This window comes from Bradyrhizobium sp. U87765 SZCCT0048 (genome assembly GCF_018131225.1).
Lineage (GTDB): Bacteria > Pseudomonadota > Alphaproteobacteria > Rhizobiales > Xanthobacteraceae > Bradyrhizobium_A.
The window spans coordinates 428,137-485,807 of the sequence record NZ_JAFCMM010000003.1 but is presented as its reverse complement, the minus strand read 5'-3'; the positions used below and the strand labels follow the sequence as shown (position 1 = coordinate 485,807).

Below are 57,671 nucleotides of genomic sequence, written 5' to 3'. Positions count from 1 at the left end.
TCGACGCCCGTCCGGCCAACTGGGCCGAGGACATCAACTCCATCATGGTTATCGTCGGCCTGACCGGCATCGGCACGCTGTCGCTGACCCTTCACCAGGCCCGCATTGCCAGCAGGCACCGGTCGGAAGCGCGGCTGGACGCGCTCACAGGGTTGCTGAATCGTCGTGCGTTGTTCGATGGGCCGGCCGTTCCGCTCCCGATCGGGAACGCGGTCGTGGTGATGGACGTCGATCACTTCAAGCGGATCAATGACCGGTTTGGCCACGACTCCGGCGACCGGACGTTGAAGGCCTTTGCCAGCGTGATCCTGGCCCACGTTCGGCCGGGCGATCTGGCCGCGCGAATTGGCGGCGAGGAGTTCTGCATCGTCCTGTCGGGCGGGGGGGCACGCGCCTCGATGACCATCGCCGAAAGCATCCGGGTGCAGATCGAGGCGTCGGCCGTCGCGACACCATCTGGGCCGTTGCGGATGACCGTCAGCGCGGGCATCGCCCATGCCAATGGTCTCGATACTCTCCAGTCGCTGCTCATCCTGGCCGATGAAGCTCTCTATGAGGCCAAGGCATCGGGGCGAAACCGCGTCCGTGTGGCTGGTCAGGCTGCGGCCAGCGATCCGAACAAGGTGGGCGCGGCCGCGACGATCGCGGCGCCGCCTCCTGGAGAAGAGTTCCCCGACGGCGTGGTGATGGCGGTCCGGGGCCGACCGCCGGACGCCAGCGGCCGCGTCGTTGATCTCACCGGCCATCGGGTGGCGACGGCAGCAGCCCCGCGCAAGCTGTCAACCACGGCGCGAGGCGGTGCCGGAGATTACTAGCCTTCGCTCGATGCCACGGTCGGTCTCGGCGCGACCCATGCGCAGTCGCCGGGGACGCTGCCCGCAGTGAAATGCGACCGTGCGCAGCAGCGGCCAGAACGTGGGTGTCCATGCGTGGGGGCTCGGCACACTGTCGGCTGGCGGCAATGGTGCGCCGGCGATGACCGGTCATCTGGTGACATCCGTGATCCCCCCGGGCGCGACCACCGTGACAGCAGGCAAGGTGACGGGAACGTCGCGCGGGTGGGGAAGTCGCCGGCGTTCGCTGCTCTTCCTCGGTGCAATCGACATAGGCGCGTGATGGCGGGATGCCGTCGCGCTGCGGGAGATCCGACGGCGGCGCGAGCCGGCGCACGCCGGGATGTGTCCCAGATTGCTGTTGCCGTCATCCGTGCCTCGTGGAACGGTCGATCCGACGAATCAGGGGCGGGAGCAGACGGGATCGTGCGGGCAGGCGTGCATAGTCCAGACGGTGCGAACGTTGCGGGCGCTGGTGCAACTGACCATGCAGTACGGTGCGGGGATCGCCATGGCTTCCGCTGACCATCGCGCGATGGACGCGCTCGACCTCGAGGCGCGGTTCCTGGCGTGCAGCCGGCGGATCGCCGAGAATCCCACGGACGCAGCCGCCTATCGCGAGCGTGCCCTGCTGTGGGTGCGCAAGCAGGACGATGACGCCGCGCTTGCCGATCTCGATGCAGCCGTCGGCCTCGATCCGGCGGACGCCCACGCTTTTGCATTGCGTGGCCTGATCTGGGAGAGCCGGGGTGATCAGCAGCGTGCGCTGTCCGATCTCGATGCTGCGATCGGTCTTGCCGCCGATGGCGGCGACCTGTTCCGCGTGCAGCGTGATCGCATCCTGGCAAGCGCCGCGGCGGCGCGGTCGCCAGCCGCCGATCGCCATGCCGCCGAGCCGTCGGCGCCGTCGTCCCAAGGTGTTGCGCCCGGCCATGTATCGCGCGGCGCAGCGACGACAGATGGAAATCTCCAGCCGCTGATCGCGGCTTGCCGCGAGGCTGGAAGCCGTTCCGACAGTTTCGAGGTCGCCCTTCTGTCGCATGGTTTCGGTCCGGCGGCGATCGGTCCGGCACAAACGCTCTACGCCGCATTCGTGGCTGCGGTCAGCACCGCGGCGGGCAGCGCCGATCCCGACGCGCCGTGGCAGATGGTGCGCGGGCTGGCGCTCGATCTCCATCACCGGTCGCTGGCGCGCGCCGCGACGACGGTGTTCGACGGCATGCTCGTGGTCGCGGGACGGATGCCGCCGTCCCAGCGGATGCTGGAAGAACTGACGGCCGACAGGCGTGCGTTGCGCCAGCACGCGGTGTATCCGCTGCTTCAGCAGGCGACCAGGACCGAACGCTGGGCCGACGCGCTGAACCACATCGACGAACTGCTGTATCTCGAAACCAATGCGGACGAGATTGCCCGGCTGCGGGGCTGGCGCGACGAGATCGCACAGAAGCGTCGACAGCGGACGATCATGCGCTGGAGTGCGGCGATCGGTGGCGCGGTCGTGGTGCTGCTGGCTGCTGCCGCAGCAGCCCATTGGTGGAGCTCCCTGCCGCCGCAGGCCACGGTCGCCGTTCAACCGCCATCATCGTTTCCGCCGTGGCCGACTGCGCCATCCTCATCGCGCGCCGACGTTCCGCCGGCGGGGTTGGAGGTGCCGCCGATCGCCGACCTGCCGCTGACCTCGGACAACATCCGCTATTGCCTGTTCCAGGATGTCCGCCTGCAGGCGGCGAAAGCGGTGGTCGCGACTGACGCCCAACGCAGCCGTCTCGAAGCGATCGGCGCGGATCTCAAGCAGCGATGCCGCGGAGTGAGCTTCTACGCGATGCAGTTCAGCACCGAGGTCGCCGCCCAGCGCCCTCGCCTCGAGGCGGAGGGACGCGCGATGGTGGCGAACTGGAAAGCCGCGCGTTAGCCGGCGGATTTGCAATGCCGGCAAACGCCGGCATCCATGGCGCATCGCCATCGCGCCGCATGACGCTCGCGCAGCGCGCCCAGCTCGTGGCTAGAGGTGTCCTGAGGCTGACCGGCGGTATAGCGGTTCGCCTTCGTCCAATTGTCACAGTTGGCCACTAAGTGTCTGTCGTCCCGGCAGCGGGGGCGCGTGCGGACATCGGGGGCAGACTGCGGACGGATGCCGGGTGCACGTGGATCGCAGGAATGGCTGTCGCGGGTCTGTGTGCGGGTGGCGGCGTTTTTTCTGATCATGCAATGCGTTTCAAGTTCGCTGCCGCACGCCGATGCCACCGAATACCGCAGTACCGGAGCTGCTCCCCTCCATTTTCATATCGCAGCCCTGCCTCTCGGTGACGCGCTGGAGATCTTCGCGCGCGTCTCGGGGCGGGAAATCCTCTATGCCGGCGAACTTGCGACGGGCCGCCGCTCTGCCGCTGTCGATGGCGCGTACCGGCCGGAGACCGCGCTGCAGATCCTGCTCGCGGGCACCGGGTTGCTGGCGGATGCCAAGGACGACGGCGTCTTCGTTGTGATGCGGCAGGACGTCGCAGGGGCTAACGGCGTGCGCAATGCGGTCAGCGAAAGCGCCTATTACGGCCGCATCCAGACCGCGCTGCGCCGGACGTTCTGCGGATGGCCGGTGTCGCCGATCGAGCGGCGTGTCGCCGCGCGGCTGTGGATCGGTCCGTCGGGCGAGGTGCTGCAGGTCAAGGGTCTGGCCGAGGCGGACAGCGAGCGCGACCGCATCGAGGTCGCGCTGCGCGGGCTGCGGATCGGGCCTCCGCCATCGGGCTTCGCCCAGCCGGTGACGATCGTGATCCGCTCGGGGCCGCTGGATGAACGGCGGGAATGCACCGCCGCGTTGCCCTCGCCGGGCGCGGCGCCATGACGGACACGAGCCTGCAGGCGCTGCGCCAGCTTCTGGTGCTTGGCTACGATCAGCTGAAGGCACGCCTGACGCAGAGATTGGGCTCGTCGGAGCTGGCCGGAGAAGCAGTGCAGGACACCTGGCTGCGGCTGCATCATGCCAGCAGCGTCGGGCCGGTGCGCAATCCAGCGAACTATCTGTTCCGGATCGCTCTCAACGTCGCACGCGATCGCCTTGCGACGGACCGCCGCTATCTCGCGTTCGAGCGCATCGAGACGATCGACCTGGCCGACGACGCGGCCGGACCCGCGGATGCGATCGAGGCGCGCTCGGAACTGGCGCGCGTCGAGCGGCTGATCGCGGAGCTGCCGCCGCGGCAGCGGCAGATCCTCGTGGCCGCGCGTCTGGACGGCCTGTCGCGCGGTGAGATCGCCCGCCGGCTCGGCGTGTCGCTGAGCACGGTCGAAAAGGAATTGAAATCCGCTCACGAATACTGTCTGTCGCGGATCGTCTCGGAGACAGGCCGATGAGCCGGCAACCGGGGCAGGATCGACACAACGATGGTCGCGCCGCGCGCGGCTGCCGTCATCGGATGAACGGCGATGGCTGACGACAGGCCTCCGACCCTCAACGCCCTCGACCGCGAAGCGATCGATTGGGTGCAGCGCCTCGACGCGCAGGACGCGCGCGTGGCTGCCGAGCGCGCGGCCGATCGCGAGGCGGCCCAACGCTGGTGCGCGCAAAGCGCGGAGCATGAGGCCGCGTTCGCACGCGCCAGCCGGGTGTGGCGGCAGTTCGAGCCCGCAGCCCGCAATCTCCGCCGCCGTGGCGAAATTCCGGACGCGCTGCCGTCGCGATCTCGTCGAATGACACGGCGGACACTTGTCGGCGCGGGCGTCGCCGCCGCCGCTGCGACGCTGGTCGTCGCCGCCGTTCGCCCGCCGCTCGACCTCTGGCCGTCGCTTGCCGAGCTAACGGCCGACTATCGCACGGGAACGGGCGAGCAGACTCTTCTGGCGCTGCGCGCCGGCGTCTCGATGCGTCTCAACGCGCAGACCAGCGTCGCGATGCGTCCGCCGGACGCAGGCGCCGAGCGCGTCGAGCTGATCAGCGGCCAGGCGTCCTTCACGACGTCGGCGCAGTCCGAGCACGGCCTGGTCGTTCTGGCCGGGGACGGCATGGTGACGGCGACCAGCAGCCGTTTTGACATTCAATGCTTCGATGGCGCCGTCCAGGTCACGTGCCTCGCAGGCGAACTGCGCGTTCTGCGGCACTCCGACGCAGTCGTCGTCGGCCCGGGACGTCAGGTCAGGTATGACCGCAATCGTTTCGATCCGGTCGCGCCGGCCGATGTGGAGATGGTGTCGGCCTGGGAGGACGGCGTCCTGATCTTTCGCATGACGCCCCTGTCGGAGGTCGTCGCGCAGATCAACCGCTACCGGTCGGGACGCGTCGTTCTTCTGGATCGCGAGCTGGCGCGAAAGACCGTGAGTGGTCGCTTCCGCATCGATCGCATCGAGGACATCCTGCCGCGCCTCAACCAGGCGCTTGGCCTGAAGAACCGCGTGTTGCCCGGCGGGGTCATCCTGCTGACCTGAGCGCATCGGCGGCTGCAGAGAAATTTTTACGGTTTTGGCGGCCGCGACCAGTCTGGGGGTAGGCGCCATTCATCCCGCATGACGGGCGCCGGTCTTTCAGGAGCCGACCATGCGTTCGATCGATGCCCAGAACCTGTCCCCCGTCACCATGTCGGCGCAGGAGGTCGATGGCCGTACGCGGTCGGACCTGAGGCGCCGCATCCTGCTGGCTGGTGCGAGCAGCCTTGTCGTCGGCCTGATGCTGATCGGCGGCGACAGTCGTGCGGCGACGCTGAACGGCGCGAACACGCCGGTCGGCGCGCCGAACATCGCGTCGGATGCCGCCGCGCTCGCGGCCCGGCAGGCCGCCGGAATGGCCCAGCAGACGCAGAGCTCGCTGGCGCGGGCGGCACGCGCGCTCCAGGACATCCAGGCGCTGCAGGGCGCCGCGCGTGCGGCGGCTCAGGGCGGTCAAGCTGCCGTGACGGTCCCGAACGGTCTTGCGCCCGGCGGCCTGCAGATGGCGCCGGGAGCGGTCGTCGGATCGACGCTGTGGCGTGGTGCCCAACTGCCGACGCAGCGCGTCGATGCCGCCGGCCAGACCCAGGTCGGCATCCGCCAGACCGATGCGCAGGCGATCCTGAACTGGAATTCGTTCAATGTCGGCGCCCGCACCACGCTGACGTTCGACCAGCAGGGCAACAGCGGCTGGGTCGCGCTCAATCGCATCGTCGGGACTACCGCGCCAAGCCAGATCCTCGGCAACATCAGGGCCGATGGTCAGGTCTACGTGATCAACCAGAACGGCATCGTGTTTGGCGGCGCCAGCCAAATCAATGTCGGAGCGCTGATCGCGTCGACGGCGAAGATCACCGACCAGCAGTTTCTCGGAAACGGTATCTATTCGGCACAGAACGCGAGCAGTTATGTGCCGAGCTTCACCGCCGCGGGCGGCAAGGTCGTCGTGCAGGCCGGCGCGTCGATCTCGACCGCGGCGCCATCGTCGGTGACTGCGGGCGGCGGCTTCGTGCTGCTGCTCGGCAGTGAGGTCGTCAATGCCGGCTCGATCGCGACGCCCAAGGGGCAGGCCCTGCTGGCCGCCGGCGACGATTTCATCCTGAGGCGCGGCTACGGCACGCAGGGCAACCAGTTCTCGACCACGCGCGGCAGCGAGATCGCGCCGGTGCTTTACGCGGGCAGCGCCAGTGGCCGGGTCGCCAACAGCGGCATCGTGCTGTCGCAGCAGGGCGATATCACGCTGGCGGGCCGCACGGTGGCGCAGGACGGTGTCCTGATCTCCACCACATCGGTGAACCAGCGCGGCACCATTCATCTGCTCAACGCGGCAACCGATGCCGCCGGCAGCGTCACGCTGTCCGCCGGCAGCATCAGCGCCGTCCTGCCCGAGATCGACTCCGCCGACACCGCACTCAACTCCAAGCGCGATGCGTTGGTCGCGGCATCCGGGCTCAATGTGCTCGCAACTGGTCAGTTCAACAATCTCTCGACGCTGGCCGATCGGCTCGACCAGTCTCGTGTCGAGGTCGTCACCGGCGGGATCGCCACGTTCCAGAACGGCTCCCTGACCATGGCCCAGGGCGGCCAGGTCGCCGTCAGCGCCGGCCGTCGCGTGTTCGCCGAATCCGGCTCGACCATCGACGTGTCCGGTGTGCAGGGCGCGGTCCGCCCGATGTCGGCCAACCAGGTGCTGGTCAACATCCAGGGCAATGAACTGCGCGACTCGCCGCAGAATCGTGACGGTGGCGCGCTGCTCAACAAGGATGTCTGGATCGACATCCGCAATCTCGTGCTGCTGCCGGCGGGGACCGGCGGCTACGCCGGCGATCGCTACTATACCAGGGGTGGCCTGCTCGAGCTCGGCGGCTATCTCGCCAACACCGCGCACACCATTGGCGAATGGACCGCGGTCGGCGGCACGATCACGCTGTCGGCGCCCGAGGTCGTGGCGCAGCGCGGCGCCCGGTTCGATATTTCCGGCGGCTCGGTCGATTATGCGGGCGGCTTCATCCGCTCCAGCAGCCTGATCGGCATCGACGGGCGGATCTACGGTTTCGACGATGCGCCGGCCGACATGAAGTTCGTGGCGGTGGCCGGCGGCTTCGTGCGCACGCACATGGTCCAGGGCAAGATCGTCCCCGGCCTGACCGAGATCTGGACGAACATGCTCGGGCCGGGATCGTCGTCGCGGTACGAAGAAGGCTATACCGTCGGTCGTGACGCCGGCCGGCTGGTCCTGTCGTCGCCGACGGCGGTGATGGAAGCCGATGTCGTCGCCGATGTCATCACCGGCCAGCGCCAGACCAGCGCGCGCGCCGCCGCCCTTGCCGATGGCTACAAGCAGACCCAGACGGCGGTGCCACTCGCCGGCACGCTAGCGCTCGGGCAATACACCGCGCTTGGCCGGGTCGATCTGTTCAATACCGATGTGAGGATCGGGACGATTGCCGACATCTCGCCGGGCATGGGCGCGAACGATGCCGCGCCAGCCGGCCGCGCCAACACCGCCTGGTTCGACGCGCAACGTCTCAGCGGCTACGGGCTCGGCCGCCTCGAGATCGGCACCCGCGGCAAGATCGCGATCGAGAGCAATCTCACGCTCGCCAATGGCGGCGCGCTCGATCTGACCGCGCCGGTCGTCGACATCAGCGCCCGTGTCACGGCGCATGGTGGCAGCGTCAGCTCGACCAACGCGTTTTCGTCGCAGGTGGTCGGCAATGTCACGCTGCTCACGGGCGGGCTGTCGTCGGTAAGGCTGCGCCAGGGGGCGGCGCTGGATCTCAGCGGCCTGTCCACAGATCTCGGCAGTGGTCCCGGCGGCCAGGGGACGGCCTTTGTCGATGGCGGATCGGTGTCCCTGCAGTCGACGCGCGACGTCGTTCTCGAGCAGGGCTCGGAGATCGACATGTCCTCCGGCGTCGTCTTTCTGGTCAACGGCGCGCTGCAGGGCGGCCGGGGTGGTAACGCCACGCTCATCGCCAACCTCGGCGGTCTCGGCACGAATGGCAACCTCGTTCTCGGCAGCACGCTGCGCGGCTATGGACTCAACGGCGGCGGCGCACTGTCCGTGCAGGCGGGACGTGTGGTCGTCGGTGGTCTGCCCGCGCCGCAGGCCGGCACGCTGGTGATCGATCCCCGGCTTTTCGCCACGGGTTTCGGCAGCTACAGCATCACCGGCAATCGCGGTCTGGCGGTCGCCGATGGCACCCGCATTGATGTCACCATGCCGGTCTATCGGGTCTCCGCGGCCAACCAAGGAGCGGCCAATCCGGCCGCGCGGCTCGAGGTGTGGACGCCGCCGCTCTATCTGGAGAACGCCGCCACCGGCGTCCTGACGCAGCGCAAGGGGGCCAGCCTGTCGCTGCAGGCCGGCAGCAATCAGGCGCTGGCGAGCGACCTGCCGCAGATCGGCCTGACGATCGGCACCAATGCCGTGATCAACGTCGATGCCGGGCAGTCGATCGCGATCGCCAGCGTCGGCCAGTTGACCATGGACGGGGCACTGCATGCGTCCGGCGGCAGCATCTCGCTGAAGACCATCGACGTTGCCGAGATGCAGCAGGATATCGTCGCCGGCACTCCCAACACCCGTTCGATCTGGATCGGCGAACATGCCACGCTCGATGTCGCGGCGGTGGCCGCGACCGCGCTGGATACGCGTGGGCGCCGCTATGGCCTGGTGCGCAATGGCGGCAGCATTGTCGTCGGTGGCGAGATCGATGGCGCGCTCGGGCAGGCGACGGCCGCGAGCCATTTCGTCGTGGTGCGGCCGGGAGCGGTGCTCGATGCGTCCGGCACGGCGGCGGTGCTCGACGTGCTCGGCGCCGGGGCGATCAATGTCGCCAGTAATGGCGGCATCATTTCGCTGGCCTCCAACAATGGCCTCTATCTCGATGGCGCCATGAGCGCGCGCGCCGGCGGCGCAGGCGCCGCAGGCGGCAGCCTCAATGTCGCGCTGCGGATGCGTGAGTACACGACGGTCTCGTACGATGCCGTCAACAATCCGTTGGCTGATCCGGTGGTGCGCGCGCAGCGACTGGTCGTGCTCGCCAGCGCGCAGGGCGCTTCGGTTCTCGCCGCCGGGCTGCAGCCCGGCGCGGCGGATCCGGCACTTGCCTACGGCTATGCGCGCCTCGGCGCGGACGTCGTGGCGCGTGGCGGCTTCGACAATCTCTCCGTCATGAGCAACGCCATCGGTTTTGACGGTCACGTGGCGCTGCACCTCGGACAGAGCCTCAACCTCTACAGCGATCTGCTGATGCCGGTCGCGGGCTCGCCACAGGATGCGCGCATCGCGCTCGACGCAGCTTATGTGCGGCTCGCCGAGGCCAACTATGCCACGACCACGCAGGTTCCCGGCAAGTCGCGCGTGCCGGTCTGGACGGCGCCGCCGGCGCGGCTCGACGTTCATCTCGACGTCGCGGCCAAACTCATCGATGTCCGCGACAGTGTTCAGGCGATGTTCGGCCTGACACGGCTGCAGAGCGACGGCGATCTGCGCTTCCTCCAGGGTGTGCGTCCCTACGCCCCGGCCATCAGCACTTCACTGGTCAGCCCCGGGAGCATCATCCTGCGCGCAGCGCAGGTCTACCCGGGAACCGGTGTCGTCGCACAGGTGCTGGCCGGTTACGGCAGCTCGAACGGACAGACCAGATATGATCCAGCACAGGTGCTGCGCGTCGAGGCGATCTCGGCCGAGGCGCCCGCCCTGCCGTATGCGGTGTTCGGCGACCTGACACTGGCCGCGGCGGTGGTCGAGCAGGCGGGCGTCGTGCGCGCGCCTCTCGGCAAGCTGACCATCGGTGCCGGCGGGTACGAGGGGACGAACACGACCCGGGTGACGCTGCTGCCCGGCAGCGTGACGTCGGTGAGCGGACGCGGCCTTGTCATGCCCTACGGTGGCACGATCGACGGATTGAGCTATCTCTACAATGGGACGGACGTTCGTTTCAACGGCGCCGGCGGCGTCGACGTTGCCGGCAACAGCAGCGTGCTGAAGGTCGGCATCGCCTTCGGCGGCAAGAGCGCCATCGTCGAATCCGGCGCGATCGTGGATCTGTCCGGCGGCGGCGACCTGACCGGGGCCGGCTTCATCAGCGGTCGGGGCGGCTCGGTCGACGTGTTGCGCACGGCGTTCCGCAACGCCAATCCGGCTTACCGCTTCAGCGCGGCGGGCAACGCCGTGTACGCTATCGTCCCGAATTTCAGAGGCGGCTACGCGCCGATCGCGGCCGATGCCGGCGCGGGCAATCCGCTCGTCGGGCGTCAGATCACACTGGACGGCAGCGTGCCCGGGCTGCCGGCCGGGACCTACACCCTGATGCCGTCGACCTATGCGTTGCTTCCCGGCGCATTCCGCATCGAGATCGGCGCGGCGCAATCGCGTTTTTCGATCGCCGGCGCGATGCCGGTCAGCAACGGCTCCTATGTCGCGTCCGGCCGGCTTGGGTTCGCCAACACGGCGATCCAGGACAGCCTCGCAAGCGCGGTGGTGTTGACGCCGGCCAATGCCGTGCGCAGCACCTCGCAGTACAATGAGACGAGCTACGCCAGCTATATCGTTGCCGACGCGGTCAAGCTCGGCGTGCCGCGGGCGATGTTGCCGGTCGATGCCCGCAGCCTGCTGCTGAACCTCAATCCTGGCGCGGGCGCTGCGGCCTTCCGTTTCAATGGCACGGCTTTGTTCGATGCGCTGCCCGGCGGCTATGGCGGGTCGGTCATGGCCACGACCGCATCCGGCGGTGGTGCGAACATCGAAGTCGTTGCGGCGGGCGGAGCCGCGTCGACCGGCTTTGCCGGCGTGACTCTCGATTCGGCCATGCTCAACGCGCTCGGCGCGTCGCGGCTGGTGATCGGCGGCATGCAGTATGTCCAGTATGGTCAGGGCGGACGCCTCGTCGACAGCTATGACAGCACGCCGTTCGTCTACCTGCGCCGGGATGCACTGCTGTCGGCGCCTGAGGTCGTCCTGATGGCCAACGGTCAGAACGCGACCGGAAACGGGATCGTCGTGGAGCAGGGCGCCCGCATCAACACCATCGGCAAGGGCGCGGCGGCCTATGACGCGCGTGACGGCTATGTCTACGCCACCAACGGCAGCTATCTGATGGTCTCAAATGGCGTGCTCGATCTGGTGCCGAGCAGCGCCACGGCGAATGCGGCCGGCAACAGGGGCGTGCGGATCGGCGTTTGCGACACCGGGAACTGCGGCGGGCAGACCGAAATCTACTCCGAGGGCACCATTGCGGTGGTGACGCCGAACCAGTTCCAGATGGACGAGGCGGTACGCTATGGTACCCGCAACCTGACGCTGGCGGTGAGCCGCATCAATCTCGGCGACAGCGCCGTTCTGGCGGACGCCGCCGCGCGCAACGTGCTGCCGAGTGGCCTTGCCATGAACCAGTCGCTGCTCGATCGCCTGCTGCGCGGCGACACGCGTTATGGCGCGCCCGCGCTGCAAACGTTGACGCTGTCCGCGTCCAACGCGGTCAACATCTTTGGCTCGGTGACGCTCGACACGATCGATCCGGCGACCGGAAAGTCGACGCTGGCCAACCTCGTGCTGGGCACGCCGGCGATCTACGGCGCAGGGACCACGGGAGACGTCGCCACCATCCGCACCGGGAATTTCATCTGGCGCGGATCGACGGCGACGCCCGGCGAGATCGTGGCGAGCGGCGCCGGGACCGGCGCCGGCACGCTCAACGTCGAGGCCGAGCGCATCGTGTTCGGCTACGGCGCGAATTCCCGTCCGAGCGGCAACGATATCGATGGCCGCCTCGTGCTCGGCTTCGCCAACGTCAACCTCTCGGCGACCGATCGCGTCACGGCCAACCAGAAGGGGACGCTGTCAGTCTACCAGTCGCGCGGTGCCTATGTGGCGGGGCAGGGCTATAGCTACAGCGGCGGCAACCTCACCATCACGGCGCCGCTGGTGACCGGCGAGGGTGGTTCGGTCAACAGCATCACGGCGGGCGGTGCTCTGCGTCTCGCCGGCGCCGGTTCCGCCAGCGAGGTCAAGACCGATACGCTGGGCGCACAATTGACGCTGACCGGCAACAGCCTGACGCTCGATACATCGATCGTGCTGCCGAGCGGCAAGCTGGCGCTGAAGTCGGCGGGCGACATCATCCTGACCGGTGCATCACGGATCGATATGGCGGGCCGGGAGGTCGCCTTCAACGACGTGCGGAAGTACAGCTGGGGCGGCGAGGTCACGCTCGACAGCAGCGGCGGCAACATCCGTCAGGCGGCGGGCTCGGTGATCGATCTGTCGGCGCGCAACAACAACGCCGGCAGCCTCACCGCGATCGCGCTCGACGCGGCCGCCGGGCTCGTCGATTTGCAGGGCGCGATCATCGGCACGACAAGCGGCCGTTATGACGCCGGCGGCACGCTGGTGCCGTATCGCGCCGGCAGCGCCACCGTCCGCGCGCAGTCGCTCGGCGACTTCGCTGCGCTGAATGTCCGCCTCACCGCCGGTGGCGTGTTCGGCGCGCGCAGCTTCCAGATCAAGCAGGGCGATCTCACCATCGGCAACGAACTGAAGGCCAGCGAGATCAACGTCTCGCTCGACAACGGGCTTCTGACCGTGGCCGGCACCATCGATGCCAGCGGCGAGCGGGTAGGCACCATCCGCCTCGCGGCGAAGCGCGGCCTCACCCTGACCGGAACGGCAGTGCTCGATGCCCATGGCACGGTGCTGCGCGTCGACAGCTACGGCAAGATCATCGACAGTCCGAACCGCGCCATCGTCGAGCTCAGCTCCGGCGATGGCCGGCTGACCCTGGCCCAGGGCGCGCGCATCGACCTGCGCCACGGCACCAATGCGCCGATCGGGACATCGGCGGGCCAGAACGACGGCCGCGCCCGCGGCACGCTCGACCTCAACGCGCCTCGGATCGGCAGCACCGGCAGGACGACCGACGCCGACGCGGCCACGTATGGCGATATCGACATCGACGTCAGCGGCATGCCGAACATCCAGGGCGCGCGGACGATCAACGTCAACGCCATGCAGAGCTATGACGATGCGCCGACCGCGCCGGCCCCCGCGGCCAGCGGCCGGCCCTATCAGGTGATCGACCAGGCCTGGCTCGACAGCAAGCACACCGCCAGCACGACCTTCATCAATGCCGCGCTCGCCCGCGGCAGCCTGACCGCCGGCAAGCTCGCCGGCCTCAACAACGCTACCTACCGCGATGCCTTCCATCTGAGGCCGGGCATCGAGGTCGTGAGCAAGCTGCCGGGGGGCGATCTGGTGGTGCAGGGCGATCTCGACCTGTCCGGCTATCGCTACGCCAGTCTCAATCCGAACTCGCGGCTCACCGGAATTTATGGCTCCGGCGAGGCGGGCACGCTGACGCTGCGCGCCGGCGGCGATCTTGCGATCTATGGCAGCATCACCGACGGCTTTATGCCGCCGCCGGACACACAGGACGACAAGGGCTGGCTGCTGCTGCCCGGCAAGGACTTCACCGGCGGCGATGTTTATATACCGCGCACGGGCGTGGTGCTGGCGGACGGCAGCCGCTTCAGTGGCGGCAAGACGCTGAACTACGATCTGCCGATCAAGGCGTCGAACTTTGCCGCCGGCACGGTGATCCCGGTCGACAGCGCGCTGAGCGCGCCGCTGCAATTGGTTGCGGGCACGGTGTTGAGCGCCAATGTGCGCGACGCGGCGGGCAACATCCTGTTCGCGGCGGGGACGATCGTCGGCGCCGCCATCACGCTGCCCACAGGAACGCGCTTCGATGCCGGGATGACCTTGCCGGCCATCGCCTCGCTGGCGGCATTGACCTGGCCGAAGGGCATCGCCCTGCCGGGGACGGCGGCCTATGTGCTGAATGGGGCGCTGACGCTGCCCTATGGCGCCTATCTGCCGTCGAACACCGACATCAAGCTGCCGGACGGCGTTGCGTCGGTCGATCTGCGGCCCGGTGCCGCCGGCAAGTTGTGGGCGCTGGCCAAAATGCTGCCGGAAGGCTCGCAATCGTGGTCTCTGCGTCTCGTCGCCGGCGCCGACACAAGGGCAGCCGACAACCGCCTGACCGATCCTCATGCTGCGCACGGCGACATCCTGCTGGCGGACCGGCACTATGGTCTGTTCGGCAAATCCAAGCCCGGCGGCGCGCTGGTGTGGACGCAGGAGGGCGTCGACGGCTGGGGCGATCCCAACGATACCTCGGTCTATGTCGGTGCGCCGATCGATGAAGTGGCGCTCGGCTGGGTCGGGATGTGCGGCGCCAATCCCACCTGGTGCACGGTCAAGCCGGTCTACACCTGGACCCAGGCGGCAGCTGACGAACTCACGGAGGCAGGCATTCCCGGCGTCGTCGCCGGTGCGGTCATCACCGACAAGTTCTTCCGCGACCTCGGCCTCGATCTGACCGCCGCTGGCTATTGCACCGATACGCCGTCCCACTGCCTGAACACCGCCAAGGATACGTTCGAGCCGACCGCGGGCAGCACGCGGTTCAGCGTGGCGCGCACGGGCGCGGCTGATTTCGAGCTGCTGGCGGCCCGCAACCTGAACATGTCGTCGTTGTTCGGCGTCTACACGGCCGGCACCTCGTCGACGCCGACCAGCGCCGGCGACCCCTACAATCTGCCCCGGGCCCGCAACGCGCAGGGCAAGGTCCTCGGCGATGCCGACGGCGCCTACGAGAAGTTCGTCGACGGCGGTGCCGCGAGCCTGGCGCGGGCGTGGTACCCGACCGGCGGCGGCAACCTCACCATCCGCGCCGGCGGCAACCTGACCGGCGACCTGATGACCCTTCCGGTCTCCGGCGGCGGCCGGCCGAATGCGTCGGACTCAGGCTACAACAGCGCTGCGGTCGGCAACTGGCTGTGGCGCCAGGGCACCGGGACGATGCTGGGCGGGTCGAAGGACCAGGCGACCGCATGGTGGATCAATTTCGGCAGCTACGTGAACTTCGGCGGCGCCGACAAGATGGTCGGCTTCACCGGCTTCGGCACCCTCGGCGGCGGTGATCTGCGCGTCGAGGTCGGCGGCGATGCCGGCATTCTGGCCCAGCGAACCAGTCTCAACGATCAGCAGATCAACCAGCGCACGCAGGGGCTGGTCCTCGCGGTGGGAAGCACTGGCCGCGTCGGGGCCGACGGCAGCCTGACACTGACGGGCGGCGGCGATCTCGATGTCCGTGTCGGTGGCGCGCTCAACCCGGCGGCGGTCGTGGCGGACGCGCTCTACAACGGCGTTGCGACCAACCTGCGCGGCTCCAGCGCGATCAGCGCCGGTTCGGTCGGCCTGTTGCAGCGTATCTACGGCAATCTCGACACCGCGCAGTCGCCCCGCGAAACCCGCGCCTATGACCTGTTCAGATCATCGCGGGCCGATGTGATCGGTGGCCTGTCGCTGACAGCCGGCGATTCCGTCTTCACGCTGGCCAGTGGGGGCGATCTGGTCATTTCGGGCGTCAGCGATCCCGGCCGCGCCTCCGCGGTCAATGCCACGCCGTTCGTGCGCGGCAGCGATGCGGGCAGCGGCAACAGCTGGTTCTCGCTGTGGACAGGCCATACGGCGATCAACCTGTTCTCCGCCGGCGGTGATCTCGTTCCGTTCAGTCTCGCCGGCAATGTTCCGATGACCGACTCCGGAACCATGTATCCGTCGATCCTCACCGCAGTGGCCGCGGGCGGCAGCCTGTATTACGGCAACGCGACCGCCATGAATCTCAACGGCACGCTTGTCTATGCGCCCCTGCTGCTGGCGCCCTCGGCGGCCGGCAAGCTGGAGTTTCTCGCGGCGGATTCGATCTACGCCGGCGGCTTCACGGTGGCACGATCGAGTGCATCGTCGCTGTCTCTGGCAACGCCGTTCAACCCGGCCTTCTTCGGCACGATCACGGCGACCGGCGCGAACGTCAGCAATCTATCCGCCACCGGCAATCAGGCCCGCCCGGATATCGGGATCAACCCGCTGTTCGCCTTCGGACCGAACACCGCCACGGCGGATGGCGGCAATGGCGATCCCGCGCGGTTCTATGCGGTCAACGGCGATCTGATCGGTGTCGGCAGCGGCCGCATCGTCACCTTCGCGGCCAACGATCCGTTCCGGGCCGGACAGGTCTGGTATCAGGGCGCAGGCCCAGTGCGGATGATGGCCGGGCGCGACATCGTCGGCAGCGGCACCGCTCCGGGCGTCAGCGAGGACGGCAACGGCGGTTACTACAATTCCTACTTCTCCTCGACCGGCAATTTGTTCGTCCACCAGGCCGAGACCGATGTCTCGCTGGTGCAGGCCGGCCGCGACATCGTCTACAGCAGCTTCAATGTTGGTGGACCAGGCACGCTGCAGCTCTCCGCGGGCCGCAACGTCCTGATGGAGAACAAGGCGAGCGTTACCTCGCTGGGGCCGGTGGTGGCCGGCGACGCACGGCCGGGCGCCGGGATCGTCGTGCAGGCGGGCGCCGGCGCTCGCGGACCGGATTATGCGGCGCTGCTGCGCTATCTCGATCCGGCCAACGCGCTGGCGGCGGGACTGCCGCTCGAAGGCTCGGGCAAGGTGGCCCGCACTTACGAGAAGGAGCTCGCAGCCTGGCTGCAGCAACGCTACGGCTTCGTCGGCAGTGATGCCGCGGCGCGCAGCTACTTTGGCGCGCTGGCGCCGGACCAGCAGCAGATCTTCCTGCGCGAGGTCTACTTCGCCGAGCTCACCGCGGGCGGCCGCGAATACAATGACAGCACCAGCACGCGCTACCGCAGCTATCTGCGGGGACGTGACGCCATCGCAGCGCTGTTCCCGGATGCGACGGCCTCCGGCGACATCACGATGTTCGGCGGTTCGGGCGTCCGCACGCTGTTCGGTGGTGACATCCAGCTGCTGACGCCGGGCGGCAAACTCGTGATCGGCACCGAAGGCATCGCGCCGCCGGCAACAGCCGGCGTGACGACGCAGGGCTCCGGCAACGTCCAGATCTACGCCCGCGGCAGCGTGCTGCTCGGCCTGTCGCGCATCATGACGACGTTCGGCGGCAACATCATCGTCTGGTCGGCCAACGGCGACATCAATGCCGGCCGCGGCGCCAAGACCACGGTACTCTATACGCCGCCACGGCGTCTCTACGACAACTACGGCAACGTCAGCCTGGCGCCGCAGGCGCCATCGTCCGGCGCCGGCATCGCGACGCTCAATCCGATCCCGGAGGTCAAGGTCGGCGATATCGATCTGATCGCGCCGCTCGGGACCATCGACGCCGGGGAAGCAGGCATCCGCGTTTCCGGCAACATCAACCTCGCCGCGCTGCAGATCGTCAATGCGGCGAACATCCAGGTGCAGGGCACGTCTTCCGGCATCCCCACGGTGCAGGCGCCTAACCTCAGCATCGCGCTGGCAGCCACGAATGCCACGGCTGCGACGCAGCAGACGGCGGCTCCCGCGACCAGCACCGGCGGCGGGGCGTCGGTCATCATGGTCGAGGTGCTCGGCTATGGCGGGGGCGGCGATGACGACGACACGCGCCGCCGTGGCCCTTCCGGCGATCGCCAGAGCCGGCGCGAGCCGTCAGGCTACGACCCCGACAGCAAATTCCAGGTCATCGGCAATGGCGATCTCAGCGAGCGGCAGAAGCGCGAACTGACGGAAGGCGAGCGCGAACGGCTGTAGACAGGGGGATACCGATGTTGCGTGCGATATTTCACACCGTGATTCCCTGGGCATGGCGCCGGCGATATCGACTTCGTCGACAGGCTGCATCGCCGCCTGTCGGTTGACCAGACCTACCTTGTCGCTCCGGAAGGATTGTTGCGCCAGCCCGAGCCGATTCATCCCATCGCCCTTCACCTGCACCGCCGGCGCGGCCTGTCCTCCCGCCGGCTGCTTGCCGCATTTTGCCGGCAGTGCAGAAAAATCTGACCTGCGATGCAGGTCTCATCACCAGCTTCCGAATTGGCTGGCTGCTCCGCAGATGGCTTCATAGTCTCGCCGATGCGCCGCGTCATGGGCGACGTACCGCGCGACATCCCGGACCGTACTGGGGAAATGCATGTCGGCCGATCGATCGGTCCGGCGGGAAGCGGCATGGGGCGACCAAATGGCACAGGACAATTCAGCGATCGATCTCTCCGGCTGCGCGCGAGCGATGCTTGCGGCTCTGGCGCAGCGCAAGGTATCGGCGGAGGAACTCCTGGCTCTGCATCTCGATCGCATCGATCGGCTGAATGCCGGCGTCAATGCGGTGGTGACGATCGATCGTGACGGTGCATTTGCGCGGGCGCGCGCGGCGGATGTGCGGCGCGCGGCCGGCCAGCCATTGGGCCGGCTCGACGGCCTGCCGATGACGGTGAAGGACAGCATTCGCACGCGCGGCATCCGCACAGTCGTCGGCTTCGAGGCGTTGCGCGACCATGTGCCGGAGGTCGATGCCGGCGTCATCACGCGCATTGTGCGTGACGGCGCCAACGTATTCGGCAAAACCAACGTGCCGACCATGGCGAGCGACATCCAGACCTACAACAGCGTGTTCGGCGTGACCCGCAATCCATGGAGCGCGGCCCATGCGGTTGGTGGCTCGTCGGGCGGCTCGGCTGCCGCACTCGCCATGGGCTTTACGCCGCTCGAGATCGGCAGCGATATCGCGGGCTCCCTGCGGGTGCCGGCCCACGCTTGCGGCGTCTATTCTCACAAGCCGACGCTCGATCTCGTTCCGGAGGAGGGGCATATCCCGCCGCCGCCGGGCATCGTCGGTTCGACCCAACTCGCCACTCTCGGGCCGATGGCGCGCAGCGCGGACGATCTCGCGCTGCTGTTCGATGTGCTGATCGACGATGCGCCGGCCGACCACCCGCGCTGGCGCGCACAACTCGGCGCGCCGCGCCATGCGACGTTGCGGGAGCACCGCATCGCGGTATGGCTCACCGACCCGCGCCTTGCTGCCGACGATGAGACGGTTGCGCTGCTCGAGCGTGTCGGCATCGCGCTGCAGCGTGCGGGCACGCATGTCGATTTCAAGGCACGGCCGTTCTCCGATACCGATGTTGTTGCGGACGCTTATCTGCAACTCGTGCTGCCACTTCTTGCCGGTGATGCGACACCGCAATCGATCGCTGACGCCGTTGCGAGGCTCGAAGCGTCGCGGCCGGTTGCGGCGGCGCACGCGCGGCGGGTTTCACCGGCTGCCGCCACCATGGAGGCGGTGTTCGCCGCCAAGGAGGTGCAGGCGCGCACCACGCGGGCCTGGGCACGCTTCTTCCGGGATTACGATGCGGTGATCTGTCCGGTGATGCCGTCCGCCATCATGGCACACATGCATGACGAGGCGAGCTGGGCGCGTACCGTCACCGTGGCGGGGCGGGAAATCGCCTACTGGGAGCAGGCCCTCTGGTGCGGAGCACTGGCGACGTTCGCCTTCCTGCCTGCGACGGCCCGGCCGATCGCCCGTGCCACGCAGGGCACGCCGATCGGCATCCAGATCGTCGGTCCGTATCTCGAGGATCGCACCACAATCCACCTTGCGGGGCTGCTCGACGAGGTGTTCGGGGGCTTCGCGTCGCCTCCCGTCTGACCGATATGCGCCAGCACCGCGGCGCGACGGGTGTGGTTCACATGTTAAGCAGTCGCTCGGTTCCGGTGTCCCGGTAGTGACAGGGAAACGAGCGTCTGCGACGTCATGGCGAAAGCGCCCGGAACAAAGTGCTCGAAAAGACGTCAGATGAACGGTATAAGAAAGACTCCCAAGGGACTCGGAAAGTCGCGGACGTATTTTCGCTGCGAACTGTCCCTCGGTTTTTCCATGACCTGGCTCTGCTTGATTGATTGTGAACAAACGCAGTTTCGTGTGTGCAAGACCAAGAAGAACAGGCGTGTTGATATCTCGTTGTTTGCTCTGCGATCCGGCCTTCTTTCAGGTGTCCATGCCTTGCCGGCCGAAGGCCATCCTCGATCCGTCATCCGCTGTCGCGTGCCGTCCGCACGATCGACAGGAGCGACGGTCGGGCGGTGCCATGGTCCTGCGAGGGTCAAGCCGCGGGGACGTCGTGTGAGAGAGGCGTTCATGCGCTCTGCGGAGCGGATGATCGGGCAGGGTCATTTGGGGAGGCGCGGATGTCAGACAAGGATCGGATCGAAGCGTTGGGGGATCATATCCAGGCCGGCATCGTCATCGCGTCGCAGCTCAACCACGGCTTTCTCAAACAGCTCCTGACCATGGCGCTGCTCGAGCTGATCGAGACGCGGCCAGATTTCGGCGAAGCCAAGATCGCGCCCGAGCCAGAGGTGCGCAAGGGATTCGGCGCCGAGACCTTCCGGATTGTCGGCGCCTGGGATTGGGACGTCGCTGCCGACCGCGTCTATGCGGATCCCGAGGTGGCGCGCCTGTTCGGGATTGACGAGGAGGAAGCGGCGACCGGGACCACGGTGCAGTCCTTCATGCCCCGCATCGTCGCCGAAGATGTTGGCCATGTCCGTCAGTTGATCGATCAGGCGATGCTCACCGGGGGCGCTTACCGGGCGACCTATCGCCTGATGCAGCCGGACGGCGATGTGACTCACGTCCTGGCGGTCGGCCGGGTCATGCTCGACGACAAGCAGAAGGCGGTCCGTTTCCCCGGCACCATCCTGGAGTTGCAGGGGAGCGAGGGATCGTTCGCCTATGACGGGCCGGAGCCGTTCGATACGCGGCGTTTCGAGGGTATCGCCACGTTGCCGCGCCGGCGCATCGACTAGCGCGGCGCGCTCCCCGGCTGAGCGACGACCTGGGCGCCTTGTCTGCTGTCCGATCTTGCGCCCCGCTCGCGGCCGGGTTCCATCCCGTGAACACAGAGTGCTCCCTGGAACAGGCGCTGCCGTCTGTGCGTTTATTGTTTGAACAAGCGCAGGGGAGTGCATCGTGATGCGCGATGGCATTCATCATCCTCGCGATCCCTGCTACCTCGATCTCGCCGCAGCCTTCGTGCTGCTTGTCCTGGTGGCGGTTGCGCTGGTCCTGACCAGTCGGACATTGACGGCGGTCTCGGTCCAGCCGGTGGGGGTGGGGCTCTTCGTGCGCTGATCGACCCGTGCAAGGAGCCGTCCGATGCCCCGGGAATCCGGACCGCCCAATCTCGGCAACGTTCACCTTACCATCATGGCCTTCGCCACATTGATGGTGGTGATCGTTGCTCTCGCCTTGATCACCACCCTGAATCGCGTGGAGATCCAGCAAACAGCTGCTTCCGAGGCGCCACCAGGCGTGACCGGGCTGGCCCATCCCCATGTGCAGCTGCAGCGTTCACCCACCGAGCCGACCCGCGATCCCCGGGACAGGTAGCGCTGCAGACCCAGGAAGCGAGGCCGCCGTTTTGTCTGCGGGCCGCATTCGCGTCCGAACGGGGGGCTCGCGCCGCTCAAAAAAGCTCTACAGTGCAGGTCGCGCCGCGTCGGCCATGGCCGAACGCCGTGAGAGGGGAGCCTTCGTGAAACTGCTTCTGACCCACACGCCTCAGGCGCGTCGGCAATACTATGGCGACAAGGCGCTTGCAGCGTTGCGGGCGCTGGCCGAGGTCCGGGTGAATGCCGTCGACCTGCCGCTCGATCCAGCCGCGCTGGTGGCAGCCGCCGATGGCGTCGATATCATCGTGGCCGATCGCGCGACCGCCGTTCCGGCGGGCGTGTTTCGCCAGTTGCCGGACTTGCGGGCGGTGCTGCGGGTCGCCGTCGACATCCGTAATATCGACGTCGCGGCCGCAAGTGCGGCCGGAGTGTTGGTAACGCGGGCCAGCCCGGGCTTCATGACGGCAGTCGCGGAGCTGGCGCTGGGCTTTCTGGTGGATCTGTCGCGCGGCATCTCGCGCGCGTGCGCTGACTATCAGGCCGGCCGTCTGCCGCAAATCCACATGGGCCGCGAGCTCGCCGGCGCCACCGCAGGGGTGATCGGTTATGGCGCCATCGCCCGCACGCTGGTGCCGCTGCTCGCCGTGCTCGGCATGCGCGTCATTGCCGCCGATCCCCATGTCCGTATCGACGATCCGGCTGTGGAGCAGGTCTTCCTCCCCGAACTGCTGGCGCGCTCGGACTACGTGATCTGCCTCGCAGCTGCCACGGCCGAGACCGAAAACCTGATCGATGGCGCGGCGCTCGCTCGCATGCGCCCCGATGCCTGTCTGATCAATCTGTCGCGCGGCGAACTCGTGGATGAGACCGCGCTCGCGTCGGCGTTGCGTGAGGGGCGGATTGCCGGTGCGGCCATGGACGTCGGCCGTGCGCCGGATCAGATGCCGTCACCGGCGCTCGCCGCCCTGCCGAACGTCATTGCCACGCCCCATATCGGCGGACTCACGCCGCAGGCTGCACAGGCACAGGCCTTCGACACCGTGCATCAGGTGGAGGCCATCCTGCGCGGCGACCTCCCGCAAGGCGCGGTCAACGCCGCGCAATGGCAGCGCCGGCCAGAGCAAAGTGGTGGCTGAAGCGCGTTCGCTTTCGAGGGAATCGCGAGCGCGCCGTGGTTCGCTTGTTGAGACGCGTCTCGGTCAGGCGAGGCGGTCCAGTTGGCACGAAGCCGTTCGGCGTCAGCCGAAATGTGTGCCGGTCTCGGCCGGCGTGTGGCGGATCAGTCGGGAATCCTCCACCGCGGCCTGGCGGTGCTTCACCGCTTCGCGGTAGACCGGGTCGCGCAGCATCTCGATGAAGGCCTCTGCGCTCGGATACTGCGCGATGAACACCTCGTCCCAGCGTTCGTCCGCCGGCCCGATCAGGGTGAACTCAAAGTTGCCGCGCCAGACGATGCTGCCGCCGAGCCGTCGGAACACCGGTCCGCTGTCACGGCCATAGGCCGCATAGGCTTCCGCGCCGGTCGCCTTGCGACCGTCGGGGTAGGCGGCCTCGGCGCGGAGGCGCACGAGGTTCAGCATGTGGATCGGCCCGACGCGCGGCAGATCCCTGAACAGTTGGTAGCGCTCCCTGGTCGGATCGATATGGCCGTTCATGGCGCGGATCTCCCAATTCCGTGTGGTCGTCCCGCGATCCTAGCGCGCGGATTTGAGAATTTCCCGCTATCTCTCGGCGAGACGCCCAGCTATCTTTGCTGCGGCTGAGAAACCCTGGGAGCTGGTGGATGTCCGTGTCGCTGAAAACCCTGTCGCTTGCCGCCTCGGCAGTCGTCATCGCCGCCATTTCGGCATCTGCTGCGATTGCTGCGGATGACATTCGCCTCAGCTCCAACCAGCGTATTTCCTGCAGCCGCGGCCTCAGCGCCGGCAAGCTGCAGACCTCGACCTGCCGATCGTTCGCCTACATTTTCAACGGCAAGACCTCGGACTATTTCCGTTGTACGGCAGCGATGACCGTCACCAAGGACAATAAGGATTTCATCCAGATCCAGACCGAGGGCGGCAACTGCCAGAAGCGCGAGCGCGTGTTTGCGACCGACTCCAGCTATTCCTTCGACGCGGCGGAGACCGAGGGACCCAACACCAACTCGATCTATGGCCCCGGTGGTTTCGTGATGTGGGTCAGTGACAACACCAAGCTCGCGGCCAAGGCCTGCTTCACGATCGCGGTCGGCGGCACGCAGCCCGACGTGCACCGCTGCATCGACATGAAGTTCGAGTAACCCGCCGCCGCGCCTTCACTCCCCATGTGACACCTGATCATCGCGCCGTCATGCGCGCCATGGTTGCCGTGCGGGTTCCTGTGTTCCGCGCATGTCTGACGATGTGGCATGCGGCGTCCTGCCGCAGCCTCTGTGCATGTTGACCACAGGGGTTCATCCGCTACGTTGCTGACTGTGTCTGGGGAGTTGAATCACATGAAATCGAGGCTAGTCGCAGCGGCGGCCGCCGCCGCGCTGCTTTTGTCGGCGCAGGCCGCATCGGCGCAGCAGTTCATCAATGTGCTCACCGGCGGTACGTCGGGCGTCTACTATCCGCTCGGGGTCGCGATCGGAAAGTTGTTCGGCGACAAGATTCCGAACGTCAAGACGCAGGTGCAGGCGACCAAGGCATCGGTCGAAAACGTCATCCTGATCGAGCGCGGTGGTGGCGAGATTGCTTTCACCCTTGGTGACACGCTTAAGGCCGCCTGGGACGGCGACGAAGAGGCCGGCTTCAAGGCCAAGCTCGGCAAGCTGCGCACCATCGCCGCGATCTACCCCAACTACATCCAGCTCGTGGCCACAGCCGACAGTGGCATCAAGACGCTGGCTGATCTCAAGGGCCGCAGCCTGTCGGTCGGCGCGCCGAAGTCGGGCACCGAGCTCAACTCGCGCGCCATCCTCGCCGCCGCCGGCATGGGCTACAAGGACCTCGGCAAGGTCGAGTACCTGCCGTTCGCCGAATCGGTCGATCTGATGAAGAATCGCCAGCTCGACGCCACGCTGCAGTCGGCAGGCCTCGGCGTTGCCTCGCTGCGCGACCTCAGCAACTCGTCGGCGATCAACGTGGTCGCGATCCCCAAGGCGACCGTCGACAAGATCGGGCCGCCGTTCGTCGCCGTGACCATCCCGGCTAAGACCTACACGGGCCAGGAGGCCGACGTGCCGTCGGCCGCGGTGATCAACTATCTCGTCACGAGCTCGGCGGTGTCCGACGACCTCGTCTATCAAATGACCAAGACCATCTTCGAGGGCCTGCCGGAGCTGGCGAACGCCCATGTCGCCGGCAAGGACATCAAGCTGGAGACCGCCGCGAGCGGCAGTCCGGTGCCGCTGCATCCCGGCGCGATCCGCTACTACAAGGAAAAGGGCGTCCTCAAGTAAGGACGCCCACCATGCCCGCGTCAGCGGGCTGACTGGCCGCCGCGCCCCGGCAACGGGGCGCGGCGCTTTCAGGGCAGGGGATACGCGAGATGGCGCACGCGCATGGCACGGCGGAGCCGGTCAAGGTCGAGCTCGACAATTTCGAACACGGCTTTCCTGACGGCTTCGGACCCGGCTGGTGGGGGCGTCTCGCCTATGCCATCGGCATCGCCTTCGCCGTCTTCCAACTGGTGATCGCGGCCTGGAACGTGCTGCCGAGCCAGGTGGTACGTGGCGTCCATGTCGGCTTCCTCCTGCTGCTGACCTTCGGATTGATCGGCAACTTCACCGCCAGGAGCAATGTCGGCCGTGCCGCCGGCTGGTTGATCGGTGCGCTCGGCTTCTACTGCGGCCTCTACCAGTGGCTGTACTACAAGGATCTCATCCTGCGCGACGGCGATCCGTCGCGGCTTGATCTCATCGTCGGCTCGCTGCTGGTGGTGCTGATCTTCGAGGGAACGCGGCGGATGATGGGCCTCGCGCTGCCGCTGATGTGCGGCGCCTGCCTGCTGTACTGGTTCTTCGGCCAGTATCTGCCGGCGCCGCTCAATCACCGCGGCTACGACTTCGACCAGATCATCGGTCACCTGTCTTACGGCACCGAGGGCTTTTACGGCGTGCCGATCTATGTGTCGGCGACCTACATCTTCCTGTTCATTCTGTTCGGCTCGTTCCTGGAGCGCGCCGGCATGATCCAGCTGTTCAACGATGTTTCGCTGGGCTTGTTCGGCGGCACCCGCGGCGGCCCGGCCAAGGTCGCGGTGTTCTCTTCCGGCATGATGGGCACGATCTCGGGGTCGGGCGTCGCCAACGTCGTGACCGTCGGCCAGTTCACCATTCCGCTGATGATCCGCTTCGGCTATCGCCGCGCCTTTGCTGCCGGCGTCGAGGCCACCGCCTCGATGGGCGGCCAGATCATGCCGCCGGTGATGGGCGCGGTGGCTTTCATCATGGCCGAGACGCTCGGCGTCGAGTACGCCGTCATCGTCAAGGCGGCAGTGATCCCGGCGATCCTGTATTTCGCCTCGGCGTTCTGGATGGTGCATCTGGAGGCCGGCAAGTACGGCCTCGAGGGCATGAAGCGCTCGGAGATGCCGAGCGTGCTCAAGGCGCTGCGCGACAAGTGGTTCCTGGTGCTGCCGCTGGCGGCGCTGGTCTACATGCTGTTCGAGGGCTTCACGCCGCTCTATGCCGGCACCATGGGCCTGTCGCTCACCGTCGGCCTCATCCTCGGGGCGAGCATTGCGCTCGGGCTGCCGAGCCAGGCGCTGCGCGTCATTTTCTGGATTGGCCTCGCGCTGGTGGTCGGCGCGCTGCTGCGTCAGGGCCTCGACATCCGCTTCGTCGCCGGCGTGATCGCGGCGCTGGTGCTGGCCTGCTTCGTGACGAAGGGGGGGCGCGCCACGCTGGCCTCGTGCCGGGACTCGCTTGCCGACAGCTCCAAGTCGGCGCTGACCGTCGGCATCGCCTGCGCCATCGTCGGCACCATCATCGGCATGATGACCCAGACCGGTGTCGGAACCATCTTCGGCAGCTGGGTGATCGGACTCGGCGCCAAGAGCCTGTTCCTGGCGCTGGTGCTGACCATGATCCTGTCGATCCTGCTCGGCACCGGCATCCCGACGATCCCGACCTACATCATCACTGCGGCGCTGGCGGCGCCGGCGCTCGCCAAGCTCGGCGTGCCGCTGATCGTCAGCCACATGTTCGCGTTCTATTACGGCATCATGGCCGACCTGTCGCCTCCGGTGGCGCTGGCGGCGCTCGCCGCGGCGCCGATCGCCAAGGAGAACCCCGACAAGATCGGCTGGGAGGCGATGCGCATCGCGCTGGCCGGCTACGTCATCCCGTTCATCGCGGTGTATTCGCCGGCGCTGATGTTGCAAGATGGCGATCCGATGGCGCTTCAGATCGGCTTCTATGGCGCGGTCGCCTATGCTTTCGTCAAGGCGTTGGCGGCGATCGGGCTGTTTGGCATCGTCGCCATCGGCTTTCTATTCACCCGCCTGTCGGTGCTGGAGCGCGTCGTGGCCTTCGCGGCGGCGATCTGCCTGTTCGGCGAATTCGCCTACAGCGATGTCGTCGGCTATGTCGTCGGCGCACTGGTCGTGGCCTGGCAGTGGCGTACGCGCACGCGCGCTGAGCCGGTGACGGCTTGAGGAACTGACGCGTTGGCGCTCTGCCTCGCCTCCGCCGGCGCTGCCAAGGTGCTGCAGGTCACGGCGTTCATGCTGGTCTGGACCCATTCGGTCGAGAAGGTCGACTGGCAGGAGGACTGGCGGATCGACGGGCAGGGCCTTCATCTGGTCGAAGCGCGGGTCAAGGGCTCGGGGGCGGGCATGGAACCGGCTCCGGACGCCCGCCTGGTCGACGGCTGGTGGCGCTGGGCGCCGCAGGTCAAGACGCCCCCGGAGGTGGTTCTCGGCAATTCCGGCGCCGCCGGCGAGTGGCGGATCTGCGTCGAGGGCGCTTGCCATCCCCTGTCCGGGGTCATGGGCTATCCGGTCGGCCTCGGCACCACAACCCTGCGGGCCTGTGCCGACCCGCCTTCCTGAGCCGCGCCGGGCGTCTGCAAGAAAATATTTCGCCGGCCTGTCGATCCCTTCGAAGCCCGTTCGACTGGGTGGTGAGCTATCCTGCTCGCCAACCCATGGAGCCACCCATGCAATATCTGCTGCTGATCTATCAGAACGAAGCCGAGAACGCTGCGCGTGCGGACGCCGACAAGGCCGCTCTCTCCAATGAGTACGGCACTTTCACCCAGGGCATCATCCAGAGCGGCCACTTCAAGGGTGGCGAGCGGCTGCACCCGACGGCGATGGCCACCACGGTGCGTGTGCGCAGCGGCAAGACGCTGACGACCGATGGCCCATACGCGGAAGCACGCGAGCAGACCGCCGGTTACTACCTGATCGACGCCAGGGATCACGACGATGCCTGCACCATCGCCGCCCGGATTCCGGGAGCGCGAAATGGTGCGATCGAGGTCAGGCCGATCTGGCCGCATACCTGATCGCGGACATGGGCGCGAGGCCTGACCCGTCGTCCGGCCTCTGCTCACCGCAGCAAAAAGTTTTGTCGCCGCGGTCGATCTGGAGGCAATTGGTTCGACTGACCGGCGAGCTATCCTGCTCATCACTGGAGTGACTTCACATGCAGTACCTTCTCCTGATCTTCCACAACGAAGCCGAAAGCGCATCGCGGTCGCCGGACGAGAACGCCGCGCTGACCGCCGAATACGGCGCGTTCACCCAGGCCATCGTCCAGAGCGGCAACTACAAGGGCGGCGAGCGGCTGCGGCCGTCGCGCGAGGCGACGACAGTGCGTGTCCGCGGCGGCAAGAGCCTTGCCACCGACGGTCCGTTCGCCGAGACCCGCGAGCAGCTCGGCGGCTACTACCTGATCGAGGCCAGGGATCTCGACGAGGCCAATGCGATCGCAGCTCGCATTCCGGATGCACGCACCGGCGCCATCGAGGTCCGGCCGATCTGGCCGGTGATGTGACGCGGGGTGCCGCGTGAACACTGGCGCCATCGAGCGGGTGTTTCGCGACGAGGCGGGCAGGGTCCTTGCGACCCTGATCCGCCTCGTCGGCGATTTCGAGCTGGCCGAGGAAGGCTTGCAGGAGGCATTTGCCGCAGCCCTGCGGCAATGGCCGCAGGACGGCGTGCCGTCGAACGCGCGTGCGTGGCTGGTCAATGTCGGTCGTCACAAGGCGATCGATCGTCTGCGCCGCCGTGTCGCCTATCGCGAAAAGCAGCGTGCGCTTGCGATCGAGGCCGCTATCGCGGGCGAGGCGGCGCCGATCGACAGGGACGATGTGCTCGACGACGACATGCTGCGGCTGATCTTCACCTGCTGTCATCCTGCACTCAACCTGGAAACCCAGGTTGCGCTGACATTGCGCGCCGTCTGTGGCCTGTCCACCACGGCGGTGGCCCGCGCGTTCCTGGTCGCCGAGGACACGATGGCGCAGCGCCTGGTGCGGGCGAAGACCAAGATCCGCGTGGCGCGCATCCCCTATCAAACGCCGGACGCCGACCAGCTCGGCGAACGCATCGAGGGCGTGCTGGCGGTGGTTTATCAGGTTTTCACCGAAGGCTATGCGCCGACCACCGGCGGCGATCTCACCCGCGCCGATCTCTGCGGCGAAGCGATCCGGCTCGGCCGGTTGTTGCGTCAACTGATGCCGCAGCGCGCGGCCATTGCGGGGCTGCTGGCGCTGATGCTGCTGCACGACGCCCGGCGCGACGCCCGCGCCTCGGCGGAGGGCGACCTGATCCAGCTCGAATTCCAGGATCGCGGGCGCTGGAACAGGGACCAGATCGGGGAGGGAGCCGCGCTGGTCAATGCGGCGCTGCGCGCACCGGGCATTCCCAGCGCCTATGCCGTGCAAGCGGCGATCGCGGCGTTGCATGCCCAGGCCGGCAGCTTCGCGGCGACCGACTGGCGGCAGATCGTCGGCCTCTACGAGGTGCTGCTGAGGCTCAATCCGTCGCCGGTCGTGGCGCTCAACCATGCTGCCGCGGTATCCATGGTGGATGGCCCGCAGAAAGCGCTCAACCTCGTCGATGCGCTGGCCGCGCGTGAGTCGCTTGCCGGCTATCATCTGCTGCCGGCGGTCCGCGCCGACCTGTTGCGCCGGCTTGGCCGCCGCGATGACGCGTGCGCGGCCTATCGCGCGGCGCTCACGTTGGTACGGCTCGATCCGGAGCGCCGCTGGCTGACGCGGCGGCTGGCGGAACTCGAGGCGGATGGGTAGCGGTGCTGCCGCTCGCCTCTTGAACCGGACGGTGTCCGCGCGCGACTATCCGGACGCATGGCGGGACGTGGAGTCCGGGATGAGGTCGATCGCAGCGGTTTGCCGGTGGTGCGCGGTTCTGGTCGCCTTCGCGGGCGTCCCGGCGCGCGCCGAACCGCCCGCCGAGCCGGTGGCCTGCATCGCAGACAGCAAGGCATTGCCGGAGGCGCTGATCGGCGCCTGCGCCACGGTGATCGATGCGCCGGCGACGGCGGATGCGGCGCGCGGTGCGGCGCTGCTGGTGCGCGCCGGCGCATTTGACAGGCGCGGCCAGACCGCGGATGCACTGGCCGACCTCGATCGCGCCATCGTGCTCGATGCCGCCAACGCACGTGCCTTCCGCCTGCGCGGCGAGTTGCGCCGACGTTTCGGTGGCAATCTCGCGAGCGCGCTTTCCGACTTCGATGAAGCCATCCGCCTTGCCCCGGACGATGCCCGCGCGTACGACGGCCGCGGCAACGTCTACAACAACATGCGTCAGTACGACCGCGCCATCACCGACTACAACGATGCGCTTCGTCTCGACCCCGCCAATGCCCAGGTGTTTTCCGATCGCGGGGCGGCCTACTACTTCAAGGGCGACTTCGCCGCCGCGGTACAGGACTATGACTCGGCGATCCGTCTCGATCCCGGCCGCGCCCAGACCTTCACTAATCGCGGTGCCGCCTACAAGAAGCTCGGCCGTGCGGATCTCGCCCTTGCCGACGAGAGCGAGGCGATCCGCATCGATCCGTCGGTGCCGGAGTATTTCGACAATCGCGGCCTGTCCTATGCCGGCCAGAGCGACTACGACAAGGCGATCGCCGACTATGACGCGGCAATCCGCATCCGTCCGAAGGCCAATTTCCTGACCAATCGCGCCGACTCATATCAGTTCAAGGGGGATCTCGATCGCGCGTTGGCCGACTATGATGCCGCGCTGCGGCTCGATCCGTCGTTCGCGCTCGCCTACGCCAATCGCGGTGTGGTGTGGCGCAAGAAGGGCGAGCGCGTGCGTGCGCTGGCCGATTTCGATGCTGCGCTGAAGCTGAATCCGCGCCTCGAGGCGGCGATCACCAACCGCAAGTCGCTGGCGCTGGAGATCGAACGCGTCGGCGCCCAGATGCCGTTGCAGGGGGCGGTGAAGGCGGCGGCGGTGGCCGCGACAAGCACTGTGGCCGCAGCGGCGGCGCGGCCGTCGTTCGACTGCGCCACGGCGCGGCGCGCGGTGGAAAAGGTGATCTGCGCCGACCCGCGGCTCAGCCAGCTCGATCATGATCTCAACGCCGTCTATACGCGCGCCGTGAAAGCGGCGGATGGTCGTGCGGCGGCGACACTGCGTCAGCAGCAGCGCGATTTCGTCGCGACGCGCAACGCGTCGTTCGGCAGGCCGGACTACGACGTTCGCGCCGCTATGGAAAAGCGTCTCGCCGACCTTCGCGCAACGGCACCGGCGGACTGACACGTTCCCCACGCAGAGTCACGGGAGCACGCTGCCACCATCGTACCCGTGTCCGCGATCTTAACATTGACGGGTTACGTTAAGATCGCTGCGCCGTTGACGCCGCTCCGCTGCGCTTTTCAAGTGGCGCCATGGCGATCGGTGACGATACCTATTCGACAGATACGCGCGGTCGTCGCGTGCTGCTCGGCCTCAGCTTTGCCGAGACCACCGAATTCCTGCGGCTCGAGACGGCGATCGCCGATCCCGACGTTTTCATCAGCATGATCGCGGACGACTGGCGCTCGCCCGCCGAGCGGCGTTGGCTGTCGCTCTACGAAAAGCATCTTGTGGCGCTGCAATTGCGGCACGAAAGATCACGGCCACAATGACCGGGCCGGCGCGCGTTCGGATGCATTGGCGGATTGCATCTCATACCAATGGCCACCCCATTGCGGCTTGAATTGATGCCTTTTCCCGTGACAATGGCGGCCAAAATCCGGCTCCGTGAACGATGCGGCGCCGAGCCGACGACATCCGGGAGAATGACGCCATGGCCGCCAGCCGCTATCACGAGGTCTACGCCCGCGCGATGCGCGACCCGATCGGGTTCTGGGGCGAGGCCGCCCGCGACATCGACTGGCTCGAGTTTCCCAGGACCATTTTTGATCCCGATCAAGGGGTTTATGGCCGCTGGTTTCCCGACGGCGTCCTCAACACCTGCCACAATGCGCTCGATCGTCAGGTGGCCAACGGGCGTGCCGACCAGCTGGCGCTGATCCACGATTCGCCGCTCGCGGGCACGGTGTCGACCTTCACCTATGGTGAATTGCTGAAAGAGGTGCAGACGCTCGCCGCGGTGCTGCAGGATTTCGGCGTGGTCAAGGGCGACCGTGTGCTGCTGTACATGCCGATGGTGCCCGAGGCGATGGTGGCGATGCTCGCCTGCGCGCGCATCGGCGCGGTGCACTCGGTGGTGTTTGGTGGCTTTGCCGCCAAGGAACTTGCGACGCGCATCGAGGATGCGCAGCCGAGGCTGATCCTGTCGGCGAGCTGCGGCCTCGAGCCCGGCCGCATCGTCAAATACAAGCCGCTGCTCGACGAAGCGATCGCCCTTGCCGGGGCGAAGCCGTCCGCGTGCCTGATCCTGCAGCGGCCGCAGGAGCGCTGCGATCTCGTCGCCGGCCGTGACCACGACTGGGCCGATCTGCGGCGCGCTGCATTTGCCGCCGGCAAGGCCGCGCCGTGTGTGCCGGTCAAGGCGACCGATCCGCTCTACATCCTCTATACGTCGGGCACGACCGGCATTCCAAAGGGCGTGGTGCGCGACAATGGCGGCCATGCAGTTGCGCTGAAGTGGTCGATGGAGAACCTCTACGGCGTCAAGCCCGGTGAGGTGTGGTGGTGTGGCTCCGACATCGGCTGGGTGGTCGGTCACAGCTACATCATCTATGCGCCGCTGTTCCACGGCGCGACCTCGATCATGTACGAGGGCAAGCCGGTCGGCACGCCCGATGCCGGTGCCTTCTGGCGCGTCATCGCCGAGCACAAGGCGGTCGCCTTCTTCACCGCACCGACTGCGTTCCGTGCCATCCGCAAGGACGATCCGGAGGGAACGTTCATCCGACGGTTCGACCTGTCCCGCTTCAGGACCCTGTTCCTGGCCGGCGAGCGCGCCGACCCGCCGACGGTCGAATGGGCCGAGGCCCAGCTCAAGGTGCCGGTGGTCGATCACTGGTGGCAGACGGAGACCGGCTGGTGCATCGCGGGCAATCCGGTCGGGCTCGGTCTGTTGCCGGTCAAGCATGGCTCGCCGACGGTGCCGATGCCGGGTTATCAGGTCGATGTGGTGGACGAGGCGGCGCGGCCGGTGGCGGCGAACACCATGGGGTCGATCGTCATCAAGCTGCCGATGCCGCCCGGCTGCCTGCCGACGCTGTGGCAGCAGGATGACAGGTTCCAAGAGGCCTATCTGTCCGAGTTTCCCGGCTACTACAAAACCTCCGACGCCGGCTACAAGGACAACGACGGCTATGTCTTCGTGATGGGGCGCACCGACGACATCATCAATGTCGCCGGCCATCGCCTATCGACCGGTGGCATGGAAGAAGTGCTGGCGTCCCATCCGGACGTCGCCGAATGCGCTGTGCTCGGCGTCAAGGATGCGCTCAAGGGAGAGGTGCCCTGCGGTTTCCTGGTGCTCAAGGCAGGTGTCACCAAGTCGCCCGCGGACGTCGAGCGAGAGGTCGTCGCGCTGGTGCGTGACCGCATCGGTCCGGTGGCGGCGTTCAAGCTCGCCATCGCGGTCGGGCGTCTGCCGAAGACCCGTTCGGGCAAGATCCTGCGCGGCACCATGAAGAAGATCGCCGACGGCGACAGCTGGACCATGCCGGCCACCATTGATGATCCGGCGATTCTCGGTGAAATCGATCAGGCGCTCAAGGGCAGGGGGCTGGGCGGCTGACCGTGCCGTGGCCAGGCGGCCGCCCCGGTGGGGCGGCTGCCTTTACAAATCCATGATTCTGGTTCGACAGTCGGCCGGCCTTCCGTTCCCTGCCATGGATCCGACATGACCCGCCTGACCATCCCCGTTCTGCTTGCCGCCGCCCTGACAGGGGTCCTGCTCGGTGGTTGTGCCCAGCAGCAGGAGGACCGGCCACAGGCCGCCGCTGCCGCCCCCGCTCCCGACGACGATGCCTACTGCCAGTCGCGTGGCCTCAAGCCCGGTTCGGATGCCTACGTGGCCTGCCGGCGCGACCGCGACCATGTCACCACGCTCCAGGAGCAGCAGGGCAAGCGTAACCTGCGCAAGATCCAGGACTACATGATGGACAACAAATAGTGAGCGTCGACACCGCAGCTTGCCGCGCCAGCCGGCGTGTGCTTCCCACGACCCACAGCCAGACCCGCCTGACAGAAATCGAGAACGTATGATGTATGGATTGGCAACGCTGAAACGGGCGATGGCCGCCTCGCTGATCGGCATGGTGCTGGCGCTGGGAGCCGGTGCGGTCGCCTCGGCGGAAGAGGCCGAGGATGTGCTGACCCGCGACAAGGTGCTGCGCGATCCGGCGATTCCCGCAATGGGCAATCCGGACGGCGACATCACCATCGTCGAATGGTTCGACTACCAGTGTCCGTACTGCAAGAAGCTGGCGCCCGAGCTGGCGAAGGTCATCAAGGAGGACGGCAAGGTCCGCCTCGTGATGAAGGAATGGCCGATCCTCGGGGCACCGTCGGGCCTTGCGTCGCGGCTCGTGGTCGCGGCGCGTTACCAGGACAAGTACGAGGCCAGCCATCACGCGCTGATGGAGCTCAAGGGCCGTCTGACCGAGACGACGCTGCGTGAGGCGTTGACCAGGGCCGGGGTCGACGTCGCCAGGGCCGAAGCCGACATGCTGGCCCACAAGGACGACATCGAGGCGCTGCTCAAGCGCAACAACGCTCAGGCCGAGGCGTTCGGCTTCAATTCCACGCCGTCGTTCATCATCGGTACCTTCCGCGTGCCCGGCGTGCTCGACGCGGCGATGTTCAAACGCGCGATCGCCGACGCTCGTGCGATGGCAAAGCAGCAGCCGAAAGCGAACTGATATCCACCGTGCACGCAGCACGAAAAACGTCCTCACCCGGTGGGTGAGGACGTCGTCAGCAGAATCCTGTCAATGGCCGAGATCCCGGTACATCCGCGGTGATCTTCCTGGCCGACGGATCAGGCGATGCTGATGTTCTCGGCGCTGACCTTGCCGCGCATCTTGTCGGTCTTGAGTTCGTACGAGACCTTCTGGCCTTCGTTGAGCGAGCTCATGCCGGCGCGTTCAACGGCGCTGATGTGGACGAAAACGTCCTTCGAGCCATCGCTCGGCTCGATGAAGCCGAAGCCCTTCTGCGTGTTGAACCACTTCACAGTTCCAGTCGACATTGATCTTCTCCAAAACGCGCAAATGCGCATGCTGCCCGCATGATGCTCACGCGGGTTCCAATCCGATGTTCAGCGATGTCTTGGGGGAAGGAGCCCGGAAAGCGGGCGCGCTCAACAAGGCAGAGCTAGCAGTCGAATGCAGCCCTTATAGACAATTTCATCGGGTTCTGCAAGGCCGCACGAATCACGGGTGTTCCGTGCCGGCTTTGCCCGCCGGGCTTGCACGGCGCCGTGCCACGGGCGCCGGGGCGTTCGCTTGTCGCGTGTCAGCGGGGCGCTCGTGTTTATGCCTCGGCAACGCGGGCAAATGCGCGATCATCTCAGCCACACGCCGGGCATGCCGGACCACATCCGGCACGCCCATCAACTCACCAAACGTGCCGCGCGCCAGCGGACCGGCGACCAGCAGGTGCGACTGAGCGACGCCATGGGCGTCGATCACGCGGCTGTCGCCGTCGACGGCAACGCCAAGACCATAGACGTCTGGGCGCGCCAGTCCCTGTTGTCTCATCTGCCGTAGCAAGGCGTCGTCGCGGAACAGGCCGCCATGGGCGGGGCCGGTCGCGAGGACGATGCGGTCCACCGTCAGCGGTTCGGCATGGCCACGGCGCGGGCGCAGAACGACATCGAGGCGATCGCCGCGATCGGCGACACGCTGGACCGTGGCGGCCCGGATGCCGAGCGTGCCGTCGTCGAGACGACGCTCCAGCACGGCGTGCACCTGCGGCGCGACGCGGAAGCGATGGGTGTCCCAGAATGGCCGGAGGTGGCGCAGCAAGCGTTGCCGCTCTGCTTCCGACAGCGCCTGCCAGATCGCCTGGCCCTGCAGGCGCACCTGGTCGAGCACGGGATGCCACGAAAGGCCCGTCGCATTCGCCTGTGCCAGCGTCGCGCGGACGCGGCGCAGCAGCGCCAGCGCTCCCGTCGGTGGCGGGGACAGGAAATCACCGAACGGATCGGCCGGGTGTGCGGTGTGTGGTTGCGAGCGCTGGCCGCGGCGCGAAATCGCCACGAGCGGGCCGCGATGGCCGCGCCGGTCCAGCGTCGCGACAATGTCGGCCATGGTCAGGCCAGTGCCGACGATCAGCAGCCGCTCGTCGTTCGCGATCGCATCGAATGCCTGCGGCGCCCAGGGGTCTGCGACAAGCCACGATGTGCCGGCGAACGGCGCAAGCGCTGCTGGCACGGTCGGTGGTGGATGGCAGATCGCCAGCACCACGACATCGGCGGCCAGGGTGCGCCCGTCGGCGCAGACGACGCGACAGCGGCCGCCGGAATGATCGATGGCGCTGGCGCGGGTCCGCCAGTGCGCGACCGCAGCATGCGCGAACCGATCGCTGAGATAGCCGCCGAAGGCGTGCCGGCTTGGAAACAGCCGGCCGTCGGGCAGCAATGCCTGCGGGTCTGCCTGCACGACGCCATGCCGATCGAGCCACTGCGCAAAGTTCGTGGGATCGTCGGGATGGATCTCCATCCGCGGCGCCGGCACGTTGATGCGGTGCGACGGATCGGTCGTGCTGTAAGCGAGGCCGCGCCCGACCGTCTCGCGTGGTTCGATGACCGTGATGTCGATATCCGCGCGCAGCCGGCGCAACGCCAGCGCCGTGGCGGCGCCGGATACGCCGCCGCCAATGATGGCCACCGTCGTCGTGGCCTCGCCTCGCTGCCTGCCCTGCGTCATGGATGGGTCGTGTGGGGCCGACGAGTCACGGCGCCTTCGGCGTCCAGATCTTGACGGTGGAGGTATCGAGCTTGCGTGGCAACAGCCCCTCGCCGAAGAAGGCGTCAGCGATCTTCTGCTGCTCGCCGAGCTTGTCGGGCGTCACCGCGCCGACGCCATAGCTGCGATGGCTGTTGGCTGTCTCGACCGTGGCGGCGTCGATGCCCCACAGGTCCGCCAGCAGTTTCGCGGCCTCCTTCGGATGCGCCTTCACCCACGCGCCGGTGTCCCGCAGCTTTGCGTACACAATGTTGAGCACGTCATCGCGGCGGTCGGCGAAGGTTTCGGACGCGAGGTAGTAGCGCTTGTAGTTGGCAAGACCGCCGCTGCCGTCCGCCAGCACGCGCGCGCCGGACTGCTGCTGCGCGCTGGTGAGGAACGGATCCCACGCCACCCAAGCGGCAACCTTGTCAGTGACGAACGCCGCGCGGCCGTCGGCCGGCGCGAGATAGGCTGGTGTGATATCCTTGAAGGTGAGCCCCGCCTTGCCGAGCGCGGCGAGCAGCAGGTAGTGGCTCCCCGCGCCCTTGGTCACCGCGACCGTCTTGCCCTTGAGGTCGGCGAGCGAGGCGATCGGCGCATGGCCCGCGACGAGAATGGCCTGTGCCGCGGGCGAGGCGCTCTCCTCGGCGACGTAGACCAGCCTAGAGCCGGCGGCCTGGGCGAAGATCGGCACGGTGTCGGCAACGTCGGCGCCAAAGTCGAGATTGCCGACGCCGAGCGATTCCAGCAGCGGCAGCCCGCTTGAGAATTCATGCCACGTCACCTTAACGCCGAGCGGGGCGAGCGCCTTCTCAAGTTCGCCGTTGGCGCGCAGGACCGCGATCAAGGTCGAGGATTTCTGCAGGCCGATGCGGATCTGGTCGGCGGGCCGCGCCTCCTGTCCGAGAGCGGCGTTGTGCGAGGCTGCGCCGAGCAGCAACCAGGCGGCGAAGAGCGTGCGTGCATATCGGATGATCATGGTTCCGATTTTAGGCGACGTCCGTGAGATTGAGTTGCCATATTGGCCGGCATCGCGGGCAGGTTTGTCCTGCGCCGTCATGCCATTCAGAAAAATGCGCCTCTGCCGGTATTTGGTGCGATGAGAGCCCATGCCGGGCAGTGATGTGCCGGTCCATGGGAGTACCCAGTGGGCACCTTCCTTGCGAGCCGAAATCGTTTCGCGGGGTGTAGGACATGCGCGTCGCCTGCCGTCGGCCGCTTGAAAGAAAACGGTCGCCAAGGCTAAAACCAGAGGCGTTGTATTGCTTTGTGGTTTGGGTGCATTGCAGCGTCGGACGTTTCTGGATAAGCGGAGCTTGTCATTATTCCGCCATTTCCAGCGCCAAACGACGAAAGCCGGTTCCGCGATGAATGCGCCTTGGCCCAGACAGAACTGGCCCCGACAGACGGGGGTGACCGTGGACTCTGCGACCCGCCAGACCGCCGCGGGAATCGAGATCGAGGGCGTTGGCAAGACCTACGCCGCGCGCGGCGACAGCGCTGCGGTGGTGGCGTTGCGCGACATCAACCTCGTGGTGCCCGATGGCGCCATCGTCGGCGTCATCGGTCGCAGCGGCGCCGGCAAGTCGTCGCTCATCCGTCTGATCAACGGCCTCGAGCGGCCGACGAGCGGACGCGTCGTCGTCAACGGCACCGATATCACCGCGCTCGATGAGCGCGGACTGCGCGCGGCGCGGCGCTCGATCGGCATGATCTTCCAGCATTTCAACCTGCTGTCGTCACGCACCGCATTCGACAATATCGCGCTGCCGCTGGAGATCGCCGGCGTCGCCAGGCGCGACATCGCCAAGGCCGTGCTGCCACTGCTCGACATGGTCGGCCTTGCCGACAAGCGCGATCGCTACCCTGCAGAGCTGTCGGGCGGTCAGAAGCAGCGCGTCGGTATCGCGCGCGCGCTCGCCACCAGCCCCAAGGTGCTGCTGTCGGACGAGGCGACGTCCGCGCTCGATCCGGAAACGACCGACCAGATTCTCGATCTGCTCAAACGGATCAACAAGGATCTCAATCTCACCATCCTGTTCATCACCCATGAGATGGCCGTGGTGAAGGCGCTCGCCGACCGCGTCGCGGTGCTGGAGCACGGCCGGATCGTCGAGGAAGGCGCGACGTTCGAGGTGTTCGCCTCACCACGCCACGAGGTCACGCAGCGCTTCGTCGGCTCGGTCACCGGCAGCCATGTGCCGGAATGGCTGCAGGAAAAGCTCGTCGCGGAGCGGCCCGCCACCGGCGCGCAGGCCGTGCTGCGGCTGTCCTTCCGCGGTCACGAGGCGAGCCAGCCGCTGCTGTCGCAGCTCACCCGGCGCTTCGACGTCGACGTCAACATTCTGCACGGCCAGGTCGAGATGATTTCTGGCCATCCGTTCGGCACCCTCATCGTCGCCATTCCCGCGTCAGCCGAGCAGGTAACGCAGATCGCCGCCCAGCTCGAGGCCGGCGGCAACACGGTGGAGCGACTCGGCTATGTCGCCTGAACTCCTCAGCATGATCGCCTGGTCGACGGTCGATACCTTGCGCATGGTGGCGTTGGCCGGCCTGTTCGGCACGATCATCGGTTTGCCGCTCGGCATCTTCCTTGCCACCAGCCGCGCTGGCGAGCTGTTTCCCGCGCCTGTCACGAACCGCCTCGTCGGCCTTGTCGTCAACGCCACGCGCTCGACGCCATTCATCATCCTGGTCGTGGCGATCGTTCCGCTGACGCGTTTTATCGCCGGCACCTCGATCGGCACCGCGGCCGCCACTGTGCCGTTGACCATCGCGGCGGTGCCGTTCATCGCCCGTGTGGTCGAGGCGGCCGTGCGCGAGGTCGACCAGGGCCTGATCGAGGCGGCGCGCGCGTTCGGCGCCAGCCCGCTGCAGATCGTGCGCAAGGTGTTGCTGCCCGAAGCGTTGCCGGCGGTGACGCTGGCGCTGACGCTGACCCTCGTGAGCCTGATCGGCTACTCGGCCATGGTCGGTGCGGTCGGCGGCGGCGGTCTCGGCGATCTCGGTATCCGCTACGGCTATCAGCGCTTCATGCCCGATGTGATGCTGGTCGTGGTGCTGGTGCTGATCGCGCTGGTGCAGGGCGTGCAGTCGATCGGCGACACCCTCGCGCGGCGACTCGACAAGCGTTCGCGCCGTTCCTGATTTCCGGCAAGCCAAAGGACGTTCCTGCCATGCGTATCGTCACTGCAACCGTCGTCGCTCTCGCGACGCTCATCGGCGCGGCGCGCGCCGAGACCATCCGCGTCGGCGTCACTGCCGGGCCCCATGCCGAAGTCATGGATGTGGTGCGCAAGGTCGCTGCCGAGCGCGGCCTCGACGTCAAGGTGATCGAGTTCACCGACTACGTCATTCCCAATCAGGCGCTGGCGCAGAAGGACATCGAGGCGAATTCGTTCCAGCACGAGCCGTATCTGCTCAACCAGATCTCGAAGACCAACTGGAAGATCGTCAAGGTCGCGACCACCATCGCCTCGCCCCAGGGCGTCTACTCGATCAAGGTCAAGAAGCTCGCCGACCTGCCGCAGGGGGCCACCGTGGCGATCGCCAACGATCCGACCAACGGTGCGCGCGGCCTGCAGATCCTGGCGCTGCATGGCCTCATCAAGCTCCGCGACGGCGTCGGCGTGACGGCGACGGTCGCCGATATCGTCGACAACCCGAAGAAACTGCGGTTCGTCGAGCTCGACGCGGCGCAGCTGCCGCGCTCGCTGCAGGATGTCGATCTCGTCTCGATCAACAACAACTATGCGGTGCAGGCCGGCCTCGATCCCGCCAAGGATGCGCTGGCGCGCGAGAGCGCTGAAGGGCCGTGGGTCAATATCCTCGCGGTGCGCGAAGAGGACAAGGACAAGCCGTGGGTCAAGGAACTGATTGCGGCGTATCACTCCGAGCCGGTGCGCCAGTTCCTCGATACCCGCTTCAAGGGCACCTATATCGCCACCTGGTGAGCGAAGTCATTCTTTGAGGGATTACATCATGACGCGCAGACATCTTCTCCAGTCGATTGCTGCCGGTGCGCTGGCGATCGGCCTGCTCGGCAGCGCCGGCCTCGATAGTGCTTCGGCGCAGGAGCGCAAGACCATCAAGATCGGCGTCACGCCGGGGCCGCATGCCCAGATCATGGAGGCGGTGAAGCCGATCGCCGCGCAGAAGGGCCTCGACATCCAGATCGTCGAATTCTCCGACTATGTCGTGCCCAACGCGGCGCTCGAGGCCGGTGAACTGCAGGCCAATTCGTTCCAGCACAAGCCGTATCTCGACAACCAGAAGGCCGACCGCGGCTACAAGATCGAGCCGGTCGGCTATACCGTGAACTTCCCGATCGGGCTCTACTCGAAGAAGTACAAGAGCTGGGACGCAGTGCCACAGGGGGCGTCGCTCGCGATCCCGAACGATCCCACCAACGGCGGGCGCGTGCTGCTGCTTTTGCAGGACAAGGGCGCGCTCAAGCTCAAGGACGGTGTCGGATTCAAGCCGAGCGTCGCCGACATCATCGACAATCCGAAGAAGCTCAGGATCACCGAGATCGATGCGGCGCAGACGCCGCGCACCCTCGACGATGTCGACGTCGCCGCGGTCAACACCAACTACGCGACGCAGGCAGGGCTCGACCCGGTCAAGGACGCAATCCTGCGCGAGGACCCCAAGGGCCCTTACGCCAATCTGATCGCGGTCCGCGCGGTGGACAAGGATCAGCCCTGGGTCAAGGCACTGGTGGAAAGCTACCAGACGCCACAGATCAAGGAATTCATTCTTACGACGTTCAAGGGCGCCGTGCTGCCGGCCTGGTGAGGCGAGGCTGCCGACGAATAGGGGCGGTACTCACTTCCCGCCCTGAAAATAGTCTTTCAAGCAAAATGGCCGGGACGAGCCCGGCCATGACCATAACAACTGGATGAGGGCGCGAAGCCTGTCGCGCCCGAAGGCCGCGCGGCGGCGATCCCTGATGGACCGCCGGCCGATCACTCCTCGTCTTCGTCGTCGTGCTTCTTGCCGCCCAGTGTCTTGAGCTTGGCGAACACTGCGGCGTCGTCGAGGTCGTCCTGATTGCCGGTGTGCTCCGGCTCGGCGTCCTTGCGGGTGGTCTCGGAGGCGGGCAGCAGGGTGGCGCCGCCGTACTGTTCGACCGCAGGCTTTTCCTTGGCGGCGCGCTGCACCTCAAAGTCGAGGTCGATCTGCGAGCACAGGCCGAGGGTCACCGGATCCATCGGGGTCAGGGTCGACGCGTTCCAGTGGGTGCGGTCGCGCACGCTCTGAATCGTGGTCTTGGTGGTGCCGACGAGGCGCATGATCTGCGCATCCTTGAGCTCCGGATGGCTGCGCAGCAGCCACAGGATGGCGCTGGGGCGCTCGTGGCGGCGCGACACCGGGGTGTAGCGCGGGCCCTTCTTCTTCTTGACCTCCGGCAGGCGGACCTTGGACTCGGCGAGCTTCAGCCGGTAATCCGGATCCTTCTCGCCCTTTTCGATCTCTTCACGGGTGAGCTGGCCGGACGAAATCGGGTCCATGCCCTTGATGCCCTGGGCCGCGTCGCCGTCCGCGATGGCGTGGATCTCGAGCACGTGCATCTTGCAGAAGTCGGCGACCTGGTCGAACGACAGCGCGGTATTGTCGACGAGCCACACGGCGGTCGCTTTCGGCATCAGCGGGGCGTTGCTCATAGGCAAATCTCCTTCGTGCTTCGCCCAGCGGTCTTGGGGGCGAAACCAATGGTCATCAGCGATGACGGGAATTGTCGGTTATATAGTCTGCCAAGGGGTAAAATTGCAATGGTTTGCGCATCGGCGGCCCGGTTTCGCCGGCCGATCGGCCTTGACACGGACACAAGAGCGGCCCAATTCCGTACTAGCCATTTCCGGCCAGATTCCGGGATAAATATGCCGTCTCAGCCAGCCAAACCGACCCTCAAGGTCTACCTTTGTTCTCCTCGCGGCTTCTGCGCGGGCGTGGTTCGGGCCATCGATACGGTGGAACGGGCCCTGGCGCTCTATGGCGCCCCGGTCTACGTCCGGCATGAGATCGTCCATAACCGCTATGTGGTGGAGAGCCTGCGGGCCAAGGGCGCGATTTTCGTCGAGGAACTCGAGGAAATCCCGGATACGGACGCCCCGGTGGTGTTTTCCGCCCATGGCGTGCCCAAGGCGGTGCCGAGCGAGGCTGAGAAGCGCAATTTCTTCTCGCTGGACGCCACCTGCCCGCTGGTCACCAAGGTGCATCGCGAGGCCGAGATTCACTTTAAGCGCGGCCGCGAGATCATCCTGATCGGCCACGCCGGCCACCCGGAAGTGGTTGGCACCCTCGGCCAGCTGCCGGCCGGCGCGGTCTCGCTGATCGAGACCGTCGAGGACGTCGCCGCCTTCGTGCCGAAGGATGAATCCAAGCTCGCCTACATCACCCAGACGACGCTCTCGATCGACGATACCGCCGAGATCGTGGCCGCGCTCAAGAAGCGTTTTCCGGGCGTTGCCGGGCCGCACAAGGAAGACATCTGCTACGCCACCACCAACCGCCAGCTTGCGGTGAAGAAGGTGGCGCATCTCGTCGACGCCATGGTCGTCGTCGGGTCGCCGAACTCGTCCAACTCGCAGCGCCTGCGTGAGGTCGCCGAGCGTGAGGGTTGCCCGCGCGCGGTGCTGGTGCAGCGCGCGTCCGAGCTCGACTGGAGCATGTTCGACGGCATTACCCGGCTCGGCATCACAGCCGGCGCATCCGCGCCGGAGGTCATCGTCGAAGAGATCATGGGCGCTTTTGCCGAGCACTATCAGTTGAGCGTCGAGACGGTGACCGCGGCGGAGGAGACCGAGTTCTTCCCGCTGCCGCGTCCGCTGCGGCAAGCCGCTGCCGTCGAGTAGACCTTCATGGCGGTCTACACGGACGTCTCCGCCGAGGATCTCGCGGAGTTCCTGTCGCGTTACGATATCGGCGAGCTGCTGTCCTACAAGGGCATTGCGGAAGGCGTCGAGAACTCGAACTTTCTGCTGCATACCTCGCGCGGCTACTTCATTCTGACGCTGTACGAGAAGCGGGTCGACGCGCGTGACCTGCCGTTCTTCCTCGGCCTGATGACGCATCTCGCCAGCCACGGCCTGCGTTGCATGCAGCCGGTGCTGATGCGGGACGGCGAGGCGCTCGGCAAGCTTGCCGGGCGGCCCGCGGCGATCATCGATTTCGTCGAGGGCGTGTGGCCGCGCCGGCCGAACGTGCAGCATTGCGCGGCCGTCGGCGGCGCGCTGGCGAAGATGCATCTCGCTGGCGCCGACTTCACCATGACGCGGCCGAACGCGCTGTCGCTATCGGGCTGGCGGCCGCTGTTCGCGGCAGTGGAATCCCGCGCCGATGAACTGCAGCGGGGCGCGCGGGAGATGCTTGCGAAGGAGCTCGACGATCTCGAGCAGGCCTGGCCAATGGCGCTGCCGACCGGCGTGATCCATGCCGACCTGTTTCCCGACAACGTGCTGTTCCTCGGCGAGCAGCTCTCGGGCCTGATCGACTTCTACTTCGCCTGTAACGATATCCTCGCCTACGATGTCGCGATCTGCCTCAATGCCTGGTGCTTCGAGAGCGACCATGCGTTCAACGTCACCAAAGCGCGTGCCTTCCTCAACGGCTACAACCGCGAGCGGTCGCTGTCGGCGGCCGAGCAGCACGCGCTGCCGCTGCTGGCGCGGGGCGCCGCGGTTCGCTTCCTGCTGACGCGGTTTGTCGACTGGCTCAACGTGCCGCCAGGCGCGCTGGTCAAGCCGAAGGATCCGCAGGAATACCTGCGCAAGCTGCGCTTCCATCAGGGCGTGCGGAGCATCCGCGACTACGGGATCGAGCCACTGGAGCAGGGCGCATGAGCGACGCGGCGCGACCGCATGTCACGGTCTTCACCGACGGTGCATGCTCCGGCAACCCCGGACCGGGCGGTTGGGGTGTCCTGCTGCGTTTCGGCGATGTCGAGAAGGAATTGAAGGGCGGCGAGCGCGACACCACCAATAACCGCATGGAGCTGATGGCGGCGATCTCCGCGCTGGAAGCCCTCAAGCGACCGGCCGTGGTCGATCTCACCACCGACAGCCAGTACGTCCGCCAGGGCATCACCAGCTGGATTCACGGCTGGAAGCGCAACGGCTGGCGCACCGCGGACAAGAAGCCGGTGAAGAATGTCGACCTCTGGCAGCGGCTCGATGCCGCGCTGAAGCAGCATGAGGTGCGCTTCCACTGGGTCAAGGGCCATGCCGGCCATGTCGAGAACGAGCGTGTCGATCAGCTTGCCCGTGAAGGGCTGGCGGCGATCCGCTGACCGCCGCCGCATCTGTCAGCAGACCCTGTCCTGTCGTTCCGGAAGCCGCGTGAGCGGCTATCCGGAATCTCGAAGCCGCAGCACCTTCTGTGGCCGGGATTCCGGGTTCGTCGCTGGCGCGACGCCCCGGAATGACGCCTTGAGCTTGCTCAGAGCTGGCCGAGCAGGGTGTCGCCACCCGACACTTCGACCGCGCCCGGGTTCGGCTCGATGTTGAGCTTCTTCACCACGCCGTCCTCGACCAGCATCGAGTAGCGCTTGGAGCGGATGCCGAGGCCGTTGCCGGAGGCGTCGAGTTCGAGGCCGATCGCCTTGGCGAAGTCGGCGTTGCCGTCGGCGAGAAACAGGGTCTTGTTGTCGAGATCGGTGTCGCGCTGCCACGCCTTCATCACGAACACGTCGTTGACCGAGGTCACCGCAATGGTGTCGACGCCCTTCGCCGTGATGGCGTCGGCGTTCAGCACGATGCTCGGCATGTGCATCTTGTGGCAGGTGCCGGTGTAGGCGCCCGGCACGGCGAACAGCGCCACCGTCTTGCCCTTGAAGACGTCGTCGGTGGTTTTCACCTGCGGGCCTTCGCCGGTCATGACGCGGAATTTGACGTCGGGCAGGCGGTCGCCGATCTTGATGGTCATTGAGAATCTCCCTGGGCGCGTCGCCGCAGCGCCGGATGGCGATCTTGCGGATGCGAAAGACGCTGATGATGGGACCGCAGTCATACCATGGCTGTCATCTGGCGCAATCGCAGCGCGGCGTCCTGGAGGCGCCAGCTCGGCTCCGCGGGCTCAGTCGAGGGTGGTGTCGATCTCGTAGGCGTGGCCGCCACCGACCAGGGTCAGCTTGAGCGCCGCCCCCTCCGCCTTGGCTCCGGACGGCAGCCCCTCGAGGGCGAACGAAAAGCGCTGGTGCCCTTCCGGCGTCTTGTTCACCAGTTGTGGCGGCGGCAGCGCCCAGTCCAGGGTCGGTCCCTCGACGAACAGCGCCGTGTCGGTATTGGCCGGCGCGGCCACCTCCACGATCACCTTGTCGCCTTCGCGCTTCACCGCGCGCACGGCGAGCACATTGGTGTCACCAATGCGGGCAGGCTGCGGCACAGCCTGTAGCGCGGTCAGCAGGGTGGCATCCTCGGTGCTGGCGCTGCTGGCGAAGGCGACCTCACCCTTGGCTTCGACCGGGACGCACAGCTTGTCGCACACGGCGTAGCTGATGTCGGCACGTAGCGTCACGGGCTTGTCAGGCTGCTTTGCCATGATCCGTAGCGGCAACACGAGGTGATGCTTGTAGCCGAACGACGTGCCGCCGGCACCGTCCGGGAATTGCATCGGAGCGGGCCACAGCACGGTCACCGATGCCACGTTGTCGGAGTTGGAGAAATCGAACCGGGGAGGGACGCCGGAATCGCCCGGCGTGCGCCAGTAGGTCTTCCACTCGTCATGGAGCTTGAATGCAATACCACCCAGCAGAACGCCGTCGTTGCGCGATCCGGCGATCAGCCGAACCGCCGAGTGCTGGTCCGTGACCCATGGCGAGGCGTCCTGAGCCCCCGCAGGGGCCGCACCGAAGCCTGTCACACTCAAGGCGAAGACGGCGAGTGTTCGCCGCAAGTGCTGGCGGGATGGAACCGATACGACCATATGACGTCTTTACAATCCAGGACGGCGTGAAACACTTGAATTGGTTGTGATCCAATTGCGTGGAGCGTCGTTCACGGTTGATTGACAGGGCCAGCCCCCAATATCAGGATGGCCTGGAACAGAGAAAGCCCTCTGCCGATGGACAGGATCGCCAAAAGGCCGAAGGCCGGCAAGACCGGCCTCCCCGAGCCGGGGAACGATAGCGGCATTGCCATGCCGGATAGCGATCGAGCCGACATGTCCGATGCCGCGGACGAACACGACCGTCGCTATCTCGACGGCCAGCTCCTGATTGCCATGCCGGTGATGGAGGACGAGCGTTTCGCGCGCTCGGTGATCTATGTCTGTGCTCATTCCTCGGAAGGTGCGATGGGCATCATTCTCAACCGGCCTGCCGGCAGCATCGATTTCTCGGACCTGCTGGTGCAGCTCGATATCATCGACAAGGCGGGGCAGACCGTGTTGCCGGCGGATGCCGAGAACATGAAGGTGATGAAGGGCGGCCCGGTAGAGACCAGCCGCGGCTTCGTGCTGCACTCCAGCGACTTCTTCATCAAGAACGCGACGCTGCCGATCGACGACGGCGTGTGTCTGACGGCGACACTCGACATCCTCAAGGCGATCGCCACCGGCAAGGGTCCGCGCCATGCCATTCTCGCGCTCGGTTATGCCGGCTGGGCGCCGGGGCAGCTTGAAAGCGAGATCCAGGACAATGGCTGGCTGCACTGTGACGCCGATTCGGATCTGATCTTCGGCGCCGACATCGAAGACAAGTATCAGCGCGCCCTGCAAAAGCTCGGCGTCGATCTGGCGATGCTGTCGAGCGAGGCCGGCCACGCCTGATCGCGGCGAGGCCGTATCCATGCGCGTCGTCACGGCTGCGCAGTGGCGCCATGACCCGCTGGATGATTCGGCGGTAGGGTGCCGAACACCGTGTGCCAGCCCTTCATCGTGTCCATGTACTCGCGCACCCGGCTGATCAGGCCGTCCTGCAGTTCGAAGACGAAGCAGTAGTCGAGGGCGTACGGTCGCCCGTCCGGCAGCGTTGCCTGCATCCGTTCTTCCACCACCACAGTCGATCCGTCGCCATGGAGGCCGGTGAACGTGATGGAGACGTCAGCGAACTGCCGGCGCATGTCGATCGCGATGAAACGGGCGATCGCGGCGGCGCCGATCATGTGGTCGGCATGGCGCAGCGCCACGGCGGTGGCATTGTGCCGCGGCGCAATCCATTCGGCCTCGGGGGTGAAAAGCGCGGCAATGCGCGCAGCGTCGCGGCTCGCGAAGATGCGCCAGGCGTTGGCGACCAGGTCCTTGCTTGTGGGGGCGGTCATTGAGGGCTCCATGCGGGGATGATGTCCCGCACGTAGGACCACGCCTGGGATCTCGCTCGCCGGAATCGGACATGATCACCGCCGGCCCCTTCCTCCACTGCCGTTTCCGGCTAGAATTGTCCGATGCTGAGTTTCGACACATGCAATGCCGCGCGGTTGCGGCGGGATGCGGCGTTCGACGGGCGGTTCTTCACCGCCGTGCGGACCACGCGCATCTATTGCAGGCCGGTGTGTCCGGTGAAGCAGCCGCTGACGCGAAACGTCAGCTATTATCCCACCGCCGTCGCTGCCGAGCGCGCCGGCTATCGGCCATGCCTGCGCTGCCGTCCGGAGACGGCGCCATTCTGCCCGGCCTGGAACGGCACGCGCACCACGGTGGCGCGCGCCATGAAACTGATCGACGACGGCGCGCTCGATCAGGGCTCGGTCGCGGCGCTGGCGACGCGGCTCGGCATCACGGCGCGGCACCTTGCGCGGCTGTTCGAGCAGCATGTCGGGGCGAGCCCGCTGCAGACCGCCCAGACGCTGCGGCTGCAGCGTGCCAAGCGTCTGCTCGACGCGACCGATGACAGCATGACCGAGATCGCGTTCCGCAGCGGCTTCGGCAGCCTGCGGCGCTTCAATGCGGCCTTCCACGCGCTCTACGGCCGTGCGCCGTCGGAACTGCGCCGCCGCAGGCCGCCGTCGGCGGCCGGCCGCGCGTCCCAGCCTGCCGGAGCCACGGCTCATGTTTGAGGGCGTCGACCGCTACGCCTATATCGACTCGCGGATCGGCCGGCTGCTGCTCGCCGGCGATGCCGACAATTTGCATCTTCTGAGTTTCCAGACCGGGAGCCGCGTGCATCATCCGCACGATGGCTGGCGGCACGAGCCCAAGGCGTTTCCGGAGGTGCGCCGCCAGCTCGACCAGTATTTTGCAGGCAAGCGAACCACGTTCGCGCTGCCGCTTGTGCTGTCGGGCACGCCGTTCCAGAACGCGGTGTGGACCACGCTGCAGACCATTCCGTTCGGTGCGACCACCACCTACCGTCTGCTGGCGGAGCGTATCGGCCGCCCGGCGGCCATCCGCGCGGTGGGCGCGGCCAACGGCGCCAATCCGCTGCCGATTATCATTCCCTGCCATCGTGTTATCGGCACCGATGGTTCGCTCACCGGTTTCGGCGGCGGCATCGAGACGAAACGCTTCCTGCTGGCGCATGAGGGCGTCGGCGAGGCGACGGCGGATCTGTTTCCGGAATAGTTGGCTCCGCTCAGACCGGGTGAGCGCAGCGACATCCGGGGCCAGCCCATTCATCCTTCACCCGGATCTCGCTGCGCTCATCCGGGCCACGGGCCGATCTGACCGCGACCTTACTGCGCCGCTTCGAGCCGCTCCTCCGTGAGCAGGCGCGTCGCGGCTTCGGCGTCCATCGGCTCCCCGAAGGCAAAGCCCTGGGCGTATTCGCAGCCGAGCTGGTAGAGCTCGACCGCGTCGGAGTCGGTCTCCGCGCCTTCCGCCACCACTTCCATGCCGAGGTCGTGAGCCAGCGACACGATCGACTTGAGGATCACCGGCCGCGTGCCGCGGCTCGTGGTGCGCACGAACGACTGGTCGATCTTGATGGTGTCGAACGGGAATTTCTGCAGGTAGGACAGCGACGAGTGGCCGGTGCCGAAGTCGTCGAGCGACAGCCCGGTGCCGAGCTCGCGGATCCGCTGCAGCATCTGCGCGGCGTGCTCCGGATTCTCCATCACCAGCGACTCGGTGAGTTCGAGCTTGAGCGTGCCGCGGGCCACCGCGGAGCGCGACAGCACGGTGCGGATGTCGTGGATCAGGTCATGGCGCAGCAGCTGGCGCGAGGACACATTGACACTGGCGAACACCGGCTCGCGCGAGCGCAGCGTGCGCTGCCACAGCGCAAGCTGCTTGGCGGTGCGGTCCATCACGAACATGCCGAGGTCGACGATCAGGCCGATCTCTTCGGCGATGCTGATGAACTCGCTCGGCGACATGCGGCCGAGCTTGGGATGATCCCAGCGCGCCAGCGCCTCGAAGCCGGCGATCGAGCGATCTTCCAGCCGGACGATCGGCTGGTAGAGGATCGTGATTTCCTCGCGCTCGATGGCACGGCGCAGTTCGGATTCCAGCGTCAGGCGGTCGGTCTTGCGCGAGCGCATTGCGGGTTTGTAGACATCGATGCGGTCGCCGCCGATGCGCTTGGAATGGTACATCGCAAGCTCGGCGTCCTTGATGATCTCGTCGGACAGCGGCGCCTGCGGGTCGGACAGCGCAAGGCCGATCGAGGCGGTGAGAAAGATCTCGCGGTCGTTGAAGGCGATCGGCGCGCGAATGGTCTTGCGAATGGTCTCGGCGAAGGCCGTGATGCGGGCTGGGTCCTGCTCCGACAGCAGGATCAGGCCGAACTGGTCGCCGGCGAGGCGGGCCAGCGTGTCCTGGGGTTTCAGGATGCGGGTCAGGCGGCGCGCCAGCGTCAGCAGGATGGAATCGCCGACGGCGATGCCGACGGAATCATTGACTTGCTTGAAGCGGTCGAGATCGATCACCATCACGGTGGGCCGCATCGTCGGCATGGTCTTGGCGAAGTTCGCCACCGCCGAGAGGCGGTCCATGAACAGCTTGCGGTTGGGCAGGCCGGTCAGGTTGTCATGCACGGAATCGTGCAGCATGCGCTCTTCGGAATTCTTGATCTCGGTGACGTCGGTCAGCGTGCCGACCACGCGCGAGACCTCGCCGTCGGAGCCGACCACCGGGCGGGCCTTGAGCGAGAACCACATGAAGTGGCCATCCGGTGTGCGCAGGCGAAAATCCTGCACGAGGCGGCCGCGGCGCTGGTCGAGCACGCTGTCGAGCGCGGCGCGGAAACGGTCCTGGTCGAGCGGGTGCAGCACCTCGAGCCACTTCGCCGCCGGTCCTTCCAGCGTGCCGCGCTTGAGGCCCAGCAGGGTCTCGGTTTCGGGGCTGGTGAACACCTTGTCGGAGGAGACGTCCCAGTCCCAGATCAGGTCGCCGGAGCCGACGAGGGCCAGCGCACGGCGCTCGACGTCGGAGACGATGCCCTGTGTCGCGCCGCCGCCGGCGAAGGCATGCTGCATCACCGTGAAGCCGATCAGCATCACGATCAGCACGAGGCCGCCGAGCAGGGCCGGACCGACGATGTCGTTGGTGACGCTGCCGGCCACCGTCATGCCGGCCGCCACCACCCATACCACCAGCAGGAACCAGGTCGGGATCAGCAGCACGGCGCGGTCGAAACCGTGGGTCGAGAGATAGACGATCAGCGCGAAGCCGGCGAAGGCGATCATCACCAGCGAGATGCGAGCGATCCCCGACGCCACTGCGGGATCGAACAGCGCCAGCGCCACCAGGGATCCCAGGAAGACCAGCCAGCCCAGCGTGATGTGCGAGTAGCGCACATGCCATCGGGACAGGTTGAGATAGGCGAACAGGAACACCAGCAGCGTGGCGGCGAGGATGGCCTCGCCCGCGGCGCGCCAGATGCGCTCGGCGCCGGCGGACATGTCCAGCACCTTGCCCCAGAAGCCGAAGTCGACGCCGATATAGACCAGCACCGCCCAGGCGAGCGCGGCGGCGGCGGGGAACATGATGCTGCCCTTGACCACGAACAGGATGGTCAGCACCAGCGCCAGCAGGCCGGAGATGCCGATCACGATGCCCTGGTAGAGCGTGAAGGAGTTGACCTTGTCCTTGTAGGCTTCCGGTTCCCACAAATAGAGCTGCGGCAGCTTGTCGGTGCGCAGTTCGGCCACGAAGGTGATGACGGAACCGGGATCGAGGGTGACGCGGAAGATGTCGGCGGTGGCGCTGTCCTGCCGCTCAGGGCGATCACCCGTCGACGGCGTGATGGTGGCGATGCGCGACATGCCGAGATCCGGCCACAGCAGGCCCGACGACACAATGCGGTAATGCGGTGCGACGATGAGGCGGTCGAGCTGGTCATCGGTGTTGTTGGCGAGCGCGAACACCACCCAGTTCTGGCCGCCCTCGCGGGCGCGCACCTCGATGCGGCGGACGATGCCATCCGGGCCGGGGGCGGTCGAGACCTGGATGCGATCGGTGTCGCTGTGCTGATGATCGAGGATCGCCGTAAGATCGATCGCCGGCGCATCGCTGCGGACGCTGACCGCGTCAACGGCGCGTGCAGTGGGCGCGGAAGCAAGCATGATGAGGCCCAGCGCCAGGGGCGCGAGCCATCGGATCAACCGCAATGTCAGCTCTCCGCGTTCACGTGTTCCGCTTCCAACGTCGTATCCATCCAGCATCAGCACGCATGCGAACGTCAGAATCCGGAAACACTAGCATCGAAACAGTAGGATCATTGTGAGTTTCGGAGCGGTGCCGGTCCGGCCGTCCCGCGGACAATGTCATTGCACGACGGCTCCTGTCGTGCATTCCGCGAGGGGCGAACCGGCCGCTTCCGAGGTGTCTTCAATGGCACAAATATGGAGGAAAACCAAGGGTTTCCGCCACGTCGTACCCAGTCAGACGGTGAGCACAATTTTGCCAATATGCTGGCTGGTCTCCATGCGGCGGTGCGCTTCGGCCGCCTGTTCCAGGGGGAAAGCACTGTCCATCAAGGGCTTGATCCGTCCCTCCGCGAGCAGCGGCAGCACTTTCGCGGTGATCGCTTCGACCATCGCCGCCTTGTCGGCCACCGACCGGGGCCGCAGCGTCGATCCGGTGTGGTGCAGCCGCTTCACCATCAGCTTGGTGAAGTTCACCGAGGCCTTGGGCGAGCCCAGGAACGCGATCTGGACGATGCGGCCGTCGAGCGCGGCGGCGTCGTAATTGCGCTCGATGTACTCGCCGCCGACCATGTCGAGGATGACGTTGACGCCGGCGCCGCCGGTGGCGGCCTTGGTTTCCGCGACGAAATCCTCGGTCTTGTAGTTGATGGCGCGATCGGCGCCGAGCTTGAGGCAGGCCTCGGCCTTGTCCTGGGAACCGACGGTGACGATCACCGTGGCGCCGAAGGCCTTGGCGAGCTGGATCGCCATGGTGCCGATACCCGAGGAACCGCCGTGGATCAGCAGCGTCTCGCCGGCCTTCAGGCCGCCGCGCTCGAAGACGTTGTGCCACACGGTCATCAGCGTTTCCGGGGTGGCGGCAGCCTCCTGCAGGGAGAACGAAGCCGGCACGGGCATGGCGTGGGTCTCGTGGGCGAGGCAGTACTGGGCGTAGCCGCCGCCGTTGACCAGCGACATCACCTTGTCGCCGATCTTGTAGCGAGTGACATCCTTGCCGATCGCGGCGACCTCGCCGGCGACCTCGAGGCCGGGGAGGTCGCTGGCGCCCGGAGGCGGCGGGTAGGAGCCGGCGCGCTGGGCGACGTCGGGGCGGTTGACGCCCGCGGCGGCCACCTTGATCAGCACGTCATGGGGCCCGACCTGCGGCAGCGGCCGTGTCTGCGGCTTCAGCACGTCGGGGCCTCCCGGCTGGCTGATGGCGACGACGGTCATCTCGGTGGGCAGCTTGTCCATGGTTGGTCCTTGCGCTGGAAGGCGGATATGGTCGGAACCGCCTGCTTATAGCGTTTTCGGGCGGCGCGGGGACCGTCGGCCGAGAGCGGATCCGTGAACGGATCGGGAATTCGGATCAAGAATGCGTGCCGCGCATGCCCTTGAGCGGCTCCCGGACCGATCGGAACCGGCCAGTGGAGAACTGCCCATGCCCATCGAAGACGACGACCGCCCGAAGAAGAAGATCAGCCACGAGCTCGGACAGGATCTGTCGTTGCTGTCGGTCGAGGAACTCGACGATCGCATCGCACTGCTGCGCGAGGAGATCGTGCGGCTCGAAGCCGCCCTGGGCAAGAAGAAAGCCTCGCGTGACGCTGCCAACCAGTTCTTCAAGTCGTGAGATCGCCAAGCGGTTTGGCAAACGGAATCTGAAGGAAATCCCTCATTTACGAGAGATTAAGCTTTCTCCTTCATTACTCGGGTGTCCAACTTTTGGACACCGAGTGGCTCCTGTCCACTCTGTTTGACGCCTCCCTGTTATCAACTTCAAAAGCCGCCGGAAACGGCGGCTCTTTTTTGACCTATTACTCACAGGCGGCGCGCGGCTGGAAACCATATTCCACGGTCGTTCGTTGTCCCGGCTGGACTCTCCCGGGCCGGCGCGCAATGATTTGTTCATCATATCTGCGTGCTGTTGAGTGAGGCGTTAACGATGTTGGAGAATTCGCGAAGCGAAGCCGACCTTGTTCTGTTCAGCGAACGACTGACCAATTCCGCTGCGTTCGGGACGTTGTTTCGTGAAGGCATGGATCTGGTCGAAGAGACCGCCGCGTATCTCGATGGCGACGGTCGCAACGAGGCGAAGACGCTCGAGCGGGCCGTCGGCCTGACCTACGCCACCGAAAGCATGCGTCTGACCACGCGGCTGATGCAGCTGGCATCATGGCTGTTGCTGCATCGCGCGGTGAAGGAAGGCGAGATGTCGCTGGCCCAGGCCAATCGCGAAAAGACCAAGGTCAAGCTGACCGCCGCCGATCCCGGTGCGCGGGACATGATCGACAAGCTGCCGCAGGCGCTGCAGGACCTGATCCTGCGCTCGATGGAGCTGCAGGCCAAGGTGCGTCGGCTCGATGCCAGCATGCATGCCGCCGAGCCGGTGCAGTTCGGCAATCCGCTGATGCCGCAGCTCGACCGTCTTAAGGCCGCGTTCGAGCGCTGAGCCCGGTACCCTTGCCGGCGTCCCCGCGGGCGCCGGTTCCATGGTCCGCAGTCCATCGCCCGCTGCTTCATGGACCGCTGTCGCGACCACCCAAACGAAAAACGCCCCGGCCGAGCCGGGGCGTTTTCGTTTGCAGTCGGGCCGGGGTGCAACCCCGGATTGATCACTTCTTGAGCAGGCCCGAGAACTTCTTCTGGAAGCGCGACACGCGGCCGCCACGGTCCAGGAGCTGCTGCGTGCCGCCGGTCCAGGCCGGGTGCGACTTGGAGTCGATGTCGAGGTTCAGCGTGTCGCCTTCCTTGCCATAGGTCGAACGGGTGATGTATTCCGTCCCATCGGTCATGACGACCTTAATGCTATGATAATTCGGGTGAATTTCGGCTTTCATCGCAAATTCCTCTTGGCGCGCGGCGCGCCGTCCAAACGTGATCCGTGTTTTCGGGGGCGAATTCGGGCCGCTCTATAACGCATGGCGGGCTTGGAAACAAGCTGCCGGGGGCGTTCTGTCCAGTTTGCCAGCGGCTCCCGTCCGGCCTATCTGAGGCGCTGAAAAAAGGCGGGCCGATCCAACAGCATGGCAGGTCGAGGGATATGAGCGCGATGGAGCAGGGCGACCTGCGAGGCCCGGTCGAACCGGCGAAGACCACGATGCGGCAAACGTCGCAGCAGGCGGTGGCGGAGACGGCCGAGGCGAAGTCCGCCCGCGGCAATCGTCTGCGGCCGCTGCTGGCGCTCTGGCCCTATGTGGCGCGCTACCGCGGCCAGGCGCTGGCGGCGCTGGTTGCGCTCATCGTGGCCTCGCTGGCGACGCTGGCGGTGCCGATCGCGGTGCGGCGGATGATCGATCTCGGCTTCAGCCCGAGCGGCGTTGCGATGATCAACAGCTACTTCGGCGTCATGATCGGGGTGGTGGCAGTGCTCGCCCTTGCCAGCGCCTCGCGTTACTACCTCGTCATCACGCTGGGCGAGCGCATCGTCGCCGACCTGCGCCGTGACGTCTTCAATCATCTGGTGCGGCTGTCGCCGGCCTTTTTCGACCGCAGCCATAGCGGCGAACTGGTCTCGCGCCTCACCGCCGACACCACGCAGATCAAATCGGCAGTCGGCGCCTCGGTCTCGGTGGCGCTGCGCAATCTCGTGCTGTTCATCGGCGCTTCCAGCATGATGGTGGTGACGAGCCCGCGTCTGTCGGGCTTTGTACTCGCCGTCATTCCGCTGATCGTGCTGCCGTTGGTGGCATTCGGCCGCCGTGTGCGCGCGCTGTCGCGCGGCGCACAGGACACGCTCGCCGATGCCTCGTCCTATGCCTCGGAGCTGATCGGGGCGATCCGCACCCTGCAGGCCTTCACCAACGAGCGGCTGGCATCGACACGGTTCGGCGCTGAGGTCGGCCGCGCGTTCAGCGCGGCGCGGGATTCGACGCGCGCCCGCGCCTTCCTCACCGCGGTGGTGATCTTCCTAATTTTCTCCAGCGTGGTCGCAATCCTGTGGGTCGGCTCGCACGACGTGCTCACCGGTCATATCACCGCCGGCCGGCTCGGCCAGTTCGTGCTCTATGCGGCATTTGCCGCGGGCAGTCTCGGCGAACTCAGCCAGGTGTGGGGCGAGATCTCGGCGGCAGCCGGCGCGTCGGAGCGGCTGTTCGAGATTTTGCGGGTGAAGCCCGATATCGCGGCGCCCCCGGCGCCGAAGGCGCTGCCACAGCCCCCGCGCGGCGATGTGACGTTCACCGACGTGCGGTTTGCCTATCCAACGCGGCCCGAGCATGCGGTGGTCGACGGCGTGTCGCTCGCCGTGCGCGCCGGCGAGCGTGTCGCGGTGGTCGGGCCCTCCGGCGCCGGCAAGAGTACGCTGTTCCACCTTCTGATGCGCTTCTACGATCCAGCCGCTGGCGTCGTCGCGTTCGATGGCGTAGCGATCAACGATGTCACGCCGCAGGACCTGCGCAGCCGCATCGCGCTGGTGCCGCAGGACACGGTGGTGTTCTCCGGTTCCGCGCGCGACAACATCCGTTTCGGCCGGCCGGACGCCAGCGATGCCGAGGTCGAACGTGCGGCCGAGCAGGCCCATGCCACTGAATTCATCCGACGCTTGCCGAAGGGCTTCGACACCGAACTCGGCGAGCGTGGCGTGACGCTGTCCGGCGGCCAGCGCCAGCGTATCGCCATCGCACGCGCCATCCTGCGCGACGCGCCGCTGTTGCTGCTCGACGAGGCGACGTCGTCGCTCGACGCCGAGAGCGAGACGCTGGTGCAGACCGCGCTGGAGGATCTCATGCAGCAGCGCACCACGTTGGTGATCGCGCACCGTCTTGCGACGGTGCTGTCGTGCGACCGCATCCTGGTCATGGAGAACGGTCGCATCGTCGAGCAAGGCACGCATGCCAGCCTCGTCGCAGCCGACGGCCTCTACGCCAAGCTCGCACGGCTGCAGTTCGAGGTCGGCTGACGTCGACAATCGTTGGTCTCGGCCCACGCCCGGAGTGAGGTGCGGAACAGCGCCGTTCAAGGCGTCCAGCGCAGGCGCAGCACCGGGCGGCCCGATGTCGGATTGACGTCGCGACCATCGTCGACAAAGCCGTTCTTGCGATAGAACGCGATGGCGCGGGCGTTGTCTTCGTTGACCAGCAGCGTGATGCCGGTTGGCGACAACCGCTTGGCTTCGCCCAGCAACTGCCGCGCGACCGGCGATCCCCAGTGGTCGGGGCCGACCACCAGCTGATCGAGATAGCCTGTGGGGTCGATGGTCACGAAGCCCGCGAGGGTGTTGCCGTCTTCCGCGACCACGATCTGTGTTGCCGGCACGAGCTCGCTGCGCCAGCGCTCACGCCACCACGGCACCCGTGCGGCGAAATCGATAGCGGGATAGGCAAGCTGCCAGGTGAGCCGCCAC

The 57,671-nt window shown here is 66.7% G+C and carries 48 protein-coding genes (2 of these 48 only partly in view); 36 read left to right on the top strand and 12 right to left on the bottom strand.

Annotated features, from left to right (window positions below; translation table 11 throughout):
• From JQ639_RS20810 to JQ639_RS20760, 11 genes are all read left to right on the top strand, one after another.
• Positions 1-815, top strand: the 3' portion of a protein-coding gene (locus JQ639_RS20810; protein ID WP_211968169.1) for a GGDEF domain-containing protein. The gene continues 532 nt to the left of window position 1, outside the view; the window shows 815 of its 1,347 coding nt (coding positions 533-1,347); its start codon lies off the left edge, out of view; the stop codon is at positions 813-815.
• 472 nt (positions 816-1,287) lie between these two features.
• The gene (locus JQ639_RS20805; protein WP_211968168.1) at positions 1,288-2,745 is read left to right on the top strand and encodes a hypothetical protein; all 1,458 of its coding nucleotides are present in this window, start codon (positions 1,288-1,290) and stop codon (positions 2,743-2,745) included.
• Positions 2,746-2,964: 219 nt separating this feature from the next.
• Positions 2,965-3,675 carry an STN domain-containing protein gene (locus JQ639_RS20800; protein WP_211968167.1) on the top strand — a complete coding sequence of 237 codons (711 nt, stop codon included), beginning with the start codon at positions 2,965-2,967 and terminating at the stop codon, positions 3,673-3,675.
• Positions 3,672-4,184 carry an RNA polymerase sigma factor gene (locus JQ639_RS20795; RefSeq protein WP_211968166.1) on the top strand — a complete coding sequence of 171 codons (513 nt, stop codon included), beginning with the start codon at positions 3,672-3,674 and terminating at the stop codon, positions 4,182-4,184. Before JQ639_RS20800 ends, JQ639_RS20795 begins: the two co-directional genes overlap by 4 nt.
• A gap of 72 nt (positions 4,185-4,256) precedes the next feature.
• Positions 4,257-5,252, top strand: a complete 996-nt coding sequence (locus tag JQ639_RS20790) for a FecR family protein (protein WP_211968165.1) — start codon at positions 4,257-4,259, stop codon at positions 5,250-5,252.
• A 148-nt stretch (positions 5,253-5,400) separates the two neighbouring features.
• Complete coding sequence (locus tag JQ639_RS20785; RefSeq protein WP_211968526.1) at positions 5,401-17,877, top strand: filamentous hemagglutinin family protein; 12,477 nt, start codon at positions 5,401-5,403, stop codon at positions 17,875-17,877.
• Positions 17,878-18,304: 427 nt separating this feature from the next.
• A complete protein-coding gene (locus tag JQ639_RS20780) occupies positions 18,305-19,774 on the top strand; it encodes an amidase family protein (RefSeq protein WP_211968164.1) in 1,470 nt (489 codons plus the stop codon).
• A gap of 539 nt (positions 19,775-20,313) precedes the next feature.
• The gene (locus JQ639_RS20775) at positions 20,314-20,934 is read left to right on the top strand and encodes a PAS domain-containing protein (RefSeq protein WP_211968163.1); all 621 of its coding nucleotides are present in this window, start codon (positions 20,314-20,316) and stop codon (positions 20,932-20,934) included.
• Between the two features lie 166 nt (positions 20,935-21,100).
• Positions 21,101-21,259, top strand: a complete 159-nt coding sequence (locus JQ639_RS20770) for a hypothetical protein (RefSeq protein WP_211968162.1) — start codon at positions 21,101-21,103, stop codon at positions 21,257-21,259.
• Between the two features lie 24 nt (positions 21,260-21,283).
• Positions 21,284-21,517: a hypothetical protein gene (locus tag JQ639_RS20765; protein WP_211968161.1), complete on the top strand. Its 234-nt coding sequence runs from the start codon at positions 21,284-21,286 to the stop codon at positions 21,515-21,517.
• A 145-nt stretch (positions 21,518-21,662) separates the two neighbouring features.
• A complete protein-coding gene (locus JQ639_RS20760; protein ID WP_211968525.1) occupies positions 21,663-22,655 on the top strand; it encodes an NAD(P)-dependent oxidoreductase in 993 nt (330 codons plus the stop codon).
• A gap of 102 nt (positions 22,656-22,757) precedes the next feature.
• Here JQ639_RS20760 and JQ639_RS20755 read toward each other — a convergent pair whose 3' ends face one another.
• Positions 22,758-23,174 carry a DUF1330 domain-containing protein gene (locus JQ639_RS20755; RefSeq protein ID WP_211968160.1) on the bottom strand — a complete coding sequence of 139 codons (417 nt, stop codon included), beginning with the start codon at positions 23,172-23,174 and terminating at the stop codon, positions 22,758-22,760.
• Positions 23,175-23,302: 128 nt separating this feature from the next.
• Here JQ639_RS20755 and JQ639_RS20750 point away from each other — a divergent pair, with 128 nt between their 5' ends.
• The 12 genes from JQ639_RS20750 (at position 23,303) to JQ639_RS20695 (ending at position 34,793) form a co-directional block, all read left to right on the top strand.
• Positions 23,303-23,800, top strand: a complete 498-nt coding sequence (locus tag JQ639_RS20750; protein WP_211968159.1) for a hypothetical protein — start codon at positions 23,303-23,305, stop codon at positions 23,798-23,800.
• A 195-nt stretch (positions 23,801-23,995) separates the two neighbouring features.
• Entirely contained in the window at positions 23,996-24,943 is a 948-nt protein-coding gene (locus tag JQ639_RS20745; protein ID WP_211968158.1) for a TAXI family TRAP transporter solute-binding subunit, read from the top strand.
• A gap of 89 nt (positions 24,944-25,032) precedes the next feature.
• Positions 25,033-27,141, top strand: a complete 2,109-nt coding sequence (locus JQ639_RS20740; protein WP_211968157.1) for a TRAP transporter permease — start codon at positions 25,033-25,035, stop codon at positions 27,139-27,141.
• A 12-nt stretch (positions 27,142-27,153) separates the two neighbouring features.
• Complete coding sequence (locus tag JQ639_RS20735; RefSeq protein ID WP_211968156.1) at positions 27,154-27,537, top strand: DUF1850 domain-containing protein; 384 nt, start codon at positions 27,154-27,156, stop codon at positions 27,535-27,537.
• 107 nt (positions 27,538-27,644) lie between these two features.
• Positions 27,645-27,995 (top strand): YciI family protein, encoded by a 351-nt coding sequence (locus JQ639_RS20730; RefSeq protein WP_211968155.1) that lies wholly within the window; start codon positions 27,645-27,647, stop codon positions 27,993-27,995.
• A 140-nt stretch (positions 27,996-28,135) separates the two neighbouring features.
• Positions 28,136-28,486, top strand: a complete 351-nt coding sequence (locus tag JQ639_RS20725; RefSeq protein WP_211968154.1) for a YciI family protein — start codon at positions 28,136-28,138, stop codon at positions 28,484-28,486.
• A gap of 13 nt (positions 28,487-28,499) precedes the next feature.
• Positions 28,500-29,744 carry an RNA polymerase sigma factor gene (locus JQ639_RS20720; RefSeq protein ID WP_211968153.1) on the top strand — a complete coding sequence of 415 codons (1,245 nt, stop codon included), beginning with the start codon at positions 28,500-28,502 and terminating at the stop codon, positions 29,742-29,744.
• Positions 29,745-29,823: 79 nt separating this feature from the next.
• Positions 29,824-31,224 (top strand): tetratricopeptide repeat protein, encoded by a 1,401-nt coding sequence (locus JQ639_RS20715; RefSeq protein ID WP_211968152.1) that lies wholly within the window; start codon positions 29,824-29,826, stop codon positions 31,222-31,224.
• Between the two features lie 131 nt (positions 31,225-31,355).
• A complete protein-coding gene (locus JQ639_RS20710) occupies positions 31,356-31,595 on the top strand; it encodes a hypothetical protein (RefSeq protein ID WP_211968151.1) in 240 nt (79 codons plus the stop codon).
• Between the two features lie 161 nt (positions 31,596-31,756).
• The gene (locus tag JQ639_RS20705; RefSeq protein WP_211968150.1) at positions 31,757-33,667 is read left to right on the top strand and encodes a propionyl-CoA synthetase; all 1,911 of its coding nucleotides are present in this window, start codon (positions 31,757-31,759) and stop codon (positions 33,665-33,667) included.
• 105 nt (positions 33,668-33,772) lie between these two features.
• Positions 33,773-34,045: a hypothetical protein gene (locus tag JQ639_RS20700; RefSeq protein WP_211968149.1), complete on the top strand. Its 273-nt coding sequence runs from the start codon at positions 33,773-33,775 to the stop codon at positions 34,043-34,045.
• 91 nt (positions 34,046-34,136) lie between these two features.
• Positions 34,137-34,793 carry a DsbA family protein gene (locus JQ639_RS20695; RefSeq protein ID WP_211968148.1) on the top strand — a complete coding sequence of 219 codons (657 nt, stop codon included), beginning with the start codon at positions 34,137-34,139 and terminating at the stop codon, positions 34,791-34,793.
• 119 nt (positions 34,794-34,912) lie between these two features.
• Here JQ639_RS20695 and JQ639_RS20690 read toward each other — a convergent pair whose 3' ends face one another.
• The 3 genes from JQ639_RS20690 to JQ639_RS20680 all read right to left on the bottom strand — a co-directional run bounded on the left by JQ639_RS20690 (position 34,913) and on the right by JQ639_RS20680 (position 37,803).
• Positions 34,913-35,122 (bottom strand): cold-shock protein, encoded by a 210-nt coding sequence (locus JQ639_RS20690; RefSeq protein WP_211968147.1) that lies wholly within the window; start codon positions 35,120-35,122, stop codon positions 34,913-34,915.
• Positions 35,123-35,306: 184 nt separating this feature from the next.
• Positions 35,307-36,803: an FAD/NAD(P)-binding protein gene (locus JQ639_RS20685; RefSeq protein ID WP_211968146.1), complete on the bottom strand. Its 1,497-nt coding sequence runs from the start codon at positions 36,801-36,803 to the stop codon at positions 35,307-35,309.
• 25 nt (positions 36,804-36,828) lie between these two features.
• Positions 36,829-37,803 (bottom strand): aliphatic sulfonate ABC transporter substrate-binding protein, encoded by a 975-nt coding sequence (locus JQ639_RS20680; protein ID WP_211968145.1) that lies wholly within the window; start codon positions 37,801-37,803, stop codon positions 36,829-36,831.
• Positions 37,804-38,191: 388 nt separating this feature from the next.
• On the opposite strand from JQ639_RS20680, the gene JQ639_RS20675 reads away from it, so the two are divergent.
• The 4 genes from JQ639_RS20675 to JQ639_RS20660 are packed head-to-tail and all read left to right on the top strand — an operon-like array spanning position 38,192 to position 41,621.
• Positions 38,192-39,316 carry a methionine ABC transporter ATP-binding protein gene (locus tag JQ639_RS20675; protein ID WP_211968524.1) on the top strand — a complete coding sequence of 375 codons (1,125 nt, stop codon included), beginning with the start codon at positions 38,192-38,194 and terminating at the stop codon, positions 39,314-39,316.
• Positions 39,306-39,971, top strand: coding sequence for a methionine ABC transporter permease (locus JQ639_RS20670; RefSeq protein ID WP_211968144.1), 666 nt, complete (start codon positions 39,306-39,308; stop codon positions 39,969-39,971). Before JQ639_RS20675 ends, JQ639_RS20670 begins: the two co-directional genes overlap by 11 nt.
• Before the next feature lie 29 nt (positions 39,972-40,000).
• Positions 40,001-40,777 (top strand): MetQ/NlpA family ABC transporter substrate-binding protein, encoded by a 777-nt coding sequence (locus JQ639_RS20665; protein WP_211968143.1) that lies wholly within the window; start codon positions 40,001-40,003, stop codon positions 40,775-40,777.
• Between the two features lie 28 nt (positions 40,778-40,805).
• A complete protein-coding gene (locus JQ639_RS20660; protein ID WP_211968142.1) occupies positions 40,806-41,621 on the top strand; it encodes a MetQ/NlpA family ABC transporter substrate-binding protein in 816 nt (271 codons plus the stop codon).
• 170 nt (positions 41,622-41,791) lie between these two features.
• Here JQ639_RS20660 and JQ639_RS20655 read toward each other — a convergent pair whose 3' ends face one another.
• Positions 41,792-42,490: a DUF1013 domain-containing protein gene (locus JQ639_RS20655; protein ID WP_211968141.1), complete on the bottom strand. Its 699-nt coding sequence runs from the start codon at positions 42,488-42,490 to the stop codon at positions 41,792-41,794.
• 216 nt (positions 42,491-42,706) lie between these two features.
• On the opposite strand from JQ639_RS20655, the gene ispH reads away from it, so the two are divergent.
• Genes ispH through rnhA form a run of 3 tightly spaced genes read left to right on the top strand, consistent with a single transcriptional unit; the run spans position 42,707 to position 45,114 of the window.
• Positions 42,707-43,681 (top strand): 4-hydroxy-3-methylbut-2-enyl diphosphate reductase, encoded by a 975-nt coding sequence (ispH, locus tag JQ639_RS20650; protein WP_211968140.1) that lies wholly within the window; start codon positions 42,707-42,709, stop codon positions 43,679-43,681.
• 6 nt (positions 43,682-43,687) lie between these two features.
• Positions 43,688-44,668, top strand: coding sequence for a homoserine kinase (locus tag JQ639_RS20645; RefSeq protein WP_211968139.1), 981 nt, complete (start codon positions 43,688-43,690; stop codon positions 44,666-44,668).
• On the top strand, positions 44,665-45,114 hold the full coding sequence (rnhA, locus tag JQ639_RS20640) for a ribonuclease HI (RefSeq protein ID WP_211968138.1): 450 nt from the start codon (positions 44,665-44,667) through the stop codon (positions 45,112-45,114). Before JQ639_RS20645 ends, rnhA begins: the two co-directional genes overlap by 4 nt.
• Positions 45,115-45,263: 149 nt before the next feature.
• Here rnhA and JQ639_RS20635 read toward each other — a convergent pair whose 3' ends face one another.
• Positions 45,264-45,749: a peroxiredoxin gene (locus JQ639_RS20635; protein WP_211968137.1), complete on the bottom strand. Its 486-nt coding sequence runs from the start codon at positions 45,747-45,749 to the stop codon at positions 45,264-45,266.
• 150 nt (positions 45,750-45,899) lie between these two features.
• A complete protein-coding gene (locus JQ639_RS20630; RefSeq protein ID WP_211968136.1) occupies positions 45,900-46,748 on the bottom strand; it encodes a protein-disulfide reductase DsbD domain-containing protein in 849 nt (282 codons plus the stop codon).
• Between the two features lie 213 nt (positions 46,749-46,961).
• On the opposite strand from JQ639_RS20630, the gene JQ639_RS20625 reads away from it, so the two are divergent.
• Positions 46,962-47,591, top strand: a complete 630-nt coding sequence (locus tag JQ639_RS20625; RefSeq protein ID WP_211968523.1) for a YqgE/AlgH family protein — start codon at positions 46,962-46,964, stop codon at positions 47,589-47,591.
• Between the two features lie 29 nt (positions 47,592-47,620).
• Here JQ639_RS20625 and JQ639_RS20620 read toward each other — a convergent pair whose 3' ends face one another.
• Positions 47,621-48,082 (bottom strand): nuclear transport factor 2 family protein, encoded by a 462-nt coding sequence (locus JQ639_RS20620; RefSeq protein ID WP_211968135.1) that lies wholly within the window; start codon positions 48,080-48,082, stop codon positions 47,621-47,623.
• 123 nt (positions 48,083-48,205) lie between these two features.
• Here JQ639_RS20620 and JQ639_RS20615 point away from each other — a divergent pair, with 123 nt between their 5' ends.
• Together JQ639_RS20615 and JQ639_RS20610 are read left to right on the top strand one after the other, a co-directional pair.
• Complete coding sequence (locus JQ639_RS20615) at positions 48,206-48,817, top strand: bifunctional transcriptional activator/DNA repair enzyme AdaA (protein ID WP_211968134.1); 612 nt, start codon at positions 48,206-48,208, stop codon at positions 48,815-48,817.
• Entirely contained in the window at positions 48,810-49,322 is a 513-nt protein-coding gene (locus JQ639_RS20610; RefSeq protein WP_211968133.1) for a methylated-DNA--[protein]-cysteine S-methyltransferase, read from the top strand. The genes JQ639_RS20615 and JQ639_RS20610 overlap by 8 nt, the downstream gene beginning before the upstream one ends.
• Positions 49,323-49,432: 110 nt before the next feature.
• Here the strand turns inward: JQ639_RS20610 and JQ639_RS20605 are convergent, their stop codons facing one another.
• Positions 49,433-52,309 carry an EAL domain-containing protein gene (locus JQ639_RS20605; RefSeq protein WP_211968132.1) on the bottom strand — a complete coding sequence of 959 codons (2,877 nt, stop codon included), beginning with the start codon at positions 52,307-52,309 and terminating at the stop codon, positions 49,433-49,435.
• A gap of 273 nt (positions 52,310-52,582) precedes the next feature.
• Complete coding sequence (locus JQ639_RS20600) at positions 52,583-53,581, bottom strand: NAD(P)H-quinone oxidoreductase (RefSeq protein ID WP_211968131.1); 999 nt, start codon at positions 53,579-53,581, stop codon at positions 52,583-52,585.
• Positions 53,582-53,768: 187 nt separating this feature from the next.
• On the opposite strand from JQ639_RS20600, the gene JQ639_RS20595 reads away from it, so the two are divergent.
• Both JQ639_RS20595 and rcdA read left to right on the top strand, forming a co-directional pair.
• Positions 53,769-53,960: a DUF1192 domain-containing protein gene (locus tag JQ639_RS20595; protein ID WP_211968130.1), complete on the top strand. Its 192-nt coding sequence runs from the start codon at positions 53,769-53,771 to the stop codon at positions 53,958-53,960.
• 312 nt (positions 53,961-54,272) lie between these two features.
• The gene (rcdA, locus tag JQ639_RS20590; protein ID WP_211968129.1) at positions 54,273-54,779 is read left to right on the top strand and encodes a protease adaptor protein RcdA; all 507 of its coding nucleotides are present in this window, start codon (positions 54,273-54,275) and stop codon (positions 54,777-54,779) included.
• A gap of 163 nt (positions 54,780-54,942) precedes the next feature.
• On the opposite strand, the gene rpmE is transcribed toward rcdA, so the two are convergent.
• Positions 54,943-55,167 (bottom strand): 50S ribosomal protein L31, encoded by a 225-nt coding sequence (rpmE, locus tag JQ639_RS20585; protein WP_211968128.1) that lies wholly within the window; start codon positions 55,165-55,167, stop codon positions 54,943-54,945.
• Positions 55,168-55,370: 203 nt separating this feature from the next.
• On the opposite strand from rpmE, the gene JQ639_RS20580 reads away from it, so the two are divergent.
• Positions 55,371-57,227 carry an ABC transporter transmembrane domain-containing protein gene (locus JQ639_RS20580; RefSeq protein WP_211968127.1) on the top strand — a complete coding sequence of 619 codons (1,857 nt, stop codon included), beginning with the start codon at positions 55,371-55,373 and terminating at the stop codon, positions 57,225-57,227.
• Positions 57,228-57,283: 56 nt separating this feature from the next.
• Here the strand turns inward: JQ639_RS20580 and JQ639_RS20575 are convergent, their stop codons facing one another.
• Positions 57,284-57,671, bottom strand: the 3' portion of a protein-coding gene (locus tag JQ639_RS20575; RefSeq protein ID WP_211968126.1) for a GNAT family N-acetyltransferase. It continues 68 nt past the right edge of the window; the window shows 388 of its 456 coding nt (coding positions 69-456); the start codon falls outside the window, past its right edge — the gene reads right to left on this strand; its stop codon occupies positions 57,284-57,286.

Bases quoted from the DNA above. Each gene is read 5' to 3' on its own strand.
- JQ639_RS20800 (WP_211968167.1), top strand. From the start codon at position 2,965: ATGCCGGGTGCACGTGGATCGCAGGAATGGCTGTCGCGGGTCTGTGTG.
- JQ639_RS20795 (WP_211968166.1), top strand. From the start codon at position 3,672: ATGACGGACACGAGCCTGCAGGCGCTGCGCCAGCTTCTGGTGCTTGGC.
- JQ639_RS20790 (WP_211968165.1), top strand. From the start codon at position 4,257: ATGGCTGACGACAGGCCTCCGACCCTCAACGCCCTCGACCGCGAAGCG.
- JQ639_RS20785 (WP_211968526.1), top strand. From the start codon at position 5,401: ATGTCGGCGCAGGAGGTCGATGGCCGTACGCGGTCGGACCTGAGGCGC.
- JQ639_RS20780 (WP_211968164.1), top strand. From the start codon at position 18,305: ATGGCACAGGACAATTCAGCGATCGATCTCTCCGGCTGCGCGCGAGCG.
- JQ639_RS20775 (WP_211968163.1), top strand. From the start codon at position 20,314: ATGTCAGACAAGGATCGGATCGAAGCGTTGGGGGATCATATCCAGGCC.
- JQ639_RS20770 (WP_211968162.1), top strand. From the start codon at position 21,101: ATGCGCGATGGCATTCATCATCCTCGCGATCCCTGCTACCTCGATCTC.
- JQ639_RS20765 (WP_211968161.1), top strand. From the start codon at position 21,284: ATGCCCCGGGAATCCGGACCGCCCAATCTCGGCAACGTTCACCTTACC.
- JQ639_RS20755 (WP_211968160.1), bottom strand. From the start codon at position 23,174: ATGAACGGCCATATCGATCCGACCAGGGAGCGCTACCAACTGTTCAGG.
- JQ639_RS20750 (WP_211968159.1), top strand. From the start codon at position 23,303: ATGTCCGTGTCGCTGAAAACCCTGTCGCTTGCCGCCTCGGCAGTCGTC.
- JQ639_RS20745 (WP_211968158.1), top strand. From the start codon at position 23,996: ATGAAATCGAGGCTAGTCGCAGCGGCGGCCGCCGCCGCGCTGCTTTTG.
- JQ639_RS20740 (WP_211968157.1), top strand. From the start codon at position 25,033: ATGGCGCACGCGCATGGCACGGCGGAGCCGGTCAAGGTCGAGCTCGAC.
- JQ639_RS20730 (WP_211968155.1), top strand. From the start codon at position 27,645: ATGCAATATCTGCTGCTGATCTATCAGAACGAAGCCGAGAACGCTGCG.
- JQ639_RS20725 (WP_211968154.1), top strand. From the start codon at position 28,136: ATGCAGTACCTTCTCCTGATCTTCCACAACGAAGCCGAAAGCGCATCG.
- JQ639_RS20715 (WP_211968152.1), top strand. From the start codon at position 29,824: ATGAGGTCGATCGCAGCGGTTTGCCGGTGGTGCGCGGTTCTGGTCGCC.
- JQ639_RS20710 (WP_211968151.1), top strand. From the start codon at position 31,356: ATGGCGATCGGTGACGATACCTATTCGACAGATACGCGCGGTCGTCGC.
- JQ639_RS20705 (WP_211968150.1), top strand. From the start codon at position 31,757: ATGGCCGCCAGCCGCTATCACGAGGTCTACGCCCGCGCGATGCGCGAC.
- JQ639_RS20700 (WP_211968149.1), top strand. From the start codon at position 33,773: ATGACCCGCCTGACCATCCCCGTTCTGCTTGCCGCCGCCCTGACAGGG.
- JQ639_RS20695 (WP_211968148.1), top strand. From the start codon at position 34,137: ATGTATGGATTGGCAACGCTGAAACGGGCGATGGCCGCCTCGCTGATC.
- JQ639_RS20690 (WP_211968147.1), bottom strand. From the start codon at position 35,122: ATGTCGACTGGAACTGTGAAGTGGTTCAACACGCAGAAGGGCTTCGGC.
- JQ639_RS20685 (WP_211968146.1), bottom strand. From the start codon at position 36,803: ATGACGCAGGGCAGGCAGCGAGGCGAGGCCACGACGACGGTGGCCATC.
- JQ639_RS20680 (WP_211968145.1), bottom strand. From the start codon at position 37,803: ATGATCATCCGATATGCACGCACGCTCTTCGCCGCCTGGTTGCTGCTC.
- JQ639_RS20675 (WP_211968524.1), top strand. From the start codon at position 38,192: ATGAATGCGCCTTGGCCCAGACAGAACTGGCCCCGACAGACGGGGGTG.
- JQ639_RS20670 (WP_211968144.1), top strand. From the start codon at position 39,306: ATGTCGCCTGAACTCCTCAGCATGATCGCCTGGTCGACGGTCGATACC.
- JQ639_RS20665 (WP_211968143.1), top strand. From the start codon at position 40,001: ATGCGTATCGTCACTGCAACCGTCGTCGCTCTCGCGACGCTCATCGGC.
- JQ639_RS20660 (WP_211968142.1), top strand. From the start codon at position 40,806: ATGACGCGCAGACATCTTCTCCAGTCGATTGCTGCCGGTGCGCTGGCG.
- JQ639_RS20655 (WP_211968141.1), bottom strand. From the start codon at position 42,490: ATGAGCAACGCCCCGCTGATGCCGAAAGCGACCGCCGTGTGGCTCGTC.
- ispH (WP_211968140.1), top strand. From the start codon at position 42,707: ATGCCGTCTCAGCCAGCCAAACCGACCCTCAAGGTCTACCTTTGTTCT.
- JQ639_RS20645 (WP_211968139.1), top strand. From the start codon at position 43,688: ATGGCGGTCTACACGGACGTCTCCGCCGAGGATCTCGCGGAGTTCCTG.
- rnhA (WP_211968138.1), top strand. From the start codon at position 44,665: ATGAGCGACGCGGCGCGACCGCATGTCACGGTCTTCACCGACGGTGCA.
- JQ639_RS20635 (WP_211968137.1), bottom strand. From the start codon at position 45,749: ATGACCATCAAGATCGGCGACCGCCTGCCCGACGTCAAATTCCGCGTC.
- JQ639_RS20630 (WP_211968136.1), bottom strand. From the start codon at position 46,748: ATGGTCGTATCGGTTCCATCCCGCCAGCACTTGCGGCGAACACTCGCC.
- JQ639_RS20625 (WP_211968523.1), top strand. From the start codon at position 46,962: ATGCCGGATAGCGATCGAGCCGACATGTCCGATGCCGCGGACGAACAC.
- JQ639_RS20620 (WP_211968135.1), bottom strand. From the start codon at position 48,082: ATGACCGCCCCCACAAGCAAGGACCTGGTCGCCAACGCCTGGCGCATC.
- JQ639_RS20615 (WP_211968134.1), top strand. From the start codon at position 48,206: ATGCTGAGTTTCGACACATGCAATGCCGCGCGGTTGCGGCGGGATGCG.
- JQ639_RS20610 (WP_211968133.1), top strand. From the start codon at position 48,810: ATGTTTGAGGGCGTCGACCGCTACGCCTATATCGACTCGCGGATCGGC.
- JQ639_RS20600 (WP_211968131.1), bottom strand. From the start codon at position 53,581: ATGGACAAGCTGCCCACCGAGATGACCGTCGTCGCCATCAGCCAGCCG.
- JQ639_RS20595 (WP_211968130.1), top strand. From the start codon at position 53,769: ATGCCCATCGAAGACGACGACCGCCCGAAGAAGAAGATCAGCCACGAG.
- rcdA (WP_211968129.1), top strand. From the start codon at position 54,273: ATGTTGGAGAATTCGCGAAGCGAAGCCGACCTTGTTCTGTTCAGCGAA.
- rpmE (WP_211968128.1), bottom strand. From the start codon at position 55,167: ATGAAAGCCGAAATTCACCCGAATTATCATAGCATTAAGGTCGTCATG.
- JQ639_RS20580 (WP_211968127.1), top strand. From the start codon at position 55,371: ATGAGCGCGATGGAGCAGGGCGACCTGCGAGGCCCGGTCGAACCGGCG.